The sequence below is a fragment of the Streptomyces sp. NPDC003284 genome, assembly GCF_053589675.1.
In genome coordinates, this window is the sequence record NZ_JBSFSI010000034.1 from 1 (window position 1) to 45,776 (window position 45,776).

Genomic DNA, 45,776 nt, shown 5'->3' on the forward strand with positions numbered 1-45,776 from the left:
GGGCGACTACGTCACCGGCCCGCGCATCATCACCGACGCCACCAAGGCCGAGATGAAGAAGGTCCTCGCCGAGATCCAGGACGGCACCTTCGCCAAGAACTGGATGGACGAGTACCACGGCGGCCTCAAGCGGTACAACGAGTACAAGAAGCAGGACTCCGAGCACCTGCTGGAGACCACCGGCAAGGAGCTGCGCAAGCTCATGAGCTGGGTCGACGAGGAGGCGTAAGCCTCCGGGCAGAGGGGTCGGAGCGGGTGCTCCGGCCCCTTCGCCGCACCCGGGGCGGCGCCGCCTCCCACGGCGGACCGGCGGCGTTGTCCACCCCGTCCAGCCACGGACGGGTGATCCTTCCGCAGCGGCGTAATACGACGCACGCGACGCCACTACACTGCTGCACAACAACGCGTCAGGCCCACAGCGTCGTGCGTCTTCCACGCGGCTAGCATCCCGCCCACTCCACCGCCTGCGGCCGTCGGGACGGCCGTCCGCACGCATTGGATTTGTGAGGACTCACGTGAGCTCGAAACCTGTCGTACTCATCGCTGAAGAGCTGTCGCCCGCGACCGTCGACGCACTCGGTCCGGACTTCGAGATCCGGCACTGCAACGGCGCCGACCGGGCCGAACTGCTCCCCGCCATCGCCGACGTCGACGCCATCCTGATCCGCTCGGCCACCAAGGTCGACGCCGAGGCCGTCGCCGCCGCCCGCAAGCTCAAGGTCGTCGCCCGCGCCGGTGTCGGCCTGGACAACGTGGACGTCTCCGCCGCCACCAAGGCCGGCGTGATGGTCGTCAACGCCCCGACCTCCAACATCGTGACCGCCGCCGAACTGGCCTGCGGTCTCCTCCTCGCCACCGCCCGCAACATCCCGCAGGCCAACGCCGCGCTGAAGAACAGTGAGTGGAAGCGCAGCAAGTACACCGGTGTCGAGCTGGCCGAGAAGACCCTCGGCGTCGTCGGCCTCGGCCGCATCGGCGCCCTGGTCGCCCAGCGCATGTCCGCCTTCGGCATGAAGGTCGTCGCCTACGACCCGTATGTGCAGCCCGCGCGGGCCGCGCAGATGGGCGTCAAGGTGCTGACGCTGGACGAGCTGCTGGAGGTCTCCGACTTCATCACCGTCCACCTGCCCAAGACCCCCGAGACGCTCGGCCTGATCGGCGAGGACGCGCTGCACAAGGTCAAGCCGACCGTGCGCATCGTCAACGCCGCGCGCGGCGGCATCGTCGACGAGGAGGCGCTGTACTCGGCGCTGAAGGAGGGCCGGGTCGCCGGCGCGGGCCTGGACGTGTACGCCAAGGAGCCGTGCACCGACTCCCCGCTCTTCGAGTTCGACCAGGTCGTCTGCACCCCGCACCTGGGCGCCTCCACGGACGAGGCGCAGGAGAAGGCGGGCATCGCCGTCGCCAGGTCGGTGCGCCTGGCCCTCGCCGGTGAGCTGGTGCCGGACGCGGTCAACGTCCAGGGCGGCGTCATCGCCGAGGACGTCAAGCCGGGTCTCCCGCTCGCCGAGCGCCTGGGCCGCATCTTCACGGCGCTCGCCGGTGAGGTCGCCGTCCGCCTCGACGTCGAGGTCTACGGCGAGATCACCCAGCACGACGTGAAGGTCCTGGAGCTGTCCGCGCTCAAGGGCGTCTTCGAGGACGTCGTCGACGAGACGGTCTCCTACGTCAACGCGCCGCTGTTCGCGCAGGAGCGCGGTGTCGAGGTCCGGCTGACCACGAGCAGCGAGTCCACCGACCACCGCAACGTGGTCACGGTGCGCGGCACCCTCGCCGACGGCGAGGAGGTGTCGGTCTCCGGCACCCTGGCCGGACCCAAGCACGTGCAGAAGATCGTCGCCGTCGGCGAGTACGACGTCGACCTCGCGCTCGCCGACCACATGGTCGTCCTGCGCTACGAGGACCGTCCCGGTGTCGTCGGCACGGTGGGCCGGGTCATCGGCGAGGCGGGCATCAACATCGCCGGTATGCAGGTGGCCCGCGCGGGCGTGGGCGGCGAGGCGCTTGCCGTGCTGACCGTGGACGACACGGTTCCGGCCGGGGTGCTCGCGGAGGTCTCGGCGGAGATCGGGGCCACCTCGGCCCGTTCCGTGAACCTGGTCTGACGCGCCGGAGGCCGGGGCCGCCCGGCCGCCGACGGCGAGACTCACGCGAGGCACCGGAAGGCGCCGGGTGAGCTGGAGTTCCCAGCTCACCCGGCGCCTTTCGCGTGCCGCCCGGCGCTCAGGCGAGCACCTTCTCGGGCTGCGCCTGCTCGGTCTCCGCGACCGCCTCGGCCGCCTCGTCGGCCCGGACGCTCACCCGGCGCAGGGTCGCCGTGGCCGCGATCCCGGCCAGGACCAGCAGGGCCGCTCCGGCGAGGGCCGCGCCCTGCATCCCGTGGGTGAAGGCTTCGCGGGCCGCGGTGACCAGGGCCTCTCCGGTCCGGCCGGGGAGCTGACCGGCGACGGCGAGCGCGCCGCCCAGGGTCTCGTGGGCCGGGGCGGGGGCACCGGCCGGGATGTCGTGGCGGTAGATCGCCGTGCCGATGGAGCCGAGCGTCGCCATGCCCAGCGCCCCGCCGAACTCCGAGCCGGTCTCCAGCAGCGAGGAGGCGGCGCCCGCCTGCTCCGCCGGGGCCGCGCCCAGCGCCAGGTCGGTCATCTGGGAGATCACCATCACGATGCCGGAGGAGAGGACCGCGCAGGCCGCCAGGATCAGCCAGAGGGAGTCCGTACCGGCCACGGCCAGCATCCCGTAGCCCGCGGCGCCGATGGCGAAGCCGGCGGTGACGACGTAGGCCCGGTTGACGCCCTTCTGCACCAGCTGGGTGGCGATCGGGGCCGCCATGCCGATCGGCAGCGAGGGCAGCAGCGCCCACAGGGCGGCCTCCATCGCGCTCTTGCCGAGCACCGACTGGAGGTACTGCGTGGTGAAGAAGGCCGAGCCCATCATGGCGAACGAGGAGATCAGGTTGAGGACGACGGCGGGGGCGAAGCCGCGGCCGCGGAAGAGGGCGGGCGAGATCATCGGGGAGGCCGCGGTGCGCTGGCGGTGGACGAACAGGGCCGCGAAGAACAGACCGGTGGCGATCGAGGCGACGTAGAGCGGGTGGACGCCCTCGGAGGGGATCTCCTTGAGGCCGTAGACCACGGGGAGCACGGCGGCCATCGACAGCGGCACGCTGATCAGGTCGAAGCGGCCGGGGGCGGGGTTCTTCGACTCGGGGAGCAGGATCGGGCCGAGCACCAGCAGCAGCGCCATCGCGGGCAGGTTGACCAGGAAGACCGAGCCCCACCAGAAGTACTGCACCAGGATGCCGCTGAGCACCGAGCCGAGGGCGATGCCGGCCGTCATCACACCGGACCAGATGCCGATCGCCTTGGCGCGCTGACCGGGGTCGGTGAACATCGTGCGCACCAGCGCCATGGTCGAGGGCATCAGGGTGGCGCCGCCGATGCCGAGCACCGCGCGGGCCGCGATCAGGGTCTCCGCGCTGTTCGCGTAGGCGGCGACGAGGGAGGCGGTGCCGAAGGCGGCGGCGCCGATCAGCAGCAGCCGGCGGCGGCCGATGCGGTCGCCGAGCGAGCCCATCGTCATCAGCAGCCCGGCCAGGACGAACGCGTAGATGTCGAAGATCCACAGCTGCTGGGTGCCGGTGGGCTCCAGGTCCGCGCTGATCGCCGGGATGGCGAAGTAGAGGACCGAGACATCCATCGAGACCAGCAGCAGCGGCAGCATCAGCACGCCGAGGGCGGTCCATTCGCGGCGGCCGGCGAGACCGGCCCGGGTCGTCGTGCTCGTCGAGTTCGTCATGACCACGAATGTACACACGTCTTAAACGCTTGTCTAGTACGAGCGTATAGGTCGCCCGTATAGGTCATCCGTATAGGACGGATGTATGGATCCGCGGGTAGGCTGGAGGGCATGGGACATCGTGAGGATCTGCTCGACGGCGCGAAGCGCTGCCTGCTGGAGAAGGGGTTCGTGCGGACGACCGCGCGCGACATCGTCAAGGAGTCCGGGACCAACCTGGCCTCCATCGGCTACCACTACGGCTCGAAGGACGCGCTGCTGGTGAAGGCCTATGTCTCCCTCGTCGAGGAGATGAGCGGCAGCGGCGGCCCCGCCTGGTCGGCGGCGGCCGGGAGCGGATCGGCCCCCGGGTCGCTGGAGCGGTTCCAGGAGGTCTGGGAGCAGATCATCCGCTCGGTGCCGGCCTCCCGCCCCACCTGGCTGCTCAGCCTGGAGCTGATCCTCCAGGGCGACCGGCTGCCCGAGGTGCGCAAGCTCCTCGCGCAGGCCCAGGAGGAGGGCCGCTCCGGCATCCTGCCGCTGTTCACCGACGTCCCCGAGGCCGACCTCGACAAGGAGACCGTCGACACCGAGGGCCGTCTCTACCAGACCCTCCTCCAGGGCCTGATGGTGCAGTGGCTCTTCGACCCGGACACCGCCACCCGCGCCGACCAGCTCACCGAGGGCCTGCGCCGGGTGCTGGCGGGCGCCGCGCAGCACGCCTAGGACCTGTCCCGACGGCCAGCCCGCGCCGGGCGGCGGCCGCGGTGTAGGGACCGCAGTTTGGTGAGCACGGCTTCCTGCAGAAACGGCGGATTCCGCGCGAGATGAGCACTGCGTGCGAGTGCCGATCATGAGCAGAAGGAACCGCACGGGTGTCTTTGATGGTCGCTGTGTGTAGCGGCGGTTAGCCCTTGCCTTCCGTATCCCGGGTGTTCGGCGACTGGTGGTGGGAGGAACAATGGTCCGCAGAATCGCCGGTTTGGGTAACCGGCGTTCGGCGGCTATGTTCCGCCCAGCCGGGGAGGCTCAGCGGGCAGCCCTGGTGTGTCGACCACGCGAATCCGGCGGTTCGCAGGTTCCTGAGGTGACGACCCCGACGGCCTGGGTCCAGAACATCCCAAGGGACCGTGTCGCTGAACGGTAGGCCGGAAGAACCGGGCCGGCCTCTCCGCACCCGCGCGGGTGCACGCACCACGCGTCGTCAGGGCCCGTCCACGGCCGGTCTCACTGTCGTCGTCCGGCCGGGGCGGCTGCGCCTGCACGTCGATAAGAAGGCGGCTGCGCAGCTCTCCACGACGAGCGGCTACACCCAGATCGAGAGCAAGAAGGCGATGAAGGCCCGCGGCATGAAGTCGCCGGACCGCGCGGAAGCTGTGCTCTTGGCCTTGTACGAGCCCGATCCCTTGAACAAGCCCCGACGGCGGGGCCTGCTCAACTGAAGGGTTTCAGCACGTTCACTCGCCTACCGGGAGCGAAGCAGTCCTTTCGGCATTTGCGCGGTGAGCACCTGCCCACTCGTCTTCGAGGATCTTCTCCACTTCCGCCATACGCGCGAGCACACGGGGGTCCTGCGCGATATAACTCGGAAGTGACGTCCGGCTAGTCACCTCCGCCACCAGCACTTGTTCCACTGCCAGCCCGTAGGCGTTCGCCATGTCTGCACCGTCGATGTAGGCATTGGTGAGATCCGCGTCGTCCATCCGGGTCCCGTTGCAGTTCGCCCGATACATCTCAACCCCCGTCAGGTTCGCCCCCTCCAGGCTGGCACCTTGCAGGTATGCCCGAGTCATTCGGGCCCCGCTCAAATCGGCACCGTCCAACCGGACTCCACACAGGTCCGCGCGGTGAAAGTTGGCTCCGGCGAGGTTCAAGTCACCAAGATCGATCTTCCTGCCCGAATCCACGTGCTCAGAGCCCCCGTTCCACTCCCAGATGCTGTCGTCTGGGTGCCCGCCCGGCTGGGTCGGTGGTCCGATGAGTGCGGTCAACGCCTGCTGTATGTCTGCATCGGGCCTTGTGCGTACGGAGGCGGCCGGGATGCTGGCTACCCCACCCCTGCCGTGAGCGGCCCGACGTGCCTCGGCAATGCGCATGGATCGGGCAACTGGAGGTGCTGGGGCGGCACCGCGAGCGGCCCGGTCCCGTACGAAGGCTTTCAGTACCTGCGTCGCGTGCTCTGCCTGGCCAGGGGCATCTTGGACGATCTGGTCTAGGGCCAGGAGACCTCCGATTCGTACGTACATCTCTGCCGAGCCGAGGCGTTCCAATGCCTTAGTGAAGCGCTCAGTGACCTGGCCTCGCTGGGTGAGTCGGTAGTTGAATGCGGTGAACAGAAGGGCGATGCCCGCCCCGAAGAGGGCGAACAGCTGCACGACCGAGGTCCGAAAGCCAGTGACCAGCGCGGCCGAACCGGTGCGCAGTTCCTTGTCACTGAGGTACTCGCCGTCAGCCCACCAGGGCCCGCGCCATACAAGCAGCACCGCACAGATGGCAGCCATAGCAATCGCTACGCCTCCCAGAATCACAAGTCCCCGTTGTTTGCGCACGACTCATCTCACCGCACGAGTCCCCGCAGAGGCAACGTATTGAGGGGCGGGCTTCCTGATCTTTCCACCGAAGCACGGGCTCCTGGCGCAACTGACTGCGGTAGCGTCCTCGTGTTGTGCTTTCTACGGATCTTCAGGAGCAGAGGCGGACGTCGCTGATCATGAGCACTCGAGCACTAACATGACTGCGGTGTCGTGACAGTGAGTACGGGAAGACCGACCCGCCCCGGGGAGATCGTGGACAGGCACAGCCGTCCCGGACCAGCCGTCCCAGGTGGTCCTACATGCATCGACCCCGACGATCGGCTCGCTCCCTACAAGCGGCGGCGCGCGCCCATGGACGTCTACCGGTGCCATGGCCCCATGTGCGGCAGGGCTCAGCCACCTGCGGCCGAGGGGCCGAGAAACCTCGAGTCGTGGGACGGCTTCGCCCGTGTTCCACAGGGAAGTGCGCCGGACCTCGCGGCCGCCGAGCGGTGGGCAGCTGGCAGAGCATCAGAAGTCGCAAGTGTGCAGGCCACGGGACTGGCTCGCAAGCTACATTCAGGATCATGACCTACAAGTTCGGACCGAATGAGCAGTGCCTTAGGCGCTGCCGTGCAGTCGTCCCGCTGTTGCTCGCCGAAGCGGACAAGGTTGTCGGTACCGGGGTGACCGTCGCTGTCCGTGACATGTCGATGATGCCGATGCTGATGGGCTGGTGGCAATTCACCAACCGCACAGCGAAGGCGGTCGTCCGGCTCTACGACGACGGCTTCAGCGTGGAAGCCGCGCCCCTGATTAGGAACCTGATCGGTCATGCGTACGCGATGAACTGGCTCGTCGACAACGGGTGGTCGGCGCTGAGGGCTATCCGCGCGTACTCCGACGAGCACCGCACCAAGCTAGCCAACAACGTCAATGCGACGTGGAACTTGCCCGACCCCGTAACGGTTGAGACAGCGCCACTCGAGTTCGCGGATGAGGCCGACGAGAAGCTGCACAAGCGGCTACTCGGCGAGCTGTCGAACTTCGACAACCTCGCCAAGGCGTAAGGGACTCCGGAGATATATCCGGTGTACCGGCACCACTCTGCCTTGTCCCACACGACTGCGTACACGGCGAACCCGTTCGTGGTCGAGAAGGACGACATGTTGTACTTCGCGACGGAGCCGCAGGGCGTGGAGGTGATAGTCGAGCGATTGTGGGTCCCGGTCGCACTTCTGCAGGCTGCGAACGCGATCAGCCCTTATATCGAGGGCCACCCGATGAAGAAGACCATTGAGAAGATTATGAACGACCTGGGCCTTCCCGCTGAGATCCTCAACCTGAAGCGGGGCGCTATCCCGGTTGCTGCGGCGCCTCAGTGACATGCAGCGAGAACCTGTCCGCATTAGCGTTTAACAAACGACGCCGACACATCCAAGTGGGTCGTGTCCAGGATTACTGCTACCAGCCCGACCACTAGGAACGGCCGACTATGCCCCATAGCCGTCTTCGGCACGGTGGACATGCTCAGGACCAGGGTGTGCTACGCCAGGGACCATGGGGCGGTTGTAGTCGAGGGGGATGGTGCTAAAGGTGTCGCTAGGGATGGGGGCGGTGTCGTTGTCAGCGATGATCAGCTGTACCCGGTCGCCGTAGGCGTCTGCGAGTGTCTTGAAGCGGTCGTAGATGCGGTTTCCGCGTTCCTGGTCGTCTGGGTTGTTGCCCAGTGCCTTGCGCGGGGAGTCGATGATCAGCAGAGAGGGGACGAGGACATCAGGGTGGGTGAGCCCGAATTCCAGTAGGGCGAGGCTGTAGGCGATGCTCACGCATGTCGTGATGCCGCCGCCGGAAGCCTGCAGGCTCTCGAAAGGACTGCCGTCGATCACCGGCAGATAGGTCTTCGGGTCGATGACCGCCGTCTGTACCCAAGGCAGGTGCAGCTCGGCGAGCAGAGTGAAGAACTCTTGGCTCAGGTCGTCTACGAGTTGGCCGCGGGCTGCGAGGGCCAGGGTGCGACTCTTGACGTCGGCCTGGACGCGCGTGCGGGTCGCCTTGAGGTCCTTGACTTCTTGGTTGATGGACCGCGCGCGAGCCCAGGCATCACGCAGCTGGGTGACGGCGTCAATGCTCGCTCCGAGCGAGGCTACGCGGGCGCTAGAACTGGCGATTGCGTCGAATCGGGGGGCGACGATGTCCCGGGTCTGCAAGTCCAGCTCCCGTCGCAGGGTGGTGGTGAGGAAGTCGGCTTGCTGGACGCGGTCGCGCGCAGCTGCAAGAACCTGTGCATCAGCTTCGCGAACAGCCTGTGCGTCCTGGAGCTGCCTCTCAAGGGCCTCCCGGGTCTGCTGGATGGCTGCAGGGTCGACGGACTCGTCCGGGGGATCGTGTTGCAGACAGACAATGCAGTGGTCCTCTTGGACCGGCCGTCCTTCCAGCCGCTGCATGCAGCGAGGGCAGACGATGAAGTCGAATGGAGACAGCTTTTCGATCGCGGACGCGGAGCGCTCCAAGCGCAGGAGATCGAGTTCGACCTGAGCGACGACTGATTCACGGGCTTCGAGCAACTCGCGTGCAGCTTCGACCTCTTGGTTGGCGTCCCTCGCGCCAGCGACGGCCCGACGGAGCTCCTGCCGGAGAACGGCATCTGCCGCGCTGCTCTCCTCCAGCTCTGAGCGCAGATCACTGAGGGTACGTTCGGCGAGGGACAGCATCTCGCGTAGCTGAACGAGTTCCGCACGGAGCGCGTCATCACTTCGTGAGTCCGACTCTCGGAGGAAGTTGCTGACGTTGTCGTGCTCAGAGGTCTTCGTTTTCATGTCCGTCAGGAGCTGTGCCGAGCGCTGCTTCAGATCCAAGAGCACGCTGTCCGTCAGTCCGAAGATGATCTCGAACAGGGCTCGGCGCATCCCGTCGAAGTAGGTCTGCTGGTGGCGAACGATCTGGGTGTCGATGTAGATCGCTTCGAGGTAGACGTAGGCGAACAGGGCCTGGAAGGTCACGTTGGCCTTGGCTGCTTTGCCTTCCCGACGCACGGGAATTGACGCACGAGGGAACCTCAAGGCGCTCAGCAGCCGGTCGGACAGGGTTGTCTGACCGGCCTCGGCGCGGATGATGAGGCTTTCGCGGAGTTCCAGTGTGACGGGGTCGAGCACGTCCACCTGGTTGCTGCCAGCTTCGCCGATCAGCCTCCGGAGCGCCAGGTGTTCGTCGCCGACGAGGACCTCCGCACACACCGAGTGGACATGATCGCGCACGGCCGGCGTGAGGATGGCGTCACCGCCGACAGCATGCTTGAGCAGCATGAGAAGGCTGGACTTGCCGCTGCCGCTCGGTCCGCTGATCACGGTGGCCGGCTGGTCGAACCGGTACGTCTGCTCCGCGTCTGCGGTGGTGAGAGTTAGGGCGAGGAACTTCAGGTTGACCGCCATCAGATTTCCGTCCGCCAGGGCCTGTCCACCGCGTCGGGCAGGCGCTCATAGATGAGGTTCTTCAGGGCTGACCCCGACTTGTCGAAGTGCTTCTTCAAGAGCGCCGTGCGTTGCGAGACGAGCACCCAGTCAGGTGTCTCGGACAGAGCCGCCGCAGCCTCAGCACCTCTGGCCGTGACGCGGAACTCAGTCTGGTCGCCACCCGTGTACGTGATGAGGTCACGGGCCGCCAGGGAGCCGAGGATGCTGTAGTAGCGCTGGTCCCAAGGCCCGTACTTGTAGCGGGTCATGCGACTCTCGACGGCCCGTCGCTCGGCGGCTGTGGGCTCGGTGCCGCGGGGCCAGCCGGAGCCGTTCTCGTCAAGAAGTCGCTCCAGCATCGCCGGATAGCGAAGTAGGAAGTCGAGTTTGGCCAGTTTGGTGAGTCCCGCAAGGCCCGTGCGTGCCGTGGTGAAGCGTCCGATCAGCAGCAGGACTCTCGCCTCGTGGTAATGAGCCTCACGGCGCTCCTCGCTACGAGCCTGCACCTTGATGCGCGTCTCGGAAGCCAAACGCTCAGAGGCGTTGCTCACGATGCCTCCTCGCCGGAGATCGTGAAGACTTCGGAGAAGTAGTAGTCGCAGTCGTCGCACAGCTGATACGCCAGGCCACGAAGGTGCTTGCCGTTGATCTTGAACGGCAGGGTCACCGACATCGCTTCAGGCGTCAGTCGCTGCCTCAAGAGCCGGTTCATGCGCGCCCCATACGGCTTGCCCTCCGCCGTCTCGCTCTGGGCGTCCGCACGGCAGTCGAAGGCGGTGTCCAAGACTTCCAAGCGCATATTGGCGAGGTCGGAACTGTCTCCTGGCAATCCCGACTGGTGCTGTTTCCAGGCGACGTACCAGGCCGAGCGCAAACTCTCCGCGTGCACGATTTCATCATCGGGAACCTGCCCCTGCACCAGCTTCTTGCGGAGATTCACTCCTCCGGGAGCGACCATGGGGAGTCGACCAGGAGCGAAGGTCGGAACTGTGAGTTCGCGGTAGACGAACTGCTCGCGCACGGTGCGGGCGTACAGCGTCCGGCGAGCGATGCGCTGCTGCATCTGCACGTTCTGGAGGACCCTGCTCGGCGTCACGATGTACTCGGCCAACTGGCCACGCTCACCCTCGCCGCGGTTGGCCTGCTCGATGCGCTCGACGATCTGGCGATAGGTGGCTTCGTTGTCCACGTGATCCAGCTCCAGAGCCAGGATGGCCGGCCGGAGGAGCTGCTGCAGGTTGTGGTCGGTGATGAACTTGGACGAAGGCACGCTCTTGTAGTCGATGTGCAGCACGGCCAGGAACCGTTTGATGGTGGCGACGAAGCCGTCGGGTATGGCGATGTCAGCCATCGCCTTGGTCTCCGGCACTTCGGGGATGTGCGGGTACGGCTGCTTCCAACGAATCTTCAGGAAGTACCGCGCGATGGTCGTTGCCATCGCGTCGACGTCCGCAGTGACCTCTGGGTCTGGACCGCACATTCTCGCGAGTACAGCGGCATTGCCCTTGCCGGTGTTCAAGGCGCCGTTCGTGGTGAGGCGCAAGCGAACGTTGTCTGCGCAACCGCACGCGCGCCAGCTATTGAACAGGTGTGCCAGGCCCCCGTCCTTGCACAGATCGCCGACATTCCACAGGGTCCGGTGGTACTGGCGGTGCTTCACCGATACCAGCTCGACGGCGCCGTCCTTGAAGGCGATGGCGAAGTCCTCGTGCCACTCGCAGACGACGTACTCGATCTCGTCCCGTGTAAGCATGGCCAAGCACGCCTGAGCCGCCACTTCGGCTTGGTACCGATACAGCCGTGAGGTGTCGGTTCCTGCGTCCTCCCCGGGCGCCCGCTGAAAGATCGGATGCACGAAGTCGTCAGCGTCATCCGCTGCGTCCACTGCCACGTCGACCACAGCCACCCCCAAGCCGTACGCGCACCGCGAGCCCCGAGGGGTCGGTGAGCCGAAGATCCCTAGGCGTATCACAGTCCGCATGCGTAACGTAACCGAGTGATCGCATAATTCTGGAACGATCAGACAGTTCCGTCCGCACTAAGACCGTGTCCTATGTGGTGATCGCTCGTTGGGCTGTCTATGGGGCGGGGTACGTGGAGTTGGATTGTTCCGGACGGCTTGTGGGAGATCGCCGAGCCGCTGATCCCACCGTCGAAGGTGCGGCCGCAGGGCGGGGGAACGCAGGACACGCCTGATGAGACGCTGTTCGCGGCGATCACCTACGTGCTGGTCAGCGGTTGTGCCTGGCGGGCTCTGCCGCCGTGTTTCGGGATATCGAAGTCGACCGCGCACCGCCGGTTCCTGATCTGGTCGCGGGCTGGCGTGTGGGGACGGCTGCACGAAGCGGCGCTGCACCGATTCGATGACGCTGGCCTCATCGACGTCTCGCGGGTCGTCCTCGACTCCGCTCATGTCCGGGCTAAAAAAGGGGCGAACTCACAGGTCCGAGCCCCGTGGACCGGGGTAAGCCGGGTTCCAAGATGTATGTCCTGTCGGACGCGAACGGACTGCCCCTGGTCGTCGGCGTCTCGGTCGCCAACACCCACGACAGCGAAGCGCTGAAGCCCATGGTCGAGGGTCACCAAACGAGACACGACCCCCACCGCGGCCGCCACTTCAAGCCTCAACGCATGCACGCCGACAAGGCGTATGACGTCCCCCACCTGCGGAAATGGTTACGCGGCAAACGCATCGGCGTGCGCATCGCCCGCAAAGGCATCGAGTCCAGCGAACGGTTGGGCCGCCGAAGGTGGGTGATCGAGCGGACGATCTCATGGCTGTCCGGCTACCGCCGACTCAGCCCCCGCTACGAGCGCGACCCCCGTAACTACCTGGCCTTTCTCGGCCTCGCCGCAGCCATCTGCTGCCACAAGCGACTCGTCCGCCTCACCACATAGGACACGGTCTTAGCACCGCCGCGACCGCTGGCTCCTCATCCGGTGCCGACACCAAGACCTCGGTGGTGGGATGCGACAGCAACACAGAGATGTCGACCTGCCGCCACCGCGGCACCCCAGCAACCGCAGCCTGCTTGAGAAGAACCCGACGGCCCTCGATTTCGGCGACCGTGAACTGCTCACCATCGAACCTGATCGGCAGTCCTGGCTGCAGCGCCGTCGTCCATGCGCTCACGCGCACCTCCGCAGCACTGATTCACCCGAGAGCGGGCGGGACAGATCTGTGGTCAGCCGACCGGACCACAACAGTGCCATCAGGGGTGGCCGGGCCTCGTGAACTGGACGGTCACCGGCCAGCCGCCGTTCGGCGACGGCCATCAGATCGCCATCTGTGACCTGCTGCCAGGCCTCCTCGACCTCAGATTCAGGCACGATGCCGGGCCGGCGGTAGGCAGCAAGGAACCGTACGTTTTCCAGCAGAACCCGGTCTGCCCCGGACCAAATCTCGTACTCCCAGCCGTGCCGCTCGACCAGCTTGCCCGGCCATTCCAGGGCTTCCGCGATCTTCGGATCCTGCAGACGGACAGCAGGTTTGACATTGACCACCCGCACCGTTCCCGAGCCCTTGACGAGCAGGAAGTCGGGCACCTGATGCCGTACCCGGTCTCCGATCCGGACCACCAACCGGCACGGCTGGGCAAAGATCCCGCGAACCGCCGGATCGAAGTCCGCCAGCAGCAGACGGGCCAACTCCAGGCGGCTCTCATAGACCACATAGCTACCCGTTGTCGCCGACGAGTAGCTTCCCGAGTAGTGAGCCTGTCCGTGTACCGACCTGACCTGCCGCCACGGCACAGATCCTGCGAAGTCAGTCAGCCGGAGCTCTGGTAAGGGCACTTCATGAATCGACCCGTCTTCGTGCCGGATCGATGCCGCGGGCACCCCACGTTCCCTGTGAACCTTGCTCGTGCTCCGTATCGCCACACCTGGACGGTACGGAGCACCCTCGCAGCCCAAGCTCGGAAGACCGCAAGAAGCCAACAACTGACAACTACTGAACGTCACCGATGCTCATGATCACCCGAATTTGCTCGGGCAGTGCTCATGATCCGCCGACAGTGCTCACGAAACTACGGATCCTAGACGCGGCTACAGCCGCGCCGCCTTCAGCGCCATGTGCAGCAGCAGCCGGTCCTCGCCGTCGTCCAGGTCGAGCCCGGTGAGCTGCTCCACCCGGGACAGCCGGTAGTAGAGGGTCTGGCGGTGCACGCCCAGCTCGGCGGCGGTGCGCCCGGCCTGCCCGGCGCAGTCCAGATAGACCTCCGCCGTACGGGCCAGCTCCTGGTGGGCGGGGGAGAGGAGCGGCGCCACCGCCGCGTCGTGCGCGGCCTCGCCGGTCAGCGAGGTCAGCAGCCGGTACGGGCCGATGCGCGCCCACTGCGCCACCGGACCGAGCCGGGGTTCCGCGCGCGCCGCGCGGGCCGCCGCCACCGCCTGCGCCCACGCCGTGCCCAGCTCGGCCAGGCCCGTGCGTCCGGCGGCGATCCCGGCCGCCGCGCCCGCCGCACCGCCCGCCGTGCCTCCCGCCCCGCCGCCGGGCGCCTGCTCCAGCAGCCGGGTCGCCGCCGACACCGCCGGGGCCGGGGAGTCCGCCGAGCGCAGCCGCACCAGCAGCGCCAGACACTGGTCCGCCGCCCCCCACGGCACGGTGCACAGGGCCGTCGCGCCCGGCAGGGTGCGCACCGAGGGCGCGTCGTCCGGGTCGGCCGAGGGCCAGGGCGCCACGCACACCATCGTGTGCGGCCCCTCCGCGCGCGGCCCCAGCGCCGTCCGCAGCTCGGCCACCGCCATGTCCCGGGGCCAGCCCCGCTCGGCGGTCAGCACCGCCCGCAGCTCGCGGGTGAGGTCGGCGCCGTGCTGCGCCTCGTCGGCGAGCAGCGCCCCGATCCGCCCCGTCACCCGCATGGCCGCGGTCAGCTGGGGTTCCGCCGGACCCGGGTCGTCCACCAGCAGCCAGACATAGCCGAGGACGACTCCCCGGTGGCGTACCGGCAGGCAGATCCGCCCCCGGTAGACGCCCGCCTCCGGGGTGGGCGGGATGCGGACCGGGCCGGTGGCGCGGGTGATGCCGAAGCCCTCGAACCAGCGGCGCACCGCGGCCGTGGAGCGGCGGGTGAGGATCGAGCGGGTGCGCACCGGGTCGAGCGCGGCGGGATCGAGGTCGCCCTCGCTGTCGTAGGTGCCGAAGGCGATCAGCTCGAAGTTCCGGTTCTCCAGGGTGGCCGGAGCGCCCAGCAGCTCCGAGATCTCGTCGATCAGCTCCTGGTAGTCGCCCTTGTAATCCGCCGTCACCCGGGCATTCTCCCGCATTTCCGCGGACCCTTCATACATATGTCTGAGATCGGGTCCGCGGATGCGTGACAGCTGTCGATGGCCGACGATCACACGGATCCCTAACTTTCACAGTGGTTCTCCGTGCCGTTCCCGATCGGTCGGGTCGCGGCCTTGTGCTCACTGTTGTGGAGGTGCCCCGTGCTGGGTCCCGTGATTCTCGCCGCGTCGCGCAGCGACCGGATTCGCCGTCTCGTGTCGGCGGCTCCGGTGACCAAGCAGGTCGTGGACCGCTTCATCCCCGGCGAGACCGTGGACGACATCGTCCCCATCGTCGCGGACCTCACCGGCAAGGGCCTCGACCTGACCATGGACGTGGTCGGCGAGGACATCACCACCCCGGAGCAGTCGACCATCGCCCGGGACGCCTACCTGGCGCTCGTCGACCACATCAAGGACCTGGACCTGGGTCCGCGCGTCGAGATGTCCGTCAAGCTGACCATGTTCGGGCAGACCCTCCCCGGCGGCCACGAGCTGGCCCTCGCCAACGTCCGCCCGGTCGTCGAGGCCGCCGCCGCGATCGGCACCACGGTCACCCTGGACGCCGAGGACCACACCACCCTCGACTCGATGTTCGCCATCCACGAGGAGCTGCGGAAGGACTTCCCGCAGACCGGCTGCGTCATCCAGGCCTACCTCTTCCGCACCGAGGCCGACGCGCGCCGCCTCGCCGCGAGCGGTTCTCGCGTACGGTTGGTGAAGGGCGCCTACAAGGAGCCCGCCGAGGTCGCCTACCAGGACAAGCACGAGATCGACAAGGCGTACGTGCGGATCCTGCGCACGCTGATGGACGGCGACGGGTACCCGATGGTCGGGTCCCACGACCCGCGTCTCATCTCCATCGCGCAGGAGCTGGCCCGCACGGCCGGCCGCAAGCTCGACGAGTACGAGTTCCAGATGCTGTACGGCATCCGCAGCGACGAGCACCTGCGCCTGGCCGCCGAGGGCCACCGCATGCGCGTCTACACCGCCTACGGCACGGACTGGTACGGCTACTTCATGCGCCGTCTGGCGGAGAAGCCGGCCAACCTGCGCTTCTTCGCGCGGAGCATGCTCAGCCGAGGCTGACCGGCAACGGCTGTGCCGCACCCCCTGCCGGGGGTCCGGGGGTCGCCCCCCGGGAAGGCACAGCATGCGCCGCCTGGCGGAGAAGCCGGCCAACCTGCGCTTCTTCGTCCGCTCGATGGTCGGCAAGGGCTGAGCGAGCCCACCGCGCCCGCCGTACAGCTCGAAACACCGCTCAAGTCAAGGAGTTACGGAACACATGGACGCTGTGACCCAGGTCCCCACCCCCGTCAACGAGCCGGTGCACGGCTACGCCCCCGGTTCGCCCGAGCGGGCCCGGCTGGAGGCCAAGCTCAAGGAGCTGGCCGACCACCCGGTCGACCTGCCCTGCACCATCGGCGGCGAGAAGCGGATGGGTGGCGGCGAGCGCTTCGACGTCGTGCAGCCGCACAACCACAAGGCGCGCCTGGGCACGTACGCCAACGCCACCCGGCAGGACGCCCAGGACGCCGTGGACGCGGCGCTCGCGGCGGCCCCCGCCTGGCGCGCGATGTCCTTCGACGACCGCGCGGCGATCATCCTGCGCGCCGCCGAGCTGCTGGCCGGCCCCTGGCGCGAGACCATCGCCGCCTCCACCATGCTCGGCCAGTCCAAGACCGCGCAGCAGGCGGAGATCGACAGCCCCTGCGAGCTGGTCGACTTCTGGCGCTTCAACGTGCACTACGCCCGCCAGATCCTGGCCGAGCAGCCCCCGGCCAACTCGCCGGGCGTGTGGAACCGCCTGGACCACCGCCCGCTGGAGGGCTTCGTCTACGCGATCACGCCGTTCAACTTCTCGGCGATCGCCGCCAACCTGCCCACCGCGCCCGCCCTCATGGGCAACGTGGTGATCTGGAAGCCGTCCCCGACCCAGACGCACGCCGCCGTGCTGCTCATGCAGCTCCTGGAGGAGGCGGGCCTGCCCAAGGGCGTCATCAACCTCCTCACCGGTGACGGCCTGGAGGTCTCCGAGGTGGCCCTGAACCACCGCGACCTGGCCGGCATCCACTTCACCGGCTCCACCAAGACCTTCCAGCACCTGTGGAAGACGGTCGGCAACAACATCGAGAAGTACCGCTCCTACCCGCGCCTGGTCGGCGAGACCGGCGGCAAGGACTTCGTGGTGGCCCACCCGTCGGCCGACCGCGCGGTGCTGAAGACCGCCCTGACCCGCGGTGCCTTCGAGTACCAGGGCCAGAAGTGTTCGGCCACCTCCCGGGCGTACATCCCGGCCTCCATCTGGAACTCCGGCTTCAAGGAGGAGTTCGCGGCCGAGGTCGACTACCTGACCATGGGCGACGTCACCGACCTGTCGAACTTCATCGGCGCGGTCATCGACGAGCGGTCCTTCGCCAAGAACAAGGCCGCCATCGACCGGGCCGAGGAGGACCCGTCCTGCACGATCGTCGCGGGCGGCTCCTACGACGACTCGGTGGGCTACTTCGTGCGCCCGACCGTCATCGAGTGCTCCGACCCGGAGAACGAGGTCTTCACGACCGAGTACTTCGGCCCGATCCTCGCCGTGCACGTCTACGAGGACGACCGGTACGACGAGATGCTCACCCAGATGGAGTCCGTCTCCGACTACGCCCTCACCGGCTCGGTCGTCGCGGGCGACCGCGCCGCCGCCGCGTACACGATGGACAAGCTGCGCTACGCGGCCGGCAACTTCTACATCAACGACAAGTCGACCGGCGCCGTGGTCGGCCAGCAGCCCTTCGGCGGCGGCCGCTCCTCCGGCACCAACGACAAGGCGGGCGCCCCGCAGAACCTGATGCGCTGGACCCTGACCCGCGCCATCAAGGAGGCGCTGATCGCGCCGACCGACTACACCTACCCGCACATGGGCTGACACCCGCACCGCGGGTGACACCCCGCACGCGCCGACGGGCCGGTACCCGGAAAAGGACCGGCCCGTCCGCGTGTCCGCCCGGCACACTGGCCGTATGACCTCGACGCGGACGCACGGCGCGCACGGCCCGGACGGCGGGCACGGCGGCGGGACGGCACCGCCGCCCGGCGAACAGGTGATCACGGACGACGGCGTCCGGCTCTGGGCCTCCCGCACCGGGCAGGGCACCGCCCCGCTGGTGCTGTGCCACGGCGGACCCGGCCTGTGGGACATGTTCGGGGACGTGGCCGCGCTGCTCGCCGACCGGGCCGACGTGGTCCGCTGGGACCAGCGCGGCTGCGGACGCTCGGCGCCGTGCGACGGCCCCTGGACCGGCGAGCGGTTCGTCGCGGACCTGGACGCCGTACGCGCGCACTTCGGCTTCCCGCGCGTCACCCTGCTCGGCCACTCCTGGGGCGCCCAGCTCGCGCTGAGCCACGCGCTCGCCCACCCGGAGCGGGTGGCCGCCCTGGTGTACGTCTCGGGCACCGGCATCGGCCCCGACACCGACTGGCACCCCGCCTACCGGGAGAACTTCCGCGCCCGCCTCGCCGAGGACCCCGCGCGCCTGGCCCGCTGGCGGGAGCTGACCGGCCGGGAGCCCCGCTCGGAGGAGGAGCGGCGCGAGGCGGCGGTGCTGCGCTGGTCCGCCGAGTTCCCCGACCGGGAACACTCCCTGGCGCACGCCCGGCGCATGGCGGAGCCCTGGTTCGGCGTCGCGGAGAGCTGCGCCGCCGCGCTCAACGCGGAGCGCGCCCGCACCTGGGGCACACCGGAGCTGGCGGCGGCCTGCCGTCGGCTCGATGTGCCCGTGGTGATCGTGGACGGCGGCCGCGACATCCGCCCCCGTACCGCCGTGGACTCCCTGGCGGCGGCCCTGCCCCGGGTGCGGCGCACGGTCCTGCCCGGGGCCGGGCATCTGCCCTGGGTGGAGGAACCCGCGGCCTTCCGCGACGCCGTGGCGGCGGCGCTGTGAGCGCCCCGGAGCGCCGGAGCCCCGGCGCGCGGCTGCGCACCGCCCACACGGCCGACCTCACCGCGGCCGAGCTGAGCCCGGTCCGCTCCCTGCTGTACGACGCCTTCGACGGCGACTTCGACGCCGAGGACTGGGACCACTGCCTGGGCGGCCTGCACGCCCTGGTGCACGACGAGCACGGGCTCGCCGCGCACGGTTCGGTCGTCCAGCGCCGGGTCCGGCTGCGCGGGCGCTGGCTGCGCACCGGGTACGTGGAGGCCGTCGCCGTACGCCGGGACGTGCGCCGCACCGGTCTGGGCGGCCTGGTCATGGACGCCCTGGAGGGGATCGTCACCCGCGCCTACGACCTCGGCCCGCTCTCCGCGAGCGACGACGGCGCCCGCCTCTACGCGGCCCGGGGCTGGCGGGCCTGGTCCGGGCCGATCGGCGCGCTGGGCCCGGACGGCGCGGTGCGGCTGCCCGAGGAGGAGGGGTCCACCTATGTGTGGCCGGTGCCCGCCGCCGCGTCCGATCCGGACGCCGAACTGCTCTTCGACTGGCGCGACGGCGACGTGCTCTGACCGGTGCTCCCGGATTCCTGTGGGTTTTCGCAGGTCAGAGCGGTGGGCGCGGCATTCGGGCGATGCCGCCGTCTCAGATAGTAGGAAGTCCGAGTAATGATGCAGACAGGCGCGCCTACCTCATTTAGCTTGGAAGAAGCCGAACGTCTCGCTGGAACCAGCGAATGGCGGTCGTGAGCCGGGCCCGTGCGCAGGTCACCCCTGCGGCCTCGCTCCCCGCCCCTTCCGGCGTCCCGCACCTGTGTGGTGCTCCCCTTTTCGGGACCTCTCGTGTCCGACCGCGTCCGCGCGCGTCCTCGCGGGGTGTCCAGAAGGATTCCCGAAGGAGTCGATCCCCCATGGCCGAGACGACCGTCCGCCGCCGCGTCCGCCACGCCTCCCGTACGAGCGAGTCCGACCGCAAGAACGCCGCCGCCGCCCTCCAGCGCGCCCTCGACCGCCGGGACAACGGCGGCGAGACCGGCCACTGAGCCGTTCCGTCCCGATCCCCCCATGTCCACATCCCGGACGCTCTGTGTCAGCTCTCGGGACGAGCGGTAGGGTGCCGACATGTCTCGCAGCATCGATCTCGCAGTGATCCCCGGTGACGGCATCGGCCAGGAAGTGGTGGCCGAGGGGCTCAAGGTCCTCGCCGCCGCGCTCCCGCAGGATGTGAAGCTGGAGACCAAGGAGTACGACTTCGGCGCCCGGCGCTACCACGCCACCGGTGAGACCCTCACCGACGCCGACCTCGACGCCCTCAAGGGCCACGACGCGATCCTGCTCGGCGCGATCGGCGACCCGTCGGTGCCCTCGGGCGTCCTGGAGCGCGGCTTCCTGCTCAAGCTCCGCTTCGCCTTCGACCACCACGTCAACCTGCGGCCGAGCAAGCTGCTGCCCGGCGTCGCCACCCCGCTCGCCGGTGAGCCGCAGATCGACTTCGTCGTCGTCCGCGAAGGCACCGAGGGCCCCTACACGGGCAACGGCGGCACCATCCGCAAGGGCACCGAGCACGAGGTCGCCACCGAGGTCTCCGTCAACACGGCCTTCGGTGTCGAGCGCGTGGTCCGCGACGCCTTCGCCCGCGCCCAGGCCCGCCCGCGCAAGAAGCTCACCCTGGTCCACAAGAACAACGTGCTGACCTTCGCCGGTCACCTGTGGACGAACATCTTCAACCAGGTGGCCGAGGAGTACCCCGAGGTCACCACCGAGTACATCCACGTCGACGCGGCGACCATCTACCTGGTCACCCAGCCCGAGCGGTTCGACGTCATCGTCACCGACAACCTCTTCGGCGACATCATCACCGACCTCGCCGCGGCCGTCTCCGGCGGCATCGGCGTCGCCGCCTCGGGCAACATCAACCCGAGCGGCGCCTACCCGTCCATGTTCGAGCCGGTGCACGGCTCGGCCCCGGACATCGCGGGCCAGGGCAAGGCCGACCCCACCGCCACGGTGCTCTCCGTCGCCCTGCTGCTCCGCCACCTCGGCCGTGAGGCCGAGGCGACCCGGATCGAGGACGCCGTCTCCGCCGACCTCGCGGAGCGCGGCGCGCTGCCCGAGCGCACCACCGCCGAGATCGGCGACGCGCTCGCCGCACGAGTAGCCGGCTGACCCGGCCGCACGAAATCTCTCGAAGCCGCCGGGTCGCACTCCGCGCCCGGCGGCTTCCCCCTGTCCGCCGCCGGGTGCCACCATCGGACCCAGAGCCGCATTCACCCCGTTTTCTCACGCCACGGCCGCCGCGCGATAATCGAACGCGGAGCCGCGACATGAGGGAATGCTCGGACGTCCTAGCACCGGCCACGTGCCGTGCGGGAGTGAGCGCGGCCCGTCACAACAACTCGGTGAAGGACACCCACTCATGACGACGCCCACGATCGAGCTCAAGCCCTCGGCCCACCCACTCGCCGCCGCGGAGCGCGAGGCGCTCATGGCGAACCCCGGATTCGGCCGCCACTTCACCGACCACATGGTGACGATCAGGTGGACCGAGGGCCGGGGCTGGCACGACGGCCAGCTCGTTCCGTACGCGCCGATCCCCCTCGACCCGGCCACCACGGTGCTGCACTACGCCCAGGAGATCTTCGAGGGGCTGAAGGCGTACCGCCAGCCCGACGGCTCCGTCGCCACCTTCCGCCCGGAGAAGAACGCCCGGCGCTTCCAGGCGTCCGCGCACCGGCTCGCCATGCCCGAGCTGCCCGTCGAGACGTTCATCGAGGCGTGCGACGTCCTCGTCCAGCAGGACAAGGACTGGGTCCCGCCGCACGGCGGCGAGGAGTCCCTGTACCTGCGCCCGTTCATGATCGCCACCGAGGTGGGCCTCGGCGTCAAGCCCGCCAACGAGTACCTGTTCATCGTGATCGCCTCCCCGGCCGGCGCCTACTTCCCCGGCGGCGTGAAGCCCGTCTCCATCTGGGCCTCCGAGGACCGGGTCCGCGCCGTCCCCGGCGGCATGGGCGACGCCAAGACCGGCGGCAACTACGCGGCCTCCCTGCTCGCCCAGGCCGAGGCCGCCGCCCAGGGCTGCGACCAGGTCTGCTACCTCGACGCCGTCGAGCACAAGTGGGTCGAGGAACTGGGCGGCATGAACCTGTACTTCGTCTACGGGAACAAGATCGTCACGCCCGCCCTCAGCGGCTCGATCCTGGAGGGCGTCACCCGCGACTCGCTGCTCGCCGTCGCCCGCGACCTCGGCTACGAGGCCGAGGAGGCCCGGGTCTCGGTCGACCAGTGGCAGCGCGACTCCGAGAACGGCACGCTGACCGAGGTCTTCGCCTGCGGCACGGCGGCCGTGATCACCCCGGTCGGCACGGTCAAGCGGGCCGACGCCCAGTGGCAGCAGTCGGGCGGCGAGCCCGGCGAGGTGAGCATGCGGCTGCGCCAGGCGCTGCTGGACATCCAGCGCGGCATCACCGAGGACAAGCACGGCTGGATGCACCGGCTCGGCTAGTCACCGCCGGGTGCGCATCGGCCGGGTGCGGCCCGGCCGGGCCTCAACGCTCCCCGCTCGTGACCAGGGCCGCCGTGGACTCCGTGTCCACGGCGGCCCTGGCGCCTTCCCGGCCGCGCGCCGTCAGCAGCAGGTACACCGCACCGCCCGCCGCTCCCGAGAGCAGGAAGCTGCAGTCCACCCCGCCGGTCAGGTGCAGCAGCGGGCCACGGTAGGAGGGCAGGGAGACCGCCAGCAGGCCGACTCCGGCGCCGACGGCCCAGGACGCGGTGGCCCGGACGTTCCAGCCGGCCCGGTACCAGTAGACGCCACCGTGCGAGCGGCGGTTGAAGACTTGGAGGGCGTCGGCGTCGTAGACACCGCGGCAGCGGACGAAACCGATCAGGGTGATGACCGCCCACGGGGTGCCGATCGCGGTGAGCAGCAGCACGAAGGAGGTCATCGCGGACTGCGCGTTCCAGGCGTAGTGCCCGGCGAAGACGCACACCGTGGCGACCACGGCGACCGTGAAGGTGGCACGGGCGCGGGAGGCGCGCGGCAGGATCGCGTCGAGATCCAGGCCCATCGAGTACAGCATCAGGCCCGCGTTGCCGACCGACCCGGCGGAGGCGGCGAGCAGCAGCGGGACCAGGTACCAGGCGGGCGAGGCGGCCACCAGCGGCCCGGCGTAGTCCAGGGCGGCCCGGGAGGCGTACGCCGTGAAGGTGCCGAACAACTGCGGGACCAGCAGGCCGAGGACCAGCCCGAGCCAGGTGGCGTGCAGCACCCGGCGGGGAGAGTGGCGGCGCGGGGACATGTAGCGGGTGTAGTCGCCGAGCAGGGTGATGAAGGCGATCGGGCCGGACAGTCCGGCGGCCACGGCGGCGAGGAACCAGGTCGGCCAGAACCCGCCGAGCAGATAGCCGCCGGCCTCCGGCAGCGCGGCGGTGCCGAAGTGCGGGGCGTAGGCGAACACACCGAGGACGAGCAGGGCGGTCATGCCGAACGACAGCACCCGGGACATGGTGAGCAGCACCCGGTAGCCGTAGACCGCGCCCGCGACGGTGGCCGCGGCGAGCAGCGTGTAGACGACGGCGTACGACACCGGGCCGGCCGTGAGGCCGAACAGCCGGTGCAGGACGCTCACCATCACGTCGCCGCCGATCCACACGGTCAGCGCGGTGTAGCCGAGGGCGAGCAGCAGCCCGACCACCGAGCCCACCAGGCGTCCGCGCACGCCGAACTGGGCGCCGGAGGAGGTGGACAGGTTGGTGGCGGTACGCAGCGAGACCAGCGCGAGCGGCGCGGTGAACAGTGTGCCGACCACGGTTCCGGCGGCCACCGCGCTGACCGAGGCCCACCAGCCGAGCCCGAACGAGGGCGGCAGCCAGCCGAAGATGATCACGCCGAAGCACAGATTGGATCCGAGCAGGATCGACACCAGATCACGCGGACCGCTGGTGCGTTCCTGGTCCGGGATGGTGTCGACACCGCGCTGTTCGATCGGCATGGCCTGGTCTCCTTCGACTGCCGCCTGCTGCGTCTGCGTGGGGGAGCGGTGGGGCTGAGGGTGCGGGCGTATGAGTTAGAACGACGTTCAATGTGACCGGAGCCATGTGGTCCAGTCAACTGTTCCTTTCCAGGGATTTCATGTTTAGAGTGATGCTCTAACATGCGAGAGGCAAGGAGGTGCCGAGGCGTGAGACTGACTCCCACCGAGCGTGACCGGCTGCTGCTCTTCGGGGCCGCCGAGCTGGCCCGCGCCCGCAGGTCCCGCGGCCTCAGGCTCAATGTGCCGGAGGCCACCGCGCTGATCGCCGACACGGTGTGCGAGGCCGCCCGCGACGGCGCCCGGCTGGCCGAGGCGATCGAGCGCGCCCGTACGGTGCTCGGCCCGGACGACGTGCTGCCCGGTGTCGCCGACGTGGTCACCGAGGTCCATGTGGAGGCCGTCTTCGACGACGGCTCGCGGCTCGCGATCGTCACCGACCCGCTGGCGGGCGGCAGTCTGGGGGAGGAGGCCCCGGGCGCGCTGCTGCCCGGACCGCAGCACGCCGACCCGGAGCCGGCCCTGCGTCTCACCGTCACCAACACCGCCGCCGTGCCGGTCTCCGTCACCTCCCACTTCCACTTCTTCGAGGCCAACCCGCGCCTGGACTTCGACCGCGCCGCCGCCTACGGCATGCGGCTCGCGGTGCCCGCCGGGTCGTCGGTGCGGTTCGGGCCGGGGGAGAGCGCCGAGGTCGGCCTCGTGCCGATCGGCGGCGCCCGGGTCGCCATCGGCTTCGCCGGACTGGTCGACGGCCCGCTGGACGCCCCCGGCGCCAGGCAGGAGGCCCTGCGCCGGGCTGCCGCCTGCGGCTACCTGGGCGTGTCCGCGACGGAAGCGGCGGGACCGGCAGCCGCCGGGACGGAAACCGCCGGGACGGAAACCGCCGAAACGCGGGCCGACCGAGCGGAAGCCCCCGCACCCCCGACCCCCGCACCCCCGACCCCCGCACCCCCGACCCCCGCATCCCCGGCCCCCACACCCCCAGCCCCCGACGCCCCGGAAGGAGACGCCCGATGAGCCGTTCCAAAGGACGCGAGGTGAGCCGGGCGATCCACGTCGATCCGCACGCCTACGCCGCCACCCACGGCCCCCGCGCCGGTGACCGCGTCCGCCTCGGCGACTCCGGTCTGGTGATCCGGGTGGAGTCGGACGCGCAGCGCTACGGCGACGAGTTCCTGGCCGGGTTCGGCAAGACCGCCCGCGACGGACTGCACCTCAAGGCCGCGGCCGTCCGCGACACCTGCGACGTCGTGATCAGCAACGTCGTCGTGATCGACGCGGTGCAGGGCATCCGCAAGGTGTCCATCGGCATCCGCGAGGGCCGGATCAGCGCCGTGGGCCGGGCCGGTAACCCGGACACGCTGGACGGGGTCGATGTCGTCGTGGGCACCGGCACGACCATCGTGTCCGGCGAGGGCCTGATCGCGACCGCCGGAGCCGTGGACACCCATGTGCACCTGCTGTCGCCGCGGATCATGGAGGCGTCTCTCGCCTCCGGGGTGACCACGGTCATCGGGCAGGAGTTCGGGCCGGTGTGGGGCGTCGGCGTCAACTCGCCCTGGGCGCTGCGGCACGCCTTCGGCGCCTTCGACGCCTGGCCGGTCAACATCGGCTTCCTGGGCCGGGGTTCGTCCTCGCACGGCGCCCCCCTCGTCGAGGCGCTGGCCGAGGGCGGCGCCTGCGGCTTCAAGGTGCACGAGGACATGGGCGCCCACACCCGTGCCCTGGACACCGCCCTGCGGGTGGCCGAGGAGCACGACGTGCAGGTGGCCCTGCACAGCGACGGCCTGAACGAGTGCCTGTCGGTGGAGGACACCCTGCGCGTCCTGGAGGGGCGCACGATCCACGCCTTCCACATCGAGGGCTGCGGCGGCGGGCACGTGCCCAACGTGCTGAAGATGGCGGGCGTGCCCAATGTCATCGGCTCCTCCACCAACCCCACGCTGCCCTTCGGCCGGGACGCGGTCGCCGAGCACTACGGCATGATCGTCTCCGTCCACGACCTGAAGACCGACCTGCCCGGCGACGCCGCCATGGCCCGCGACCGCATCCGCGCGGGCACCATGGGCGCCGAGGACGTGCTGCACGACCTGGGCGCGATCGGCATCACCTCCTCCGACGCGCAGGGCATGGGCCGCGCGGGCGAGACCGTGCGCCGCACCTTCGCGATGGCCGGGAAGATGAAGGCCGAGCTGGGCCCGGCCGAGGGCGACGGCCCCGGCGACGACAACGGCCGCGTGCTCCGCTACATCGCCAAGCTGACCGTCAACCCGGCCATCGCGCACGGCCTCTCCCACGAGGTCGGCTCCCTGGAGGCCGGCAAGCTCGCCGACATCGTGCTGTGGCGCCCGGAGTACTTCGGCGCCAAACCGCAGCTCGTGCTGAAGTCCGGCTTCCCGGCGTACGGCGTGACCGGCGACCCGAACGCGGCCACCGACACCTGCGAACCCCTCGTGCTGGGACCGCAGTTCGGCGCGCACGGCGCCACTCCCGCCGAACTCTCCGTCGCGTTCGTGGCGCAGGCCGCGCTCGACCAGGGCGGCGACACGATGCCCACCCGCAGGCGCCGGGTCGCCGTGCGCGGCACCCGCGGCATCGGCCCGGCCGACCTGCGCCTGAACTCCCGTACCGGAGCGGTCGACGTCGACCAGCGCACCGGCCTGGTCACCCTGGACGGCGACCCGCTGCGCTCGGAGCCCGCCGACTCCGTCTCCCTGAACCGCCTGTACTTCCTCTGAGAAACCGAGAACCCACATGAGCACCCCCGCCGCCGACGGCTTCTCCATGCCCGCCGAATGGGAGCCGCACGAGCGCACCTGGATGGCCTGGCCGGGCGCCAACCCGACCTTCGACACCCCGGAGGAACTGGCCGCCTCCCGTATGGCCTGGGCGTCGGTCGCCCGCGCGGTGCGCCGCTTCGAACCGGTCACCGTGGTCTGCGGCCCCGGCCAGTCCGCCGAGGCCCGCACCCTGCTCGGCGACGGCGTCGACACCGTCGAACGCGACCTCGACGACGCCTGGATGCGCGACATCGGCCCCACCTTCCTCAAGGACCGCACCGGCCGGCTGGCCGCCGTGGACTGGACGTTCAACGGCTGGGGCGCCCAGGACTGGGCCCGCTGGGAGCACGACGCGAAGATCGGCGCGTACGTCGCCGGTCTCGCCGGGGCGCGGACGTACGCCTCGCGGCTGGTCAACGAGGGCGGCGCCATCCATGTCGACGGCGAGGGCACCGTCCTGCTCACCGAGACCGTCCAGCTCGGCCCGGAGCGCAACCCGCACTGGTCCCGGGAGCAGGTCGAGGCGGAGATCCACGCGCACCTGGGCACCCGCAAGGCGATCTGGCTGCCGCGCGGCCTGACCGGCGACTACCCGCCGCACGGCTACGGCACCCTCGGCCATGTCGACATCGTCGCCGCCTTCGCCCGCCCCGGTGTCGTCGTCGCCCACCACCAGCCCGACCCGGCCCACCCCGACCACGAGGTCACCAAGGAGGTCATCGGCCTCCTGCGCGCCGCCACCGACGCCCACGGCCGCCCCCTGGAGGTCGTCGAGGTGACCGCCCCCACCGTGCTGGAGGCCGACGGCCACTGGGCCGACTACTCCTACATCAACCACTACCTGTGCAACGACGGCGTCGTCCTGTGCGCCTTCGACGACCCCCGCGACGAGGACGCCGCCGCGGTCTTCCGCCGCCTCTTCCCCGACCGCACGGTCACCCTGGTCGACGCCCGCACGATCTTCGCGGGCGGCGGCGGCATCCACTGCATCACCCAGCAGCAGCCGAAGTAGGGCCCGCGACGGCGGTCGGGTAGAACGTACGCGTGGATGTACTGCTCTTCGCCGCTCGCGGCCACCGACCCGCCGAGCCGGTCCGGACCCCGGACACGGCGTCCGGCCGGGCCCCTGTCCGGGTGGATCCGGAGTCCGTCCGGGTGAATCCGGGATCCGTCCGGGTGGATGCGGGGGCGGGGCGGTGACGCGCAGCCGTACGCCCGCGCCGCCGCGCGAGGAGGTGCTCGCCGCCGCCATGGAGATGATCGCCGAGCGCGGTCTGGAGAAGCTCACGATGGCGGCGCTGGGCCGCGAGGTCCAGATGAGCAGCGGCCATCTGCTGTACTACTTCGGCTCCAAGGACGAGCTGCTGCTGCGCACCCTGGAGTGGAGCGAGAGCCGGCTCGGGGCCGAGCGCGGGCGGCTGCTGGCGCGGGACGCCCCGGCCCGGGAGCGGCTGGACGCCTATGTCGCCCTGTATGTGCCCGACGGGCGGCACGACCCGCACTGGACGCTCTGGCTGGAGGTCTGGAACCGCTCGCTGACCGCCGCCGAGGACGCCCGGGACCGGCAGGGCGCCATCGAGGGCGCCTGGCACCGCGACCTGGCGGCCCTGGTCGCCGAGGGCGTCTCGCGCGGCGAGTTCCGCCCGGTGGACGCCGACCGCTTCGCGACCCGGCTGCGCGCCCTGCTCGACGGCTTCTCGCTCCAGGTGGCGGTCGGCCTGCGCGGCACCGGCCGGGAGCGGGTGCTCGGGCTGGTGGGGGAGTTCCTGGACGAGTCGCTGACGCCGTAGCCCGAGCGGGTGCCGCCCGCGGGGTGCGTCGGCCGCGTCCCGGCGGGGCAGTCACAGCGCATGGGACGAGAGCAGTGGAAGAAGATCTGGATCGGCTCGGCCGGGAACATGGTGGAGTGGTACGACTGGTTCGTCTACGCCAGTTTCGCCACCTACTTCGCCGGGGCGTTCTTCCCGCACGGCAATCCGACCGCACAGATGATGAACACCGCGGGCATCTTCGCGGTCGGGTTCTTCATGCGGCCGGTCGGCGGCTGGTTACTGGGCCGGGTCGGTGACCGCCAGGGCCGCAAGGCCGCCCTGACCCTGACCGTCACCCTGATGTCGGCCTCGGCGGTCCTGATCGCCGTCGCGCCGACCTACGGCGTCGCCGGGTACGGCGGCGCGCTGGTGCTGCTGCTGGCCCGGCTGCTCCAGGGTCTTTCGGTGGGCGGCGAGTACGCGGCCAGCGCCACCTACCTCACCGAGGCGTCCGACCCGCGCCGCCGCGGCTTCGCCTCCAGCTTCCAGTACGTCTCGATGACCGCGGGCCAGATCGTCGGCCTCGGCCTCCAGATCGTGCTCCAGCGGACCCTGTCCGACGACGCGCTGCACAGCTGGGGCTGGCGGATCCCGTTCGTGGTGGGCGCGCTCGGCGCGGCCGTCATCTTCTATCTGCGGCGCAGCATGCTGGAGACCGAGGTGTACGAGGCCGACGACAGCGGCGGCGCGGAGCGCGGCACGCTGCGCGCGCTGTGGCGGCACCGGCGCGAGGCGCTGCTCGTGATGGCGCTCACCATGGGCGGCACGGTGGCGTACTACACGTACACCACCTACCTCACCAAGTACCTGTCCAACTCCGCGGGCCTGCCCAAGCGGACCGCGACGCTGGTCTCCTTCACCGCGCTGATCGTCTTCGCCTGCCTCCAGCCGCTGGCCGGGCGGCTCTCCGACCGGATCGGGCGCCGTCCGCTGCTGATCACCTTCGCGGTCGGCTCGACCCTGCTGACCGTGCCGATCCTGACCCTGCTCCGGCACGCGGGCAGCTTCTGGCCCGCGCTGGGGCTGTCCCTGCTGGCCCTGGTCGTGGTCACCGGCTACACCTCGATCAACGCCTGTGTGAAGGCCGAGCTGTTCCCCACCGGGGTGCGCGCCCTCGGGGTGGCGCTGCCCTACGCGCTGGCCAACGCCCTGTTCGGCGGCACCGCGGAGTACGTCGCGCTGTGGTTCAAGAACGCCGGGATCGAGTCGGGCTTCTTCTGGTACGTGGCGGCCTGCGCGGCGGTCTCGCTGGTGGTGTACGTCAGCATGCGCGAGACCCGGGACCTGGACCTGACCCGGGTGAAGAACGCCGAGGTGTCCACGCCCGCGCCCGCATCCTGAGACGGCGGTGAGCACGGGGGCGGGACTGTGCCAGACTGCCCCCGTGCTCTCGTTCGCCATGATTATTGGCAGCAGGCGCGCCGGTCCGCAGTGACCGCCACGTACGACCAGGTACGGGCGGCCACCGTCGTCCTCGACCCGCGCGCAGACCTCTCGCACCCGCGAGGGGTCTTTCGTTTTCCCGGCCCACCTTCAGCCGGGGAGCACGGCGCGCGAGTATTGGGGGGACGGTGGAGCCGGTCATTCCGGTACGACCGAGATCCCACACAGGAGCCCTGAGACATGTCCGAAACCAGCCGGCTGGACGATTCGTTCCACGTCTTCGACACCACCCTGCGCGACGGCGCCCAGCGGGAGGGCATCAACCTCACCGTCGCCGACAAGCTGGCCATCGCCCGCCACCTGGACGACTTCGGCGTGGGCTTCATCGAGGGCGGCTGGCCCGGGGCGAACCCCCGCGACACCGAGTTCTTCGCCCGCGCCAAGGACGAGATCGACTTCCGCACCGCCCGGCTGGTCGCCTTCGGCGCCACCCGCCGCGCCGGTGCCAAGGCCGCCGAGGACCCGCAGGTCAGGGCGTTGCTGGAGTCCGGTGCCGAGGTGATCACCCTGGTTGCCAAGTCGCACGACCGGCATGTGGAGCTGGCGCTGCGCACCACCCTGGAGGAGAACCTGGAGATGGTGCGCGACACCGTCGCCCACCTGAGCGCCCAGGGCCGCCGCGTCTTCGTGGACTGCGAGCACTTCTTCGACGGGTACCGCGCCAACCCCGAGTACGCCAAGGCGGTCGTCCGCGCCGCCGCCGAGGCGGGCGCCGACGTCGTCGTGCTGTGCGACACCAACGGCGGCATGCTGCCCGCCCAGATCCAGGCCGTCGTCGCCACCGTCCTCGCCGACACCGGCGCCCGCCTCGGCATCCACGCCCAGGACGACACCGGCTGCGCGGTCGCCAACACCCTGGCCGCCGTCGACGCGGGCGCCACCCATGTGCAGTGCACCGCCAACGGCTACGGCGAGCGGGTCGGCAACGCCAACCTCTTCCCGGTCGTCGCCGCCCTGGAGCTGAAGTACGGCAAGCAGGTGCTCCCCGAGGGGCGGCTGCGCGAGATGACCCGGATCTCGCACGCCATCGCCGAGGTCGTCAACCTGACGCCCTCCACCCACCAGCCCTACGTCGGCCTGTCCGCCTTCGCCCACAAGGCCGGGCTGCACGCCTCCGCGATCAAGGTCGACCCCGACCTCTACCAGCACATCGACCCCGAGCGCGTCGGCAACACCATGCGCATGCTGGTCTCCGACATGGCCGGGCGCGCCTCCATCGAGCTGAAGGGCAAGGAGCTCGGCATCGACCTCGGCGGCGACCGCGAGCTGGTCGGCCGGGTCGTGGAGCGGGTCAAGGAACGCGAGCTGAAGGGCTACACCTACGAGGCCGCCGACGCCAGCTTCGAGCTGCTGCTGCGCGCGGAGGTGCAGGGCAGCCCGCTGAAGTACTTCGACGTGGAGTCCTGGCGGGCCATCGTCGAGGACCGCCCCGACGGCTCCCACGCCAACGAGGCCACCGTCAAGCTGTGGGCCAAGGGCGAGCGCATCGTCGCCACCGCCGAGGGCAACGGCCCGGTCAACGCCCTGGACCGGGCCCTGCGGGTCGCCCTGGAGAAGATCTATCCCCAGCTCGGCTCGCTCGAACTGGTCGACTACAAGGTCCGCATCCTGGAGGGCCGCCACGGCACCTCCTCCACCACCCGTGTGCTGATCTCCACCTCGGACGGCAAGGGCGAGTGGTCCACGGTCGGCGTCGCCGACAATGTCATCGCGGCCTCCTGGCAGGCCCTGGAGGACGCCTACACCTACGGTCTGCTGCGCGCCGCGGTGGACCCGGCCGCGTAGCCGGGAGGGCGCCCGGCCCCGCGGGTCAGGGCGCCCGCCAGATGTTGTCGAAGGCCGCGTTCTCCACCCGCCGCCGCTGGCGGACGCCCTCCAGTTCGGTGACGGCGTCGCCCACGGCGGCCAGCACGGTCAGCGCGGTCCCGTCCTCGGGCTCGGCGGCGGGAGCGCCGTCGCCGGTGTCCGGCGTGACGCCGAGGGTGGCGGCCAGGGCGGTCAGGACCGGTTCGCGGGCGGCCCAGCGGTCGGCGGCCGAGCGCCGGTCGGCGCTGCCGTCGGCCGGTGTGGTCCGGTCCACCGGGCGGCTGGGCAGCCAGCGGTGCCGCCGGACGGTGCTCAGCTGCCCCTCCGCCTCCAGTACGGCGGTGTAGCCCTCGGCCAGCCCGCGCCCGCGCCGCCACAGCCAGTCCTCGACGCTCTCGTACGGCTCCTCGCCCTGGATCCGGGCCGCCGCCTCGTCCAGGAGCGGGTCGCCCGTCAGGACGCGCGGGCCCGGCCGCAGCCGGTCCCCGATCAGCAGCACCGCCCCGCCGGCCAGCAGATCGAGGAGTTCCGCGCCCGCCAGGGCGAGCGAGAGGTCCCCCTGCTCGACCGGATGGTCGCCGGGTACGTCCAGGGTGACGAACAGCAGATCGCGGGCGGTGCTCATGCCGGGCTCCCGGTGACAAGTCGGACAAGACGGTAGTCCGACGATACGTCACCACGGGGACTGTGTGTTCACAACCCGAAGGCACAACGGTCGTTCTTTTCCCGTGCGTTGCCTGTGTACCGGTTGGGGCGTGAAGTCTTGACGGAATGACATGCCCCCCTTTAACTCACGCTGTGATCTAAGCCCTGAGCCGAGCGTTCGGCCCCCGAGTCGAGTGTTCGGCCCCGAGCCGAGCGTTCGGCTCCGGGCCGGGCGTTCGGCTCCGGGCCGAGCGTTCAGCGACGTGTCGGAACAGCCCTGGAAGACCTGGAACAGTCCGGATACCGAGGGAAGGTCCATGCGAAGAACCGCCCTGCTCGCCTCCGCAGCCCTGCTCACCGCACTGCTGCCGCTCGGCGCGGCCGGTGCCGCCGCCGGTGCGGACGACCCCGCTCCCGTGCCCGTCGACCGCTTCGAGGGTGAGGTGCCCTTCGCGAGCCAGCCCGCCGAGGGCATCTTCACCTGGGGCGGCGACAGCGACGACGCCCCCGCCCTCCGCCTCGACGAGCGCCCCGACGCCCCCGAGGGCGCCAAGGTGCTGGCGGGGACCTACGACATCAGCGGCTACGGCGGCTTCACCCACGACTACGCGGCCGACCGCCCCGCCCACGACTGGTCCGCGCACCGCGGCATCCGGCTGTGGTGGGAGGGACACACCACCGGCAGCAAGATCCCCTTCGAGATCAAGGACGGCGGCGCGAACGGCGAGGCGTCCGAGCTGTGGACCACGTCCTTCACGGACGACTTCACCGGCTGGAAGCAGATCGAACTGCCCTTCGCCGACTTCACCTACCGTACGGACTACCAGCCCGTCGGCGGCATCGACCACGTCCTGGGCCTCACCCAGATGTGGGGCTACGCCCTCACCCTGCCCACCGGCGCCAAGGGCGCCTTCGCGCTGGACGGCGTCGAACTGTACGGCCGCGCCGACCAGTCGCTGCGCGCCGCCGTCAGCACCGACGCGGCCGTCGTCCCGGTCACCGAGGGCGGCACGGCCGCCGTCCGCGTCACCGTCGCCACCACCGGCGCCGCCCCCCTCGACCAGCCCGTCACCGTCGCCTACACGACCGGCGAGGGCACCGCGACCCCCGGCAAGGACTACACCCCCGTCTCCGGCACCCTCACCTTCCCCGCGGGCACCGCCTCCGGCACCTCCCGCACGGTCCGCGTGAGCACCCTGAAGGACCGCCTCGCCGAAGCGGCCGAGACCATCCCGCTCCAGCTCACCGTCACCGGCGCCAAGGCCCCCGCCGAGACACCGCAGATCGTGGTGGACGCGCACGGACTGCCCTACCTGGACAGCCGCCTGCCGGTGAAGAAGCGGGTCGCGGACCTGGTCTCCCGGATGTCCCTGGCGGAGAAGGCCGGGCAGATGACCCAGGCCGAGCGCGGCGCCATGTCCGCCCCCGGCGACATCGCCTCCTACGCCCTCGGCTCGCTGCTCTCCGGCGGCGGCTCGGTCCCCGAGCCCAACACGCCCGACGCCTGGGCGAAGATGGTCGACGGCTTCCAGCTGCGCGCCCAGGCCACCCGCTTCCAGATCCCGCTGATCTACGGCGTGGACGCGGTGCACGGCCACAACAACCTCGCCGGTGCCACGATCATGCCGCACAACATCGGCATCGGTGCCACCCGCGACCCCGCGCTCGCCGAGCGGACCGGCGCCGTCACGGCGTCCGAGGTGCGCGCCACCGGCGTCCCCTGGGACTTCGCGCCCTGCGTGTGCGTCACCCGCGACGAGCGCTGGGGCCGCTCCTACGAGTCCTACGGCGAGGACCCGGCCCTGGTGAAGTCCATGGAGACGGTCATCCAGGGCCTCCAGGGCCGCCCCGACGGCAGCGACCTGGACCGGAACGACAAGGTGCTGGCCACCGCCAAGCACTTCCTCGGCGACGGCGGCACCGCCTACGGCTCCTCCACCACCGGCACCTACACCCTGGACCAGGGCGTCACCGAGGTGACCCGCAAGCAGCTGGAGGACATCCACCTCGCGCCCTACCAGGACGCCGTGGACCGGGGCGTCGGCACCGTCATGCCGTCCTACTCCTCGCTCGACATCGAGGGCGACGGCAAGGGCGCCGTCAGGATGCACGCGCGCGGCGACATGATCAACGGCGTGCTCAAGGACCGCATGGGCTTCGACGGCTTCGTCATCAGCGACTACAACGCCCTCGACCAGCTCCCCGGCAGCTACCCGCAGCAGGTCACCGCGTCCGTGAACGCGGGCGTCGACATGATGATGGTCCCCTACAGCCACGCCAAGTTCACCGCCGCCCTCACCGACGAGGTGAAGGCGGGCCGGATCAGCGGGAAGCGGATCGACGACGCCGTCTCGCGGATCCTGACCGAGAAGTTCCGCCTCGGTCTGTTCGAGCACCCCTACGCCGACACCCGCAACGCCTCCGCGATCGGCTCCGCCGCGCACCGCGACGTCGCCCGCCGGGCCGCCGCCGCCTCGCAGGTGCTGCTGAAGAACAGCGGGGACCTGCTCCCGCTGAAGAAGAACCAGAAGGTCTACGTCGCCGGGTCCAACGCCGACGACATCGGCAACCAGACCGGCGGCTGGACCATCAGCTGGCAGGGCTCGTCCGGGAACATCATCAAGGGGACCACGATCCTCCAGGGCATGCGGAACGCCGGCGGGGACGTCACCTACTCCAAGGACGCCTCCGCGCCCACCGGCGGCTACGACGCCGGGGTGGTCGTCGTCGGCGAGACCCCGTACGCCGAGGGCGTCGGCGATGTCGGCAACGGCCACGACCTGCGGCTCTCGGCCGCCGACCGGGCCGCCGTCGACAAGGTGTGCGCGGCCATGAAGTGCGCCGTGCTGATCGTCTCGGGCCGCCCCGAGCTGATCGGCGACCAGCTCGGCGCCATCGACGCGCTCGTCGCCTCCTGGCTGCCCGGCACCGAGGGCGACGGCGTCGCGGACGTGCTCTACGGCAGGCGGGCCTTCACCGGGCAGCTCCCGGTGACCTGGCCCAGGTCGGAGCAGCAGCTCCCGATCAACGTCGGGGACGTCTCCTACGATCCGCAGTTCCCCTACGGCTGGGGCCTGACCACGCTCAGCAAGGCGCCCGCCGGAGGCGCCCTCACCCTGAGGGCCCTCGGCCTCGCGGCGACCGCCGCCGAACACGCGCACGCCGCGCGGACGGGCCGCGAACTGGTCACCCGGGCCCGGCTGATCGTCCAGCAGCGGATCGCCGGACGCGGGATGACGGCGGCGGCCGCGGCGCCCTTCGCGGACGCCGACCACCTCCTGCTGACCGGCCGCTACGGCGCGGCGGTGGACCGCCTCACGGCCGCCTACCGGGCGGCCTGACCGCCCCGCACACCGCTGGTGGGGGTGCACGGGAGGGCGCCCCCACCAGCCCGGACGACCCGCTTGTCATATTTCGGGTAGCTTCGAACCATGAAGGCCGTCGCCCCGTCCCGCGCCCCCGGCAGACTCCCGGCGGCACTGCTCGCGGCCCTCCTGGTCGCCCTGACCTTCCTGGCCACCAGCGCGCCCCGGGCCGAGGCGGCGACCAGCGTCTCCGCCATCGCCCAGGCGCTGCGCAAGAGCCCCGTCTACGTCGACCCGGCCGCCGCCGCGCAATTGAAGTCCGCCGACGCCGACGCGCTCGCCCGCAAGATCAAGGATGCCGACCGGCCCCTGTTCCTCGCCGTCCTCCCGGCCGGCTACCCCACCCAGAACCTCTTCGCCGACCTGCGCACCGCCACCGGCGTCACCGGCGCCTACGCCGTCCGCCTCGGCGACCGCTTCGACGCCCGCGCCGACGCCTCGGTGCTGCCCCGCACCGCCGTACGGAACCTGGTCACCAGCGTCCAGGGCGAGGACACCGCGACCCAGCTCACCGACTTCACCGACCGCGCCCTGGCCAACCTGCGCGGCAGGGCGCCCGCCTCCTGGGGCGGCGACGGCCGCTCCGGGGGCATGTCGGGCACCGCCCTGGTCACGGTGGCGGCGGTCCTGGTCGCCGGGGGCGTCGGCGCGTACACCCTGGCCCGGCGCAGCTCCCGCCGCCGCGAGACCGAGCAGCGCGCCGCCCTGGAGAAGCTGCGGGTCGTCGTCGACGAGGACATCACCGCGTTCGGCGAGGAACTGGACCGCCTGGACTTCCACCCGGCCGAGTCCGGCGCGGACGACGCCATGCGCGCCGACTACGAACGCGCCCTCGACGCCTACGAGCAGGCCAAGCAGTCCATGGCCGCCGCCCGCAGACCGGAGGACGTCCGCGCGGTCACCCAGGCGCTGGAGGACGGCCGCTTCTCCCTCGCCCTGCTCGCCGCCCGCCGCGAGCACCGCCCGCTGCCCGAGCGGCGCCCGCCCTGCTTCTTCGACCCGCGCCACGGCCCCTCGGTCACCGACGCCGCCTGGACCCCGCCCGGCGGCGCACCGCGCCAGGTCCCGGTCTGCGCCGCCGACGCCACCCGCCTGGCCGACGGCCGCGACCCGGTGGTCCGCCAGGTCGACACCGACCAGGGCCGCCGCCCCTACTGGGACGCGGGCCCCGCCTACGGCCCCTGGGCGGGCGGCTACTTCGGCGGCGGCATCCTCCCCGGCCTCCTCGTCGGCACCGTCCTCGGCGGCATGATGTCCACCCCGAGCTACGCCGCCGACTACGGCGACGGCGGCTTCGGCGGCTACACCGGCGGCGATGTCTCCGGCGCCGACTTCGACCCGGGCGACTTCGGCGGCGGCTTCGGAGACGGCGGCGGGGGCGGAGGCGGAGGGGACTTCGGGGGCGGGTTCTGAACTACACCTCGCGGGTACGGCCGACGAAGGCGGCCCAGCTCGCGGGGGAGACGGTCAGGACGGGGCCGACGGGGGCGGCCTTGGAGTCACGGATGTGGATGGCGGAGGTGTGGGCGGCGACCTCTACGCAGTTGCCGCCCTCACTGCTGCTGTAGCTGGACTTCCGCCAGTCGTAGGAGACTTCGAGGCAGTCACCCCCCTCGCTGCCGCTGTAGCTGGACTTGAACCACGCGGTCTTCATGACTCTCCTAGCAGTCCGTGCAAGAAGCGCACACTCTCGTCGGGCGAGAGGGCTTGAGACCGCAGCATCGCATATTTGTGGTGGTAGTCGCAGACCTCGTCGGGATCGTCGGTGAGGAAACTGGCGCGCTGCACCTCCAGGTAGACCAGGCGTTCGTGGTCGGGCGTTTCCAGCAGCACCATGGGCCCGTCGAGGCAGGCGTGCGGGGTCCGTTCCTCGGGCATGATCTGGAAGCTCATGTTGGTCGGCTCGGTGAACTCCAGGATCTTGCGGTATTGCTCCCGCATGATCTCTTCACCGCCCACCACCCGCCGCAGGATGCTCTCCTCCATGACGAAGTGCCCCACCGGAGGGTGTTCACGCTGCCAGATCAACTGCCGGTCCATGCGGGTGGTCACCCACTGCTCGGCCGTTTCGCTTCCGAGTGCCGGATAGCGGTAATCGAAGACGGCCCGGCAGTAGTCCGTCGTCTGAAGCAGTCCCGGCACCGCAAGGCTCTGGTACGAGTAGATACTCAGCGCCTCTTGCTCGTGATCCACCAACCCCTGCGCGAACTGCACGATCCGATCCCGCACCGGCAGGCGCGCGACGAGGACGGCCAACGCGCCGCTCGTATCGAGTAGTTCATCGAACTGTTCGGCGCGGTCGGGCTGAAGGGCCAAGCGGCCCTGCTCGATGGATCCCACCGTGTCGACGTGGATGCTGGCGGCCTCCGCGAACTGCTCCTGGGTCATGCGGGCCCGCTTGCGGTAGTGGGCGACCAGTGAGCCCACAGCCTGCCAGGTGGCGTTCTTCTTGCTCTTCTTCCGCGATGGCATGGCCGATCCTTTCCCCCGTACACGCGTGAAGTCGTCGGAGTGAGGTCGTAGTAATCAGAACTACGACTTCACTCGTTGGTCCACAGTAGTGACACACAGTGACACTCGTCCCGTGAACGTGGAACTTCAACTCCCCCTGACCCGTAAGGCGTTCTACCGGCGGGACCGCAGGTCGGTGCGGCTCGCACGGCAGTTCGCACAGGCCGTCCTCGCCGAGTGGGCGGCGCCCGTACGCGCCGACGACGTACAGCTCTGTGTGAGCGAACTGGCGACCAACGCGCTGCTGCACGGCGTACCGCCCGGCCGTGGCTTTCTGCTGCTGCTCGCGCTGCATCCGGGCGGCGCGCTGCGCGTGGAGGTGCACGACAGCGGGACGGGGGACGTCCGTGTGCCGGAGACCTCGGCCGAGTCGGAGCGCGGCCGGGGCCTGATGCTGGTCGCCGCGCTGGCGGACAAGTGGGGGGTGGACGCGCGCTCGCCCGGCAAGACCGTGTGGTGCGAGTTCGCGGCGGCCCGCTGACCGGCGGCGCTCACATCCTCGTACCGAAGTCCTGGGTCCACCACGGTCCGCCGGGGCCGTCGTGGACGCCGACGCCGAGGTTCTTGAAGGAGCAGTTGAGGATGTTGGCGCGGTGGCCGGGGCTGTGCATCCAGGAGTCCATCACGGAGGCGGGGGTCTGCTGCCCCCTGGCTATGTTCTCGCCGTAGGTGGACCAGCGGTATCCGGCGGCGGTGATGCGGTCGCCGGGGTCCTTGCCGTCCGGGTTGGTGTGGTCGAAGAAGTCGCGCGCGGCCATGTCGTCGGAGTGGTCGCGGGCGGCGGTGTCCAACTGGGAGTCCCCGGTGACGGGACCGCAACCGGCCTTGGCGCGCTCCTGGTTGACCAGGGCGACGACCTGGGCGACATCGCCCTGGGGGGCGGGCGGCTGGGTGTGGGTGGCGGGGGCGCTGTGCGTCGGGCGGGGCTGGTGCGCGGGTGCGGACGGGGTCCTGCTCCTCGGTGCCGCCGGACTCTTGGAGGCGCTGGGGCTCTTGGAGGGGGAGGCCGAGGGGGACGCGGACGGGGACGGGGAGGCGGACGGCGAGGCCGAGGGGGAGGCGGCCGGGGTGCCGTCGAGCTGGGTGCCGGGAGCGGCCAGGTCGGTGACGGGCGTGGCGGGGCCCCGGGCCGTCGTACCGTGCTCGTCGCTGCCGCCGCCGAAGTACCAGATGCCGCCGCCCGCGACACAGGCGGCCACCACGGCGGCGGCGGCCGTGCGCCGCCGGACGCGGCGACGGCGGCGGGCCGCGTCGCGCGCGCCCGCCCGGCCGCCGGGGGAGCGCCCGCCGGAGGCGCGGTGCCGGGCGGCGGCCCGGCCGGTGGAGTCGGGGACGGCGGGCAGGGTGGCGGTGGCGGCCGCCGGGTCGAAGGGAGCGGCCGCGCCCACGGGCGCGGCGTCGAAGGCGGGGCCGGCCAGCCGCAGCAGGGCCACCGGCACCGGGACCAGCGCCAGCCCGGCCAGCAGCCCCTCGGCGGGCATCAGGCCGCTCCACAGCCCGGCGCAGTGCGCGCACGCGCGCGCGTGGCGGGCGATGCGCTTGCGCCAGAGCGCGGAGGGGTGGCCGTCCCAGCCGGTGGCCAGCACGTCGTTGAGTTCGGCGCAGCGCGGCCGGGCGTCGAGCGCCCGTACGACCACCCGGGCCGCCTCCAACTGCGCCTTCATCCGCTGGACACGGACCGCCGTGTGCTCCGGGGAGAGCTTCAGGGCCGCCGCGACCTCGGTGCGGGTCAGCTCCCCGGCGCACTCCAGCCACCACAGGGACAGCAGCGCCCGGTCGTCGGGCTCCAGCCAGCGGGTGGCCCGCGCGGTCTCCTGGCGCTGCCCGGACAACTGGAGCCGCAGCATGGTCAGATCCACGAAGTCACCGCCGGGACCGGCGACCTCGCCCGCGTCCTCCACGGCGTACGGCGCGGTCTGCCGGTCCTGCCAGTGCGCCCGCACCCGGTTCATGGCGATCGCCACCAGCCAGGACCGGAAGCTGCCCGGATCCCGCAGCCCGCCCAGCCCGTCCAGCGCCCGCAGCATGGTGTCCTGCACGACGTCGTCGACGTCCACCGAGCCGTTCAGCGCCCGGCCCACGATGTTGTAGACCAGCGGCAGATAGGCGCCGACCAGGGCGTCCTGAGCCGCCGGGTCGCCCTCGCGGGCAGCGGCCACGAGCGCCGCCGTGTCCACCGAGTGCTGTGTGCTCATACGAGAACTACCCCGTCCCTTGACGTCGGTCGATGATGTCCGATGCCTGGGAGACCGGGGAGACGGGGTCGCATAACAGTTCTTCGGAGAAAAGTTCGCCCGCGAGAAGAATCCGTCCGCGAGGATGCTGCGATGCCCTCAGCGTCCTCCGCGTCCTCTGCGCCCTCTGCGTCTTCCGGGTTCTCCTCGCCGCTCGCCGGAGCGTGGCTGCGCGGCATCGCCGTCAACCCGTCGGCCGGGCCCGGTGTCCAGCTCCGCCTGCTGCGGTCGGCCGTGCGGGCCGCCTGGGAGCCGCTGTGCGAGCACGGCGATCTGCCGCAGGCCGTCGTGGAGGCGGTGCTCGCGCACCCGTCGCCACAGGTCCGGGGCGCGTTCGCCCGCAACCACCGGGCCGACCCGGCGCACCGCGGACGGCTGGCCGATGACCCGGACGCGCTGGTGCGCGCCCGGCTCGCCGGCGGCCCCCGGCCCCGCCCCGACCGGGTCGTCCCGCTTCCCGACGACGCGCTGATGACCCTGCTCACCGCCGAGGACGGACCCGGTGACGACCCGCTCGTCACGGCGGACGAGATCAGGCAGGAGCTGGCGTTCTCCGGGCAGATCCCCCCGTCGTTCCCGCACCGGATGACCGGCCACCACCGGAGCGAACTGCGCGCGTACGCCGCCGGGTACTGGCAGTGGCTCACCCCCGCCGAGCGGGAGACCCTCCGCGCCGACCCCGACCCCGCCGTGCGGGAGGCCGCGCGCAAGCGGATCCGTGACGAGGACCCCGAGGCCATGCGGGCGGACCTGCCCGACCAGGACTGCCTGCCCCGGAGAACGCTCCTGTACAGCCACGCCGTCTCGGCGGCGGTGGCCGAGGCGTGTCTGACGGCCGGACGGGACCTCACGGCGCTGGCGCACAACCGGCACACGCCCGCCTTCGCGGTCCAGCGGCTGGCCCGCCACCCCGACCCGGAGGTCCGCGCCCGGGTGGCCGCGCGTGCCGACCTCGGTCCCGGGCTGCTGGCCGCGCTCGCCGAGGACCCCGACGAGAGGGTGCGGCTGCGGGCCAGGACGCATCCGCTGCCGCGCACCTGGGCCCAGCGCGACGCCCTCGACCGGGTCATCGGCCGCGGCGCCGGTCAGATCGGCGCGCTCGCCCGGTCGTTCGGGGAACCGGACCCGGGCTGGTACGCCGACTGCGCCGCGTCCGGTGATCCGCTGCTGCGCCGGGCCGCGGCGAGCTGGCCGGACCTGCCCGCCGACGCGGCGGAGCGCCTCGCCGCCGACCCCGACCCGGACGTACGGCACCTGCTGGCCTGCAACCACCCGGCCGCGCCGCCGGAACTGCTCCTCGAAGCGTTCCTCGCCCTGCCCCGGCAGCGCGCCCACCTGCGCACGCTGCCCCGGCTGCCGCGCACCGGCCTGCGGCACCTGCTCGGCCACGCGGACGCCGAGGTGCGGGCCCTGGCCGCGGGCGATCCGACACTGGAGGAACTGCCGCTGAGGCTGCTGGACGATCCCGACGCCGCCGTCCGCCGGGCGGCGGCCGCCAACCCCCGGCTGCCCGGGGACCTGCTCGCGCGGCTCCTGGAGGACCCGGCCACCGCCGAGGACGCGGCGGCCAACGCGGCGCTGACCGACGCCCGGCTGCACGCACTGCTCGACCGGGCCGGGGCGGGCGTCCGGTTCAGGACTGCTTGATCGCCGAGATGTCGAAGTTGAGCTTGATCTTGTCGGAGACCAGGACGCCGCCCGTCTCCAGGGCCGCGTTCCAGGTCAGGCCCCACTCGGAGCGCAGGATCTCGGCCTTGCCCTCGAAGCCGACGCGCTCGTTGCCGAAGGGGTCCTTGGCGGCGCCGTTGAACTCCAGGTCGATGCTGATCGGCTTGGTGACGCCGAGGATGCTCAGGTCACCGGTGATCCGGTAGTCGTCGCCGCCCAGGGACTCGGCGGCGGTGGAGCGGAAGGTCATCGCCGGGAACTCGTCGGTCCTGAAGAAGTCCGCGCTCTTCAGGTGCCCGTCGCGGTCCGCGTTGCCCGTGTCGATGCTGTCCATCGCGATGTCGAGCGTGGCCGTCGACTTCGCCGGGTCGGCGCCGTCCAGGTGCAGGCTGCCGGTGAAATCGTTGAAGGCGCCCTTCACGTTGGTGACCATGGCGTGCCGCGCGACGAACCCGAGCGTGGTGTGCGTCGGGTCGATCGTGTAGTCGCCGGTCAGCGCCGCGAGCTGCGGGTCCGCGGCGGCGGCCGGAGCGGCCGTGGTGGTGGCGGTGGTGGTCTCGGTCTCGTTCTTGCGGCCGAAGATGCCCATGATCTGCTCCCTGGGGACGGTGGTCACCCGGCACCGAGGGGGAGTGCCGAGGATGTTGAATGTTCAACCAGAACCAACAGGGACGACAGTAGCGCCATTCCGTTCAACATTCAACCTCTTGGGCGCGGGAGTGTTGACGCCCGCCCCCGCCCACGGCTAACCAGGCCCCATGACGAAGCATCAGCAAGGGACCCCCGCCCGCGGAGCCTTCGTACGCCCCACCCGCCGCGGCCTCCTCGCCGCCGCTCTCCTCGCCGCCACCACCGGCACCACGGCCCTCACCGGCCGGGCCGCCGCCGACCCCGCCGACCCCTACGAGGCGCTGCGGCTGCGCTGGCTCGGCATCGCGCTCGGCAGCGGCTACGACCCGGCCGCCGAGCCCTACGCCGCGCGGCTCGCCGACACCGGCCGGCTCGCCCGCGGCTTCGCCGCCGCGATGGCCCCCGCCGCCGTCTCCCTCTGGCCCGGCCTGCCCTTCGACCCGCCCTCCGGCATCACCGCGAGCTACGGCAGGCTCTGGACGATGGCCCAGGCGTACGTCCAGCCGGGCACCGGCGCCACCGGCGACCCGGCCCTCCTCGCGGACGTGCTGCGCGGCCTCGACCACCTCGCCGCCACCGTCTACCACCCCGCCACCACCCCCTACGGCAACTGGTGGGAGTGGCAGATCGGCTCCCCGCGCCTGCTCATGGACCTCACGGCCGCCCTGTACGAACACGTCGGCGCCGCGCGGACCGCCGCCGCCTGCGCCGCCGTCGACCACTTCGTCCCGGACGCCCTGCTGCACGACTACTCCGGCACCTCCACCGGCGCCAACCGCGTCGACCTGTGCCGCTCCGTCGCCCTGCGCGGCGTCCTCGGCCGCGCCCCGGAGAAGATCGCCCTCGCCCGCGACGCCCTCTCGCCCGTCTTCCCGTACGTCACCACCGGCGACGGCCTCTACGCCGACGGCTCCTTCGTCCAGCACACCTACGTCGCCTACTCGGGCACGTACGGACAGGTCATGCTCGACGGGCTCGGCCGGCTCTTCGCCCTGCTGGCCGGATCCGCCTGGGAGGTCACCGACCCGCTGAGGCAGAACGTCCTGGACGGCGTCGAGCACGCCTACGCCCCGCTGATCCACGACGGGCTGGTGATGGACAGCGTCAACGGCCGCGCGATCAGCCGCGGCCTGCTCAGCGGCGACGACCGGCACGTGCTGCGCGGCGACCACTTCCACGGACAGCAGCTCATCGCCGCCATCGCCCTGCTCGCCGACAGCGCGAGCCCCGCCGAGCGCGCCCGCTGGCACGCGCGCGTGAAGGGCTGGATCCAACGGGACACCGTCACCCCGATCCTGACCGCACCCCAGTTCGACGTCGCCGACCTGGCCCGGCTGCACACGGTCGCCGCCGCGCCCGGGGCCGCCGCGCCCGAGCCGCTCGGCCACCGGCTCTTCCCCGCCATGGACCGGGCCGTCCACCGCCACCCCCGCTTCACCGCGGCCCTCTCCCTGTGCAGCGACCGCATCGCCGCCTACGAGTGCGGCAACGGCGAGAACCCGCGCGGCTGGCACACCGGCGCGGGCATGCTCCAGTGGTGGGCGGCGGGCGAGCCCACCGACCAGTACACGGACTGGTTCTGGCCCACCGTCGACTGGTACCGGCTGCCCGGCACCACCGTCTCCACCCGGCGCCTGCCCGACCGCGCGGGCGGCGAATGGGGCGCCGCCCGGCCCGACGTGCGCTGGGTCGGCGGCACCACGGACGGCACGTACGCGGCGATCGGCCAGCATCTGAAGGGGGTCGGCTCCACCCTCCGGGCCCGCAGGTCCTGGTTCTTCGCCGGTGACACCGTCATCTGCCTGGGCGCCGGGATCACCTGCGCCGACGGGGTGCCCGTCGAGACCGTCGTCGACAACCGCAACCTCGGCGAGGGCGGCACCCAGGCGTTCGCCCGGGGGACGGACCGGGGAGCGCACTGGGCCCACCTGGAGGGCCACGGCGGCTGGGTGTTCCCGGCCCAGGGCCCCGGCTCCGGCTCCGCCCAGGGCTCCGGCCCCGGCTCCGGTCCCGCGCTGCGCACCCTGCGCGAGGACCGCACCGGCGCCTGGGCCGACATCAACACCACCAGCTCGCCCGAGCGCCGCACCCGCCGCTGGCAGACCCTCTGGCTCGACCACGGCACCGACCCGGCCGACGCCTCCTACGCCTACCTCCTGCTGCCCGGCGCCTCCCGCCGCACCGTCGCCGCGCGCGCCGCCGACCGGCACTGGACGACCGTCCTCGCCAACGACGGCGTCCGCCAGGCCGTCGCCGTGCCCTCGCTGGGGCTGCTCGCCGTCACGTTCTGGCAGGCCGGTACGGTGGGACCGCTGACCGCGTCCGACGGCGCCGGTGTGCTGGTGCGGCACGACCGCCGTACCGCTACCGCTAGGCTCTGTGTCAGCGAGCCGCCGCGCACCGGCGAACCGCTGGAGATCGTCTGGGACACCCGGCACCACCCGGTGCGCCGGGTGCTGCGGGCCGACGACTCGGTCGAGGTGATCGAGCGGGGCCCCCATCTGGGTCTGCGTGTCACTCCGGGGAAGGCATGTGCCACCCATGAATGTGAGGTGGCTCTCGCCCCCTGACTTTGTGTGACCTCTACAACGCCGATCCCCTGTGAGCAGTCGGAAAGGCTGCACAGGGCTGAGGTTCTGTTCAGTGGTACCAGGAAAACGGGCCGGAGACTGTACGGAGTCGACGGCTCGCTTTCCTTGGTGTCCTTCGTAAGGTCGCTACATGACCGTTTTGGAAGAGACGACGGGTGAGCCCACCGGCGAGCCGACGGACGCGCGCGGACGGGTCGCCGAACTGCACGACATCCGTGCGCAGGCCGTGGCGGGGCCGAGCGAGAAGGCGACCGCGGCGCAGCATGCGAAGGGCAAGCTGACGGCGCGGGAGCGGATCGAGCTGCTGGTGGACCCGGGGTCGTTCCAGGA

General features: G+C 71.0%; 38 protein-coding genes and 2 pseudogenes. 26 read left to right on the forward strand and 14 right to left on the reverse strand.

Features of this window, described 5'->3' with window-relative positions; genetic code table 11:
• Together ACWDYF_RS36415 and serA are read left to right on the forward strand one after the other, a co-directional pair.
• Positions 1 to 229 (forward strand): annotated as a pseudogene (locus ACWDYF_RS36415) (ketol-acid reductoisomerase); the annotation flags it as partial.
• A 286-nt stretch (positions 230 to 515) separates the two neighbouring features.
• A complete protein-coding gene (gene serA / locus ACWDYF_RS36420) occupies positions 516 to 2,105 on the forward strand; it encodes a phosphoglycerate dehydrogenase (RefSeq protein ID WP_381741071.1) in 1,590 nt (529 codons plus the stop codon).
• Positions 2,106 to 2,223: 118 nt separating this feature from the next.
• Here the strand turns inward: serA and ACWDYF_RS36425 are convergent, their stop codons facing one another.
• Positions 2,224 to 3,795: an MFS transporter gene (locus ACWDYF_RS36425; protein ID WP_389473820.1), complete on the reverse strand. Its 1,572-nt coding sequence runs from the start codon at positions 3,793 to 3,795 to the stop codon at positions 2,224 to 2,226.
• A gap of 111 nt (positions 3,796 to 3,906) precedes the next feature.
• On the opposite strand from ACWDYF_RS36425, the gene ACWDYF_RS36430 reads away from it, so the two are divergent.
• Positions 3,907 to 4,500, forward strand: a complete 594-nt coding sequence (locus ACWDYF_RS36430; RefSeq protein ID WP_389473822.1) for a TetR/AcrR family transcriptional regulator — start codon at positions 3,907 to 3,909, stop codon at positions 4,498 to 4,500.
• 404 nt (positions 4,501 to 4,904) lie between these two features.
• On the forward strand, positions 4,905 to 5,216 hold the full coding sequence (locus tag ACWDYF_RS36435; protein ID WP_389473824.1) for a hypothetical protein: 312 nt from the start codon (positions 4,905 to 4,907) through the stop codon (positions 5,214 to 5,216).
• A 15-nt stretch (positions 5,217 to 5,231) separates the two neighbouring features.
• On the opposite strand, the gene ACWDYF_RS36440 is transcribed toward ACWDYF_RS36435, so the two are convergent.
• Complete coding sequence (locus ACWDYF_RS36440; protein WP_389473826.1) at positions 5,232 to 6,275, reverse strand: pentapeptide repeat-containing protein; 1,044 nt, start codon at positions 6,273 to 6,275, stop codon at positions 5,232 to 5,234.
• 599 nt (positions 6,276 to 6,874) lie between these two features.
• On the opposite strand from ACWDYF_RS36440, the gene ACWDYF_RS36445 reads away from it, so the two are divergent.
• Together ACWDYF_RS36445 and ACWDYF_RS36450 are read left to right on the forward strand one after the other, a co-directional pair.
• Positions 6,875 to 7,357, forward strand: coding sequence for a DUF5677 domain-containing protein (locus tag ACWDYF_RS36445; RefSeq protein ID WP_389473828.1), 483 nt, complete (start codon positions 6,875 to 6,877; stop codon positions 7,355 to 7,357).
• Positions 7,358 to 7,435: 78 nt separating this feature from the next.
• On the forward strand, positions 7,436 to 7,672 hold the full coding sequence (locus ACWDYF_RS36450; RefSeq protein ID WP_389473830.1) for a hypothetical protein: 237 nt from the start codon (positions 7,436 to 7,438) through the stop codon (positions 7,670 to 7,672).
• 108 nt (positions 7,673 to 7,780) lie between these two features.
• On the opposite strand, the gene ACWDYF_RS36455 is transcribed toward ACWDYF_RS36450, so the two are convergent.
• From ACWDYF_RS36455 to ACWDYF_RS36465, 3 genes are read right to left on the reverse strand one after another with little or no spacing between them, the layout of a single operon-like run.
• Positions 7,781 to 9,718, reverse strand: a complete 1,938-nt coding sequence (locus ACWDYF_RS36455) for an AAA family ATPase (protein WP_389473832.1) — start codon at positions 9,716 to 9,718, stop codon at positions 7,781 to 7,783.
• On the reverse strand, positions 9,718 to 10,290 hold the full coding sequence (locus ACWDYF_RS36460; RefSeq protein ID WP_345651017.1) for a hypothetical protein: 573 nt from the start codon (positions 10,288 to 10,290) through the stop codon (positions 9,718 to 9,720). Before ACWDYF_RS36460 ends, ACWDYF_RS36455 begins: the two co-directional genes overlap by 1 nt.
• Entirely contained in the window at positions 10,287 to 11,645 is a 1,359-nt protein-coding gene (locus ACWDYF_RS36465) for a dsDNA nuclease domain-containing protein (RefSeq protein ID WP_389473835.1), read from the reverse strand. Before ACWDYF_RS36465 ends, ACWDYF_RS36460 begins: the two co-directional genes overlap by 4 nt.
• Before the next feature lie 174 nt (positions 11,646 to 11,819).
• Between ACWDYF_RS36465 and ACWDYF_RS36470 the strand changes: the two genes are divergently transcribed.
• A protein-coding gene (locus ACWDYF_RS36470) for an IS5 family transposase (protein ID WP_451584332.1) occupies positions 11,820 to 12,637 on the forward strand; the annotation gives its coding sequence in 2 pieces (ribosomal slippage) (positions 11,820 to 12,168 and positions 12,168 to 12,637; 819 coding nt in all).
• Here the strand turns inward: ACWDYF_RS36470 and ACWDYF_RS36475 are convergent.
• The 3 genes from ACWDYF_RS36475 to ACWDYF_RS36485 all read right to left on the reverse strand — a co-directional run bounded on the left by ACWDYF_RS36475 (position 12,627) and on the right by ACWDYF_RS36485 (position 15,007).
• A complete protein-coding gene (locus tag ACWDYF_RS36475) occupies positions 12,627 to 12,872 on the reverse strand; it encodes a hypothetical protein (protein ID WP_389474520.1) in 246 nt (81 codons plus the stop codon). The two genes, ACWDYF_RS36470 and ACWDYF_RS36475, sit on opposite strands and share 11 nt — an antisense overlap.
• Positions 12,869 to 13,579: a TnsA-like heteromeric transposase endonuclease subunit gene (locus ACWDYF_RS36480; protein WP_389474522.1), complete on the reverse strand. Its 711-nt coding sequence runs from the start codon at positions 13,577 to 13,579 to the stop codon at positions 12,869 to 12,871. The genes ACWDYF_RS36475 and ACWDYF_RS36480 overlap by 4 nt, the downstream gene beginning before the upstream one ends.
• Before the next feature lie 207 nt (positions 13,580 to 13,786).
• Positions 13,787 to 15,007, reverse strand: coding sequence for a PucR family transcriptional regulator (locus tag ACWDYF_RS36485; protein ID WP_381741077.1), 1,221 nt, complete (start codon positions 15,005 to 15,007; stop codon positions 13,787 to 13,789).
• A 162-nt stretch (positions 15,008 to 15,169) separates the two neighbouring features.
• Between ACWDYF_RS36485 and ACWDYF_RS36490 the strand changes: the two genes are divergently transcribed.
• The 7 genes from ACWDYF_RS36490 (at position 15,170) to ACWDYF_RS36520 (ending at position 22,431) form a co-directional block, all read left to right on the forward strand.
• Positions 15,170 to 16,096, forward strand: coding sequence for a proline dehydrogenase family protein (locus tag ACWDYF_RS36490; protein WP_064535404.1), 927 nt, complete (start codon positions 15,170 to 15,172; stop codon positions 16,094 to 16,096).
• Between the two features lie 196 nt (positions 16,097 to 16,292).
• The gene (gene pruA, locus ACWDYF_RS36495; RefSeq protein ID WP_381741079.1) at positions 16,293 to 17,924 is read left to right on the forward strand and encodes an L-glutamate gamma-semialdehyde dehydrogenase; all 1,632 of its coding nucleotides are present in this window, start codon (positions 16,293 to 16,295) and stop codon (positions 17,922 to 17,924) included.
• Positions 17,925 to 18,018: 94 nt separating this feature from the next.
• On the forward strand, positions 18,019 to 18,939 hold the full coding sequence (locus ACWDYF_RS36500; RefSeq protein WP_389474525.1) for an alpha/beta fold hydrolase: 921 nt from the start codon (positions 18,019 to 18,021) through the stop codon (positions 18,937 to 18,939).
• Complete coding sequence (locus ACWDYF_RS36505; RefSeq protein ID WP_389474528.1) at positions 18,936 to 19,499, forward strand: GNAT family N-acetyltransferase; 564 nt, start codon at positions 18,936 to 18,938, stop codon at positions 19,497 to 19,499. The genes ACWDYF_RS36500 and ACWDYF_RS36505 overlap by 4 nt, the downstream gene beginning before the upstream one ends.
• Positions 19,500 to 19,837: 338 nt before the next feature.
• Complete coding sequence (locus ACWDYF_RS36510; RefSeq protein ID WP_018569343.1) at positions 19,838 to 19,969, forward strand: hypothetical protein; 132 nt, start codon at positions 19,838 to 19,840, stop codon at positions 19,967 to 19,969.
• 79 nt (positions 19,970 to 20,048) lie between these two features.
• On the forward strand, positions 20,049 to 21,092 hold the full coding sequence (locus ACWDYF_RS36515; protein WP_389474530.1) for a 3-isopropylmalate dehydrogenase: 1,044 nt from the start codon (positions 20,049 to 20,051) through the stop codon (positions 21,090 to 21,092).
• Positions 21,093 to 21,342: 250 nt separating this feature from the next.
• Positions 21,343 to 22,431, forward strand: a complete 1,089-nt coding sequence (locus ACWDYF_RS36520; RefSeq protein WP_037888729.1) for a branched-chain amino acid aminotransferase — start codon at positions 21,343 to 21,345, stop codon at positions 22,429 to 22,431.
• Positions 22,432 to 22,474: 43 nt separating this feature from the next.
• Here the strand turns inward: ACWDYF_RS36520 and ACWDYF_RS36525 are convergent, their stop codons facing one another.
• The gene (locus ACWDYF_RS36525) at positions 22,475 to 23,920 is read right to left on the reverse strand and encodes a cytosine permease (protein ID WP_389474533.1); all 1,446 of its coding nucleotides are present in this window, start codon (positions 23,918 to 23,920) and stop codon (positions 22,475 to 22,477) included.
• Between the two features lie 189 nt (positions 23,921 to 24,109).
• Here ACWDYF_RS36525 and ureA point away from each other — a divergent pair, with 189 nt between their 5' ends.
• The 6 genes from ureA to cimA all read left to right on the forward strand — a co-directional run bounded on the left by ureA (position 24,110) and on the right by cimA (position 31,781).
• The gene (gene ureA, locus ACWDYF_RS36530; protein WP_389474535.1) at positions 24,110 to 24,979 is read left to right on the forward strand and encodes an urease subunit gamma; all 870 of its coding nucleotides are present in this window, start codon (positions 24,110 to 24,112) and stop codon (positions 24,977 to 24,979) included.
• Complete coding sequence (locus tag ACWDYF_RS36535) at positions 24,976 to 26,700, forward strand: urease subunit alpha (RefSeq protein WP_381741343.1); 1,725 nt, start codon at positions 24,976 to 24,978, stop codon at positions 26,698 to 26,700. Before ureA ends, ACWDYF_RS36535 begins: the two co-directional genes overlap by 4 nt.
• A gap of 16 nt (positions 26,701 to 26,716) precedes the next feature.
• Positions 26,717 to 27,754 carry an agmatine deiminase family protein gene (locus ACWDYF_RS36540; protein ID WP_389474537.1) on the forward strand — a complete coding sequence of 346 codons (1,038 nt, stop codon included), beginning with the start codon at positions 26,717 to 26,719 and terminating at the stop codon, positions 27,752 to 27,754.
• Positions 27,755 to 27,992: 238 nt separating this feature from the next.
• The gene (locus ACWDYF_RS36545) at positions 27,993 to 28,532 is read left to right on the forward strand and encodes a TetR/AcrR family transcriptional regulator (RefSeq protein WP_389474557.1); all 540 of its coding nucleotides are present in this window, start codon (positions 27,993 to 27,995) and stop codon (positions 28,530 to 28,532) included.
• A gap of 60 nt (positions 28,533 to 28,592) precedes the next feature.
• Positions 28,593 to 29,894 carry an MFS transporter gene (locus ACWDYF_RS36550; RefSeq protein ID WP_389474539.1) on the forward strand — a complete coding sequence of 434 codons (1,302 nt, stop codon included), beginning with the start codon at positions 28,593 to 28,595 and terminating at the stop codon, positions 29,892 to 29,894.
• A 282-nt stretch (positions 29,895 to 30,176) separates the two neighbouring features.
• The gene (cimA, locus tag ACWDYF_RS36555) at positions 30,177 to 31,781 is read left to right on the forward strand and encodes a citramalate synthase (RefSeq protein ID WP_381741094.1); all 1,605 of its coding nucleotides are present in this window, start codon (positions 30,177 to 30,179) and stop codon (positions 31,779 to 31,781) included.
• 25 nt (positions 31,782 to 31,806) lie between these two features.
• Here the strand turns inward: cimA and ACWDYF_RS36560 are convergent, their stop codons facing one another.
• Positions 31,807 to 32,427, reverse strand: coding sequence for a GOLPH3/VPS74 family protein (locus ACWDYF_RS36560; protein WP_381741096.1), 621 nt, complete (start codon positions 32,425 to 32,427; stop codon positions 31,807 to 31,809).
• A 337-nt stretch (positions 32,428 to 32,764) separates the two neighbouring features.
• Between ACWDYF_RS36560 and ACWDYF_RS36565 the strand changes: the two genes are divergently transcribed.
• Both ACWDYF_RS36565 and ACWDYF_RS36570 read left to right on the forward strand, forming a co-directional pair.
• Entirely contained in the window at positions 32,765 to 35,788 is a 3,024-nt protein-coding gene (locus ACWDYF_RS36565; RefSeq protein WP_389474542.1) for a glycoside hydrolase family 3 protein, read from the forward strand.
• A gap of 90 nt (positions 35,789 to 35,878) precedes the next feature.
• Positions 35,879 to 37,225, forward strand: coding sequence for a hypothetical protein (locus ACWDYF_RS36570; protein ID WP_389474544.1), 1,347 nt, complete (start codon positions 35,879 to 35,881; stop codon positions 37,223 to 37,225).
• Between the two features lies 1 nt (position 37,226).
• Here ACWDYF_RS36570 and ACWDYF_RS36575 read toward each other — a convergent pair whose 3' ends face one another.
• Entirely contained in the window at positions 37,227 to 37,466 is a 240-nt protein-coding gene (locus ACWDYF_RS36575) for a DUF397 domain-containing protein (RefSeq protein WP_389474546.1), read from the reverse strand.
• A complete protein-coding gene (locus ACWDYF_RS36580; RefSeq protein WP_385499368.1) occupies positions 37,463 to 38,284 on the reverse strand; it encodes a helix-turn-helix domain-containing protein in 822 nt (273 codons plus the stop codon). Before ACWDYF_RS36580 ends, ACWDYF_RS36575 begins: the two co-directional genes overlap by 4 nt.
• Positions 38,285 to 38,396: 112 nt before the next feature.
• On the opposite strand from ACWDYF_RS36580, the gene ACWDYF_RS36585 reads away from it, so the two are divergent.
• The gene (locus tag ACWDYF_RS36585; protein WP_381741109.1) at positions 38,397 to 38,804 is read left to right on the forward strand and encodes an ATP-binding protein; all 408 of its coding nucleotides are present in this window, start codon (positions 38,397 to 38,399) and stop codon (positions 38,802 to 38,804) included.
• A gap of 10 nt (positions 38,805 to 38,814) precedes the next feature.
• On the opposite strand, the gene ACWDYF_RS36590 is transcribed toward ACWDYF_RS36585, so the two are convergent.
• Complete coding sequence (locus ACWDYF_RS36590) at positions 38,815 to 40,518, reverse strand: sigma-70 family RNA polymerase sigma factor (RefSeq protein ID WP_389474549.1); 1,704 nt, start codon at positions 40,516 to 40,518, stop codon at positions 38,815 to 38,817.
• 132 nt (positions 40,519 to 40,650) lie between these two features.
• Between ACWDYF_RS36590 and ACWDYF_RS36595 the strand changes: the two genes are divergently transcribed.
• Entirely contained in the window at positions 40,651 to 42,204 is a 1,554-nt protein-coding gene (locus ACWDYF_RS36595; protein WP_389474551.1) for a hypothetical protein, read from the forward strand.
• On the opposite strand, the gene ACWDYF_RS36600 is transcribed toward ACWDYF_RS36595, so the two are convergent.
• A complete protein-coding gene (locus ACWDYF_RS36600; RefSeq protein ID WP_389474553.1) occupies positions 42,191 to 42,814 on the reverse strand; it encodes a YceI family protein in 624 nt (207 codons plus the stop codon). The two genes, ACWDYF_RS36595 and ACWDYF_RS36600, sit on opposite strands and share 14 nt — an antisense overlap.
• A 169-nt stretch (positions 42,815 to 42,983) precedes the next feature.
• On the opposite strand from ACWDYF_RS36600, the gene ACWDYF_RS36605 reads away from it, so the two are divergent.
• Together ACWDYF_RS36605 and ACWDYF_RS36610 are read left to right on the forward strand one after the other, a co-directional pair.
• Positions 42,984 to 45,425, forward strand: coding sequence for a polysaccharide lyase 8 family protein (locus ACWDYF_RS36605; protein WP_389474555.1), 2,442 nt, complete (start codon positions 42,984 to 42,986; stop codon positions 45,423 to 45,425).
• Between the two features lie 151 nt (positions 45,426 to 45,576).
• A pseudogene (locus ACWDYF_RS36610) lies at positions 45,577 to 45,776 on the forward strand (methylmalonyl-CoA carboxyltransferase); the annotation flags it as partial.

Bases quoted from the DNA above. Each gene is read 5' to 3' on its own strand.
- ACWDYF_RS36425 (WP_389473820.1), bottom strand. From the start codon at position 3,795: ATGACGAACTCGACGAGCACGACGACCCGGGCCGGTCTCGCCGGCCGC.
- ACWDYF_RS36430 (WP_389473822.1), top strand. From the start codon at position 3,907: ATGGGACATCGTGAGGATCTGCTCGACGGCGCGAAGCGCTGCCTGCTG.
- ACWDYF_RS36440 (WP_389473826.1), bottom strand. From the start codon at position 6,275: ATGGCTGCCATCTGTGCGGTGCTGCTTGTATGGCGCGGGCCCTGGTGG.
- ACWDYF_RS36445 (WP_389473828.1), top strand. From the start codon at position 6,875: ATGACCTACAAGTTCGGACCGAATGAGCAGTGCCTTAGGCGCTGCCGT.
- ACWDYF_RS36455 (WP_389473832.1), bottom strand. From the start codon at position 9,718: ATGGCGGTCAACCTGAAGTTCCTCGCCCTAACTCTCACCACCGCAGAC.
- ACWDYF_RS36485 (WP_381741077.1), bottom strand. From the start codon at position 15,007: ATGCGGGAGAATGCCCGGGTGACGGCGGATTACAAGGGCGACTACCAG.
- pruA (WP_381741079.1), top strand. From the start codon at position 16,293: ATGGACGCTGTGACCCAGGTCCCCACCCCCGTCAACGAGCCGGTGCAC.
- ACWDYF_RS36500 (WP_389474525.1), top strand. From the start codon at position 18,019: ATGACCTCGACGCGGACGCACGGCGCGCACGGCCCGGACGGCGGGCAC.
- ACWDYF_RS36510 (WP_018569343.1), top strand. From the start codon at position 19,838: ATGGCCGAGACGACCGTCCGCCGCCGCGTCCGCCACGCCTCCCGTACG.
- ACWDYF_RS36515 (WP_389474530.1), top strand. From the start codon at position 20,049: ATGTCTCGCAGCATCGATCTCGCAGTGATCCCCGGTGACGGCATCGGC.
- ACWDYF_RS36520 (WP_037888729.1), top strand. From the start codon at position 21,343: ATGACGACGCCCACGATCGAGCTCAAGCCCTCGGCCCACCCACTCGCC.
- ACWDYF_RS36525 (WP_389474533.1), bottom strand. From the start codon at position 23,920: ATGCCGATCGAACAGCGCGGTGTCGACACCATCCCGGACCAGGAACGC.
- ACWDYF_RS36535 (WP_381741343.1), top strand. From the start codon at position 24,976: ATGAGCCGTTCCAAAGGACGCGAGGTGAGCCGGGCGATCCACGTCGAT.
- ACWDYF_RS36540 (WP_389474537.1), top strand. From the start codon at position 26,717: ATGAGCACCCCCGCCGCCGACGGCTTCTCCATGCCCGCCGAATGGGAG.
- ACWDYF_RS36545 (WP_389474557.1), top strand. From the start codon at position 27,993: ATGGAGATGATCGCCGAGCGCGGTCTGGAGAAGCTCACGATGGCGGCG.
- ACWDYF_RS36550 (WP_389474539.1), top strand. From the start codon at position 28,593: ATGGGACGAGAGCAGTGGAAGAAGATCTGGATCGGCTCGGCCGGGAAC.
- cimA (WP_381741094.1), top strand. From the start codon at position 30,177: ATGTCCGAAACCAGCCGGCTGGACGATTCGTTCCACGTCTTCGACACC.
- ACWDYF_RS36560 (WP_381741096.1), bottom strand. From the start codon at position 32,427: ATGAGCACCGCCCGCGATCTGCTGTTCGTCACCCTGGACGTACCCGGC.
- ACWDYF_RS36565 (WP_389474542.1), top strand. From the start codon at position 32,765: ATGCGAAGAACCGCCCTGCTCGCCTCCGCAGCCCTGCTCACCGCACTG.
- ACWDYF_RS36570 (WP_389474544.1), top strand. From the start codon at position 35,879: ATGAAGGCCGTCGCCCCGTCCCGCGCCCCCGGCAGACTCCCGGCGGCA.
- ACWDYF_RS36575 (WP_389474546.1), bottom strand. From the start codon at position 37,466: ATGAAGACCGCGTGGTTCAAGTCCAGCTACAGCGGCAGCGAGGGGGGT.
- ACWDYF_RS36580 (WP_385499368.1), bottom strand. From the start codon at position 38,284: ATGCCATCGCGGAAGAAGAGCAAGAAGAACGCCACCTGGCAGGCTGTG.
- ACWDYF_RS36590 (WP_389474549.1), bottom strand. From the start codon at position 40,518: ATGAGCACACAGCACTCGGTGGACACGGCGGCGCTCGTGGCCGCTGCC.
- ACWDYF_RS36595 (WP_389474551.1), top strand. From the start codon at position 40,651: ATGCCCTCAGCGTCCTCCGCGTCCTCTGCGCCCTCTGCGTCTTCCGGG.
- ACWDYF_RS36600 (WP_389474553.1), bottom strand. From the start codon at position 42,814: ATGGGCATCTTCGGCCGCAAGAACGAGACCGAGACCACCACCGCCACC.
- ACWDYF_RS36605 (WP_389474555.1), top strand. From the start codon at position 42,984: ATGACGAAGCATCAGCAAGGGACCCCCGCCCGCGGAGCCTTCGTACGC.